Genomic DNA, 57671 nt, shown 5'->3' with positions numbered 1-57671 from the left:
CAGCTCCGCGCAGCGCGTCAGGCGTTCCCCGGCGCGCTCATCGCCGTCGGCGGCCGTCCTCGCCAGATCTTCGACGTCGCCGTCGCGCTCGGCGCCCTGACCACGTTCGGCCAGCTGTCGATGCTGAACGCCAACGCCCCGCGGTGGGTCCTCGTCGACCCGATCCCGCAGGACGTCCGGTGGTCGCAGGCCGTCACGCACCACCGCGCGAACGCCATCGACCGGATCCTCCGGCGGTTCGAGAACGAGACCCTGCCCTGGCAGGACGGCAAGTCCCTCGTCGAGGCCATCGAGACGGCCGCGCGGACCGAGATCGACCCGACCGCCCTCCGCGCCCGCTGGCACGCGGTCACCGACATCGCAGAAGCGACCGGCCTCCTCGTGCACCGCGCCCAGGTCTCGATGCGCCGCCTCGCCGCCCTCACCTTCGGCGCACGGAACCCCCGGATCGTGGCGCGCATCCGCTCGATCACCGGACGCGGCTGACCATCACGCCGAGCGTGCGGAGATGACGGAGCGCGAGGTCGTGGTCGACGGTGACGTCGTCCGTCGCCCCCGGAAGCCCTGGACCCTGACGGTGCACTCCCTGCTCCGGCACCTCCACGATCAGGGACTCCCCGTCCCGGAACCGCTCGACACCGACGAGCACTTCGAGTTCGTCCGCCTCGTGCCCGGCGACGGTGGCGACGCCGCCTGGCCGCACCAGACCACGACCGCTGCGGTCGCATCTGCTGGGGCGCTCCTCCGTCGGGTGCACGACTTGTTCGACTGGGACGTGGCACGTCCGGCGGAACCGGTCAGCGACGTCGCGTACGCACTCGAGTGGCTCGCACCGTTCGACGACGACGTGCAGCAGCTCCGTCGGCGAGGACTACGACCCGACGTGGATCGTCGCGGTCGCATCGGTGCCTTCCTCGACGGGTACCGGTGGGACGGCGCGTTCGACGTCGTCGATGCCGTCCTCGCGCGCCAGCAGCGCGCGATCGACGAGGTCGTGTGGCTCGGCCGCGCCGGCCATGAACCGCAGCGGTCGTGGGTGGCCGCGGGATGGCCGGACCGGTGGTCGGAGAAGCTCGTCGTCACCGAGCGGCTCCGCGAACGGGTCTCCTGACCGCGATCAGTCGCTCAGGTTCACCGCGAACTCGAGCAGCTCGAGCTCGAACCAGTCCCCCGGCTGCAGCCGCTGGTACAGGTACGAGCTCGTCGCGCGCGCCTGCACGCAAGCGAGCGCCGTCGCAGCGTCGACGCCGGCCGTGTCCGCGAACCGGCGGATCCGGTCGCGGAACACCCGATCGAGGTCGGGAGCGTCACGGAGTCCCTCGCGCTTCCCCGCGACCACGGTGAACGCGTCGTAGGCAGCGCTGCCACGCCAGCCCTTCGGGTCGATCGCCAACCACGGCTCACGCTCCGCGCTGAGCACGTTCCCGAAGTGCAGGTCCCCGTGGAGCATCGTCGTGGTCGTGTCGCCCCCGAGCAGCCGGATGGTGCTCCTCGTCCGCTCGATCACCGCGGAGGACAGGACACCGGGCAGGAGGGCGACCTGCCGATCGAGCTCCGATTCCCACCCTCCGGCCGTGTCCGCGAGCGCCGGTGTGGCCGGCCCCGCGGGAACTGCGAGGCGCCGAGCCAGGTGCCCGGCCGTCTCGATCGCCTCCTCCGCCGTCCCGATCGACTCGAGTGTGTCGGGACCAGCACGTTCCATCAGGAGCGCGAACGAGTCGGCGTCGGCATCGAGAAGTCGGACGGCGCCGTGCCCTCCGAAGCTGCGCAGCGCGTCCGGCTCGCTGCGGTTGCCGGGGTGCGGGAACGACACCTTGAGCGCTGCAGCCGTCTCGCCCCGCCGCACCGGCAGCACGATCGCCACTTCACCGTGCATCGGGGCACCGTCGAGGTCGCACCCCCACCGGCCGAGCAGGCCGCCGATGATCGCCGGCAGTTCGGCGAGCCACGCCGTACCGGCGGATCCTTCGCGGTTCGTCGTCGCGCGGACGAGTCCTTCGGGCACTTCGACGGCCGGCCCGGGCATCAGGTCGCTTCCGGGAGGATCGTTCCAGGGCTGATGGTCATCCGGCGTCGGCGTCGGCGTCGGCGTCGGCGGCCGCGGTGAGCATCTCGAGGATGCCCTCCGGGAAGACCGGTGTTTCCGTGTCGAGCGGAACCCACCGCACCGGACTGCCCTCGTCCAGGACGACGAGTTCCGCGCTGAGCGGGACACGGTCCAGTTCTTCCGACTGCACCGCGAAGACATGCGCGTACTCGTGCCCAGGGGAACCCTCGAACTCGAAGATGTTCTCGATGACGCCGAGGAGTGTCACGGTGGAGAGGGCCACGTCGAGTTCTTCCCGGAACTCACGCCGGAGCGCTTCGTCCGCGCGTTCGCCGAACTCGATGCCGCCACCCACGGCACGGTGGAACACGAGACCGCGGACGGTGTCCGTCGACTCGGAGAGCAGGACATGACTGCTCTTGACCGGCAACCCGACTGCGATGTTCCTGATCCCCGTCATCCGACCACCTTGTACAACCGACGGGCTGCGCACAAGAGCCTGTCCGCTCCCTAACCGACGGTGTGCAGCATCTCGACTCCCATGGAGCCGACCCGAGGGCGGTACCGCACCAGCGCGACCCGAGAGCCCTGGAGGTCGCCGAAATCCCGCCGGCGCGTTCGCTCCACGACGGCGACGGCTGCGTTTTCGGGCCCCGCCTGCCGGTGGACGCTGAGCGAGATGTGCGCGGTGTCCCGGACGAACGCCATCGGGGGCGCAGTCCCACCGTGCAGATCGGCAGCCGCCTGCCGCATCCGCACGCGGATCGGAAGGAGGCTGTCGTCGTCGAACCCCTGGACGAACACACCGGCTGCCGAACCACCGAGGCCGAGCAGGCGACACCGGACGTCGAGCAGGTCGCGCGAACGATCGATCGCGTCGACGTAGTGCTGAACCGTCTCCGGCGCGATCCGATCCCGGTACGGCTCGAGGCTCGTGATCGTCATGTGCAGGTCCGCCGCCCCGTAGAGGTGGTGTCCGCCCCGGTACGCGGCGTCCAGCTCGGACGTGACTCCGGCGAGGCGTCGCGCCGTCTCCTCGGCCGGGAGCAGGACGAGGCTGAGCCCCCATCGTGGGTCCCCATCCGTCGGCGTCCGGTCGGGTCGGAGATCGCCAAGGACCATGCGCGCTCGGCCCTCAGCCCACAGGGCGTCGTACTGGTCCTGGCTCGCCACGGCACCACGGTATCGGGTGCGCGGACTTCGGACGGGACGTCCGTGGTGGGCCCGCACCGAGCCTCCCGGTCGAGCGACTGGCCGACGACCGCCGGAAGTTCCGCGAACCCCCCTCGGTACTGTGTCGTCATGGCCCAAGCGACGCCACGAAGCGGTCGCTCGTGCGTGAGCTGTTCGCTCGCATCGAGTCCGAGGCGGGGATCTCGTCGCACAGCGTCGAGATCACGATCACGGAGACCCCGAAGGTGAACTGGGGCATCCGAGGCATGAACGCCGAGGACCTGGTGCTGGCCTACGAGATCGACGTCGAGCCGCCGTTGGACCAGACCGGCCTGGTCGAGCTCATCCGTGCGCGTCAGCGTGACCTGGGACACCCGCTCGTGGTGGGGATCTCCGGCTACTGCGGGTCCGGCAAGTCCACCCTGGCCAGGACCCTCGCGGCGGAGCTCGCAGGTGCGGTGCGGATCCGTGGTGACGACTTCTTGGACCCGGTGCGATCCCATCGGCGGTCGACGGACTGGGACGGTGTCGACCGACGACGACTGCTCGATTCGGTCCTCGCCCCGCATCGCGCCGCGCAACCCGGCGTGTTCCACCGCTTCGACTGGACCACGAGGTCGCTCGGTCCCGCTGAGCCGCTCCCCAGCGCCGACATCCTGGTCGTGGACCTGATCGGGCTGTTCCATCCGGACACGCTCCCGAGCCTCGACGTGACAGTCTGGTGTGACGTCGAGCTCGACGTCGCCGCACAGCGGGGCATGGCGCGCGATGCGCGGCTCGGCAGGCGTCACGAGTCGCTCTGGCGAGACGTGTGGGTCCCGAACGAGCGCGACTTCGAACAACGCTTCGCCCCGCAGCGGAGCGCGATGGCGCGCTACCGCCCTGCCTCGTAGCCCAGGTCCGAACGAGACGTGACCGGACACCGGACGGGAGGCCCGTGGCGGGCCCGCACCGGGCCTCCAGGCGGTCAGACCAGCGCGTCCACCACCGGGCGGTGCGTCGCGACGCCGGTCGCGTCCCACGCGCCGAGCAGGTGCAGGGTGGCGATCCGGAACGTGAGGGCGCGGACGAGCAGCTGGCGCCACTCGGCGATGCCGTCGCCGAGCGCGTCGAGCGCGCTGGCCGGCACCCCGTGCCAGCACACGGCGTCGACGGCGGCGACCGCCGCGCCGAACCCGGCGGGACGCCAGTAGGGCGGCCAGTCGATGATCGCGGGCGGTTGGCCCTCGGCGAAGAGCACGTTGCCGAGCAGGTCGCCGTGGACGAGATGGGCGGGTGACTCGACTGGGCGGAACGCCGCGGCGAGCCGGTCGAGCGTCGTGTCGCGCGGGAGCTCGGCCTCGCCCCAGGCCATCCGCTCGGCGCGACTCCAGGCGTTGTCCTTGCGGTCGAGGAAGGCAGGTCGGTCGAGGTGCGCGATCGCCCGGTGGAAGGCGGTGCCCGCGCGGATGACGTCGGCGACGCGGGTCTCGTCGGCGCGGCCGGGCAGCCACTCCCACGCTTCCCAGCGACCCGACCGCCAGCTGCCGGCGGTGGTGGCGACGGGCCGGGGCGTGCGGAACGCAGCCGTGTGCTCGAGCTCCGCGAGGACCTCGGCGCGCCAGTCGGTCTCCTCCGCGCCGTCGTGCGGCCGCAGGACCACGTCCCCGGCGCGCCACGTCAGGCCACGGCCGCCGGCGAGCCGTTCGGGCCGCGACCCCGCGACGCCGAACGCCGCCAGGGCAGCGGCGTCCGGCATCGTACGGTCGTCCATCGCGGGAGCGGGCGCTACACCAGGCAGCGCGGGCCGAGCAGGCTCTTCAGCTCACCGAACAGGTCGGGCGTCAGGTTCACCGGGAACGGCAGCTCGAACGTCCGGGCGACGTCGTCCTTGAGCAGCCGCAGCCGCACCTCGGTCTCCCCCGTGTGCCGGCCGAGCACCGCCGCCAGCTCGGTCACCGTCTCCGTCGTGGCCTGCCGTTCGGGCAGGGACAGCGTGAGCGGGCCGGAGCCCATCACGTCGCCGAGCGCCGGCTGGAACATGCTCACCGCGTGCAGCGCCTTGCCGTCGTCGCGGACGTTCACCCGACCGCGGAGGACGACGATCGAGTCGGCCACGAGCGACGGCCCGAACTCCTGGTACGTCTTGCCGAGGAACATCACGCCGATCTGGCCGCCGAAGTCCTCGATGTCGACGATGCCGTACGGGTTGCCGCTCGTCTTGGCCACCCGGTGCTGCACGCTCGTCAGCAGTCCGGCGACCGTGACGGTCTCCCCCTCGACCGAGTCGTCGGCCGCGATGAGGTCGGCGATGGTGATCGACTGGTGCTTCGCGAGCTCGATCTCGAGCCCCGCGAGCGGGTGGTCCGAGACGTAGAGCCCGAGCATGTCGCGCTCGAACGCGAGCTTGTCGCGCTTGGACCACTCCGGACGCTCCGGCACCTGCGAGACGACCGCCAGCGACGGCTGTTCCTCGGCGACCTCGGCGAACAGGGAGTCGAAGTCGAAGCCGACGTTGCCGTGGACCTCGTCGCGCTTGACCTTCACCGCCGCTTCGACCGCGCCCTCGTGGATCTCCACGAGCGCACGGCGGCTGTCCCCGAACTCGTCGAAGGCACCCGCCTTGATGAGCGACTCCACGGTCCGCTTGTTGGCGGAGGAGATCGGGATCTTCCGGAGGAAGTCGTGGAAGGACTCGAACGCGCCCTTCTCCGTGCGGGCCTTCACGATGTCGTCGACGACGTTGAAACCGACGTTGCGGATCGCGCCCATGCCGAAGCGGATGTCCTCACCGACGGCGGCGAAGAAGCCGATCGACTCGTTGACGTCCGGCGGCATCACCTTGATGCCCATCCGGCGGCACTCGTTGAGGTACAGGGCGAGCTTGTCGCGGGCGTCACCGACGGACGTCAGCAGCGCCGCCATGTACTCGGCCGGGTAGTGCGCCTTGAGGTAGGCGGTCCAGAAGGACACCACGCCGTACGCGGCGGAGTGCGCCTTGTTGAACGCGTAGTCGGAGAACGGCAGCAGGATGTCCCACAGCGTCTTGATCGCCGCGGCCGAGTAGCCGTTGTCGAGCATGCCCTTCTCGAAGCCGGCGTACTGCTTGTCCAGCTCGGACTTCTTCTTCTTGCCCATCGCGCGACGGAGGATGTCCGCCTGGCCGAGCGAGAACCCGGCCACCTTCTGCGCGATGGCCATGACCTGCTCCTGGTAGATGATCAGGCCGTAGGTCGTGCCGATGATGTCCTTGAGGGGCTCGGCGAGCTCCGGGTGGATCGGCGTGATCGCCTGCTCGCCGTTCTTGCGGAGCGCGTAGTTCGTGTGCGAGTTCGCACCCATGGGGCCCGGACGGTACAGGGCGATGAGCGCGGAGATGTCCTCGAAGTTGTCGGGCTTCATCAGGCGCAGGAGCCCGCGCATCGGGCCGCCGTCGAGCTGGAACACACCGAGGGTGTCACCGCGCTGCAGGAGCGCGTACGCCTCGGGGTCTTCCAGGCCCATGGTCTCGAGGTCGAGGTCGATCCCACGGTTGGTCTTGATGTTGTCGAGGGCGTCACTGATGATCGTGAGGTTCCGGAGCCCCAGGAAGTCCATCTTGATCAGGCCGAGCGACTCCGAAGCCGGGTAGTCGAACTGCGTGACGATCTGGCCGTCCTGCTCCCGCTTCATGATCGGGATGATGTCGATCAGCGGGTCGCTGGACATGATGACGCCGGCGGCGTGCACGCCCCACTGGCGCTTCAGCCCCTCGAGCCCCAGCGCGGTGTCGAAGACCGTCTTCGCTTCGGGGTCGGTCTCGACCACGGTGCGGACGTCGACGGCTTCCTTGAAGCGCGGGTGGTCCTTGTCGAAGATCCCGGTGAGCGGGATGTCCTTGCCCATCACGGGCGGCGGCATCGCCTTCGTGAGCTTCTCGCCCATGCCGAACGGGAAGCCGAGGACGCGCGAGGAGTCCTTCAGCGCCTGCTTCGCCTTGATCGTGCCGTACGTGACGATCTGCGCGACGCGCTCCGACCCGTACTTCTCGGTGACGTACTTGATCGCCTCACCGCGGCGCCGGTCGTCGAAGTCGACGTCGAAGTCGGGCATCGAGACGCGGTCCGGGTTGAGGAAGCGCTCGAAGATCAGGCCGTGCCGGATCGGGTCGAGGTCGGTGATGCGCATCGCGTACGCCACCATCGAGCCGGCACCGGAACCACGACCGGGGCCGACGCGGATGCCGTGGTCCTTCGACCAGTTGATGAAGTCGGCGACCACGAGGAAGTAGCCCGGGAAGTTCATCTGGTTGATGATGCCGACCTCGTAGTCGGCGCGCGCCTGGACCTCGGGCGAGATGCCGCCGGGGTAGCGGTACTCCAGCCCCTTCGCCACCTCTTTCTCGAACCAGCTGTGCTCGGTCTCCCCCTCGGGCACCGGGAACTTCGGCATGTAGTTCGCCGCGGTGTCGAACTCGACGTTGCACCGCTCGGCGATGAGCAGCGTGTTGTCGCACGCTTCGAGGTTGTCCCGGAAGACGTGCCGCATCTGCTGCGGGGTCTTCAGGTAGAACTCGTCGGCGTCGAACTTGAAGCGGTTCGGGTCGTTCAGGGTGGAGCCGGACTGCACGCAGAGCAGTGCCGCGTGCGACTTGGCGTCGTGGGAGTGGGTGTAGTGCAGGTCGTTCGTGCCGACGAGCGGCAGGCCGAGGTCCTTCGCGAGGCGGATCAGGTCCGTCATGATCCGGCGCTCGATCTCGAGGCCGTGGTCCATGATCTCGGCGAAGTAGTTCTCCTTGCCGAAGATGTCCCGGAAGTCCGCCGCCGCCTTGATCGCTTCGTCGTACTGGCCGAGGCGCAGGCGCGTCTGGACTTCACCGGAGGGGCAGCCCGTCGTGGCGATGATGCCGTCGTGGTACTCGCTGAGGAGTTCGCGGTCCATGCGGGGCTTGAAGTAGTAGCCCTCGAGCGAGGCCTTCGACGACAGCCGGAACAGGTTGTGCATGCCGGCGGTGTTCTCGGCGAACATCGTCATGTGCGTGTACGAACCCGCACCGGAGACGTCGTCCCCGCCGCCGTCACCCCAGCGCACACGGGTCTTGTCGGAGCGGTGGGTGCCCGGCGTGATGTACGCCTCTGTCCCGATGATCGGCTTGACGCCGCCGGCCTTGGCGGCCTTCCAGAACTCGAACGCGCCGAACATGTTGCCGTGGTCCGTCACCGCCACGGCCGGCATGCCCTGCGCGGCGGTCTCCGCCACGAGGTCGTTGAGCCTGGCCGCGCCGTCGAGCATCGAGTACTCGCTGTGCACGTGCAGGTGGACGAAGGAGTCGGAATCCGCCACGGAACCTCCGGTTCGTACGAGCTGCTGCGGGACTCGAACAGCCTAACCGCGACCGCGGACAGACACGCCGCGGCACTCCTCACCGCGCCCGCATCGCTCCTTCAGCGCTTCCTCACCGCTTCCTCACCGCTTCCTCACCGCACGAGCGGCAGCCAGATGTCGTCGACGATCTCCAGCACGCGGGTGTCCGGGATCCGCTTCAGCGTCATCACGAGGTCGTGGCGCATCAGGTCGGACGGCAGCGTGGTGAGCCCGTCGGGCCAGTCGCGTGCGGGGATCTCCCCCCGCGCGGCCGCACGCTCCAGGAAGACCCGGCCGACGCTCGACCGGTCCCCGATCAGGCGTGCGCGGAGGTCGGCGGGGGTCAGCCCGGTGTCCGCGTTGATGCTCGACAGGTAGAGGCTGATCACGGTGATGAACCCGGACCGCGCGTCGTTGAAGTCCCGGAGCGCTGCGAGCATGTCGCCCCGCAGGGTCCCGGTGTCCGGCACGGTACGACGATCGAACAGCCCGGCGTGCTGGAGCGCGGCGAGGACGAGGTCCACCTTCGTGGGCCACCGCCGGTAGAGCACGGGCTTCGAGGTCTCCGCGCGGGCAGCGACCGCCTCGTACGTCAGGGACGCGTAGCCGCTCCGTTCGAGCTCCTGCCACGCAGCGTCGAGCAGTGCCGCCTCGAGCTCCGCACCGCGCCGTCTCGTCTTCGCAAGATCCACTTGCGTATCTTAACGCGCCGCAGTACGGTGACGCCAACAAGAAACGGGAGCGTATCTCCATCATGGACAAGAACTTGACCAGACTGGCCGTCGCGCTGATCGTCGGCGCGATGGCACCGCTGTTCGACTCGACGATCGTCAGTGTCGCGCTGCACACCCTCAGCCGCGACCTGCACACGAGCGTCGACACCATCCAGTGGGTGAGCACCGGCTACCTGCTCGCGATGGGCGTCACCGTCCCGATCGTCGGCTGGCTGCAGAACCGCATCGGCGGGCGGCGGCTCTGGATGAGCGCGCTCGTCGTGTTCCTGATCGGCAGCGTCCTGTGCTCGCTCGCCTGGGACGCCACGAGCCTGATCGGCTTCCGGATCGTCCAGGGCATCGGCGCCGGCGCGATGATGCCGCTGCTGACCACGCTCTTGATGCAGGCGGCGGGCGGCCGGAACATCGGCAAGCTGATGTCGATCGCCTCCCTGCCCACGGCACTCGGACCGATCCTCGGACCGGTCATCGGCGGCCTGATCCTCGGCGCGGCCGACTGGCAGTGGCTGTTCTGGGTGAACGTGCCGTTCGCGGTCGCCGGCCTCGTCCTCGCGTGGTTGTTCATGCCCGCCGACGGTCCGGTCGGCACCGCGCGGCTCGACGTCGTCGGCCTGGTGCTGCTCTCCCCCGCCGTCGTCGGGATCCTGTTCGGCCTGAGCAACGCCAGCCGGGCGGACGGCTTCGCCCGGTTCGACGTCTGGGCACCGCTGGGCGCCGGGCTCGTCCTGCTCGTCGCGTTCGTCCTCTGGGCGACCCGCCGACGGAGCGCAGCCCTGGTGGACCTGGCACTGCTCCGGCACCGTCCGCTCGCCGCAGCCGCCACCCTGATGTTCCTGATGGGCGCCGCGCTCTACGGCGGCATGCTGCTCCTGCCGCTGTCGTTCCAGGAGCTCCGCGGGACCGACGCCCTCGGAGCCGGGCTGCTCCTCATCCCCCAGGGCGTCGGCTCCCTGCTCAGCCGTTCGCTCGCAGGCCGCATGACCGACCGGATCGGCGCCCGGGTCGTCGCCGTCGTCGGGTTCGCCGTCGTGCTCGTGGCCACGATCCCGTTCGCCTTCGCGGACGGCAGCACGAACCAGTGGTGGATCGCCCTGGTCCTGGTGGTCCGCGGGCTCGGCCTCGGAGCCGTGATGATCCCGATCATGTCGGTCGGCTTCGTCGGGCTCGACCGCCCGGACATGCCGCACGCGAGCACGATCACCCGGCTCGCGCAGCAGCTCGGTGGGGCGTTCGGCACCGCGGTGCTCGCCGTGGTCCTCGCGGGTGCGGTCGCCGGCGGCGATGCTGCGGTGGCGTTCCAGCAGGCGTTCTGGTGGGCGATCGGCATCACCGCGTTCGCGACGGTGCTCGCGTTCCTGCTGCCCGGCCGTCAGCCGGCCGCGGCCGAACCGGCAGCGCCGACGCCGACGCCGGTGCCCGCGTCGGCTTCCGCGTCCGCGTCCACGTCCACCTCCGCAGGGCGGCCGGCAGCCAGCGCGATCGAGTGAGCAGGAGTGGCGCGCGAGGGCGGCCGACGCCGCGTCTTCTGCGCACTCGACCGGCCGGGGCCGATCCATCCGCGGACCGGCCGCCGTCAGAGGGATCGACTGCGCAGCAGATGCGACCCGAGCGCGGCTGACGCGCACCTACTGCGCACTCGATGCCCACGGGGAGCCGGCCCGCCCCGGCCCGGCCTCAGACCGACGCGCTCCGGATGCGGTCCAGCGCGACCTGCAGGTCCTCCGGGTACGACGCCTGGAACTCGACCCACTCCCCGGTCCGGGGATGCGCGAACCCGAGCCGCACCGCATCGAGCCACTGCCGCGTCAGCCCGAGCTCCGCGGCCAGCACCGGGTCGGCCCCGTACATCGTGTCCCCGACGAGCGGGTGCCGGGTGGCCGCCATGTGCACCCGGATCTGGTGGGTGCGCCCGGTCTCCAGGTGCACCTCGAGCAGGGTCGCGGACCGGAAGGCCTCGAGCGTCTCGTAGTGCGTCACGCTCGGCTTGCCGTCCGAGGTGACCGCGAACTTCCAGTCGCTCGAGGGGTGCCGTCCGATCGGTGCGTCGACGGTGCCGGAGGTCGGGTCCGGGTGCCCCTGCGCGAGCGCGTGGTAGACCTTCTCGACCGTGCGCTCCTTGAACGCCCGCTTCAGGCTCGTGTACGCCAGCTCGGTCTTCGCGACCACCATGAGTCCGGAGGTCCCGACGTCGAGCCGGTGCACGATCCCCGCGCGTTCGGCGGCGCCGGAGGTCGCGATGGTGAACCCAGCAGCCGCGAGGCCCCCGGGCACGGTCGGGCCGTCCCACCCCGGCGAGGGGTGCGCGGCGACGCCGACGGGCTTGTCGACCACGACGATGTCGTCGTCGTCGTACACGATCGTCATCCCGGGGACGTGCGCGGGCACGATCCGTGGGGCTTCCTTCGGGGTCCACTCGACCTCGAGCCAGGAGTCCGCGTGCAGACGGTCGGACTTGTCGACGACCACGCCGTCGACGCGCACGCCACCGGCGGCGACGACGTCGGCCGCGAACGACCGGCTGAACCCGAGGAGCTTCGCGATGGCGGCGTCGACACGCTCACCGGCGAGCCCGTCCGGGACGGGCAGGGAACGCGTCTCGCTCACGTCGCGTCGTGCCCCAGCGAGTCGCGCTGGTCACCATGAGGTCGACTGGAGGCTCGGGGTGCGTCCGCCGCGTCGGTGGACGCGACCGACGGGGTCGCCGTCGCCGCAGCGTCCGTGGCGGAGTCCCCACGGGCCTCCAGGCCGCCCTTGCCCTTGCGCTTGTCCGAGACCGTCCTGGTGCCGTCGAGGTTGACCCCGAAGATCACCAGCAGCACGAAGATCACCATGCTGACGCAGATGAACGAGTCCGCGATGTTGTAGATCGCCGGCATCATCCACGGCGTCGAGATGAAGTCGACGACGTGGCCCTGGCCGAAGCCGGGCTCACGGAAGAGGCGGTCGCTGAGGTTGCCGAGCGCGCCGCCGAGCAGCATGCCGAGGACGATCGCCCACCACATGGAGTGGATGCGCCGTGCGAAGACGATGATCGCGACGACGACCGCAGCGGAGACGATCGAGAACACCCACGTCATGTTGACCGCGAACGAGAACGCGGCGCCGGGGTTCCGGACGTAGAGGAACTGCAGCGCGTTGCCGAGGACCGGCACGACCTGCCCGTACGGCAGGTTCGCGACGACCAGCGCCTTCACGATCTGGTCGGCCGCCACCACCACGACAGCGGCGAAGGCCAGTGCCGCGATCGCGCGGACACTGACCTTCGCTCGTTGGTCTTGCTGGGACAACGTCAGTTGCCGAAGCCCTGCGCCGAGGCCGGCGCGGGGGTGAGGCCGGACTGCTCGGTGCCCGACGAGGTGTCGAGCTCGTTGAGCTGACCCTGGATGTAGCTCTTCAGCTGGGCGCGGTAGTCGCGCTCGAACGTGCGGAGCTCGTCGATCTTGCCCTCGAGCTGGCGCTGCTCCTGCTCGAGCACCGCGACACGCTGACGGTTCGTGTTCTCGGTGTCGGCGATGATCTGGCGCTGCTTGCTCTCCGCTTCGGAGACGAGGCGCGCTGCCTGGGCCTGGCCCTCGGCGATGAGCGCGTCACGCTTCTCGATGCCTTCGCGGACGTGCTCCTCGTGGAGACGACGCGCGAGCGTGAGGAGGTTCGTGGTGCCCTCGGTGTCCTCGTCCGCCGGGACCGTGGTGGTCGGGGCGGCGGCTGCGACCGGCGCGGGCTCGGGAGCTGCGGCGACGGGGGCCGGCTCCGGCTCGGGCTCGGGGGTCGGAGCGGGAGCGGCTTCTGCGGCAGCGGCCGGCTTGGGCGCCGATTCGGCGGCCTGCAGGCGCTGACGGAGCTCCTCGTTCTCCTGGGTCAGACGGCGCAGCTCGACCACGACCTCGTCGAGGAAGTCGTCGACCTCGTCCTGGTCGTAGCCCTCGCGGAACTTGGTCGGCTGGAACCGCTTGTTGACTACGTCTTCCGGCGTCAAAGCCATTGCCGTCACCTCAATAGAACTGCTGAACGTGTGGAACCGAAACGTTGGGCCCGAATGTACCAGGCCCGACTTCCGGTGCGGATGCACCGCCGGAGCGGGCATCGATCCCGACCACCGTACACCGACGCCGGGCACGATCCGTGATCGTGTCCGGGCGTGGCGCGTGTCGTGGCCAGCCGGATCGGGTGCGGGAGGTCAGACCGCGGCGGAGATGACCCGGACGATGCTCATCAGGATGATGACGACGAGCATCACGATCGACCAGCCGAAGTCGAGCGCCACGGCTCCCATGCGGAGCGGCGGGAGCGCACGGCGGACGGCGCGGATGGGCGGGTCGGTCGTCGAGTAGACGACCTCGGCGACGACGAGCATGCCGCCGCGGGGACGCCACGAGCGGTTGAACGCCTGCACCATGTCGAGCGCGAACCGCCCCCAGAGCACGAAGAAGTAGAGCAGGAGGAGGAAGTACAGGATCGTGAAGATCGCGGACACGTGCGGCTCGCTCGTCTCGGGTGAACGGTGCCGTGTGACACCGCGCACGGGGCGGGTGGGCCTGGGCGGCGCACCGTGGTCGGGTTGACCACGGGACGCGTCGACTCAGGACTGGGCGAAGAAGGACGCCTCGATGTCGGACTCTACCTCGGGCGCCTCACCGCTCACTGCGACGTGCGCCGGGGAGAGCAGGAACACCTTGTTGGTGACGCGCTCGATCTTGCCGTAGAGGCCGAGGGACAGTCCGCTCGCGAAGTCGATCATGCGACGGGCGTCGGTCTCGGTCATCTGCGAGAGGTTGATGATGACGGGGATCCCGTCGCGGAAGCTCTCGGCGATGGACTGGGCGTCCTTGTACTCGCGCGGGTGGACGGTGAGGATCTCGTTCATTTCCTGGACCGGGGTCGCCTTCTGTGCGGTCGTGTGCGAGCGGCGGAGCGGGGTGACCTGGGCGCCGCGCTGGTGGGTGTGCGGGGCCTTGGCCTCGGGGGCTGGCTGCGCCGGAGCCGCCGGGGCGGGCGTCGCGGCGGCCGGTGCGGGAGCCTCGTGCTGGCTCGCGGCGGGCGAGGAGTGGTGCTGCTGCTGCGGCTGCTGGGCGCGTGCCTGCTGCTGCGGCTGCTCGTCCTCGTACTCGAGTTCCTCGTCGGCGAGGCCGAGGTAGACCATCGTCTTCTTCAACGGACCGGCCATGGTTCCTCCAGGGGTGTGCGTGCTCGTGGATGCCCTGCCACGAGGCTAGGGCGCAGTCGGCCGGTTTCCGGTGATTGCCGTCCCGATCCGCAGGTGTGTCGCGCCCTCGGCGATCGCCTCGGCGTAGTCGCCGCTCATCCCCGCGGAGATGTCGGTCGCGGTGGGCACGATCAGCCGCACGCGCTCGGAGATCCCGCGGAGCCGGGCGAACGCCGGACGGGGTTCCTCGTCGAGGGGCGCGACGGCCATCACGCCGCGGAGCGCGATCGTGCCCGTGGCCGCGATCCGCTCCACCATGGCGTCGACGTCGTCCGGGTGCACGCCACCGCGACCGGGGTCGTCGGTGAGGTTCACCTGCACGAACCCGTCGATCACGGGTGGTTCGGGTTCCTGCTCCGTCGGCGCGAACGCGTCCACGACGGAGTCGCGGTCGAGTGACTGCACGACGTGCGCGTACCGGCGCACCTGGCGGGCCTTCTTCGACTGCAGCTGCCCGACGAAGTGCCAGGTGAGCGCCAGGTCGGCGAGTTCGGTCGCCTTGGCCTGGGCCTCCTGGTGGCGGTTCTCCCCCACGTCCGTCACGCCGAGCGCGGCGAGGTCGCGGACCAGGGATGCCGGGTGGTACTTCGTCACCACGACGAGCGTGAGCTCGTCGGGTGCGCGACCGGCTGCCCTGGCCGCGTCGGCGATGCCGTCGCGGACCGTGGACAGCCGGTCCTGGAGGCTCGTGCGAGCGTCCGACAAGAGCCCTACTTCAGGAAGTCGGGGACGTCGAGTTCGTCGTCGTCACCGTCGAAGGCCGGGTCGGCAGCGCGCTGCGCCGGCGGCTCGTGCTCCGAGGAGGCCCAGGACGGCGAGGAGCTCGTGGAGTCCTCGATCGCGGAGGAACCGGCGCCGGACACCGGGACGGTCGCGCCGGCCTCGGGGTCGACCCAGCTCGCGCGACGCTCCTTGACCTGCGACGAGGGCTCGCCCCCGTCGAACCCGGCTGCGATGACCGTGACACGGACCTCGTCGCCGAGGGTGTCGTCGATGACCGCACCGAAGATGATGTTCGCCTCGGGGTGGACGGCTTCCTGCACGAGGCGGGCCGCGTCGTTGATCTCGAAGATGCCGAGGTTCGAGCCACCCTGGATCGAGAGCAGCACGCCGTGCGCACCGTCGATCGAGGCCTCGAGCAGCGGCGACGCGACCGCGAGCTCCGCGGCCTTGATCGCCCGGTCGGCACCCCGCGAGGAGCCGATGCCCATGAGCGCCGAACCGGCACCCTGCATGACGGACTTGACGTCCGCGAAGTCGAGGTTGATGAGGCCAGGGGTCGTGATCAGGTCGGTGATGCCCTGGACGCCGGCGAGGAGGACCTGGTCGGCGGTCGCGAAGGCCTCGACCATGGAGATGCCACGGTCGGAGATCTCGAGCAGGCGGTCGTTCGGCACGACGATGAGCGTGTCGACCTCGTCCTTGAGCCCGGCGACGCCGTTCTCGGCCTGCGACTGGCGGCGCTTGCCCTCGAAGCTGAACGGCTTCGTGACGACACCGATGGTGAGCGCCCCGATCGACTTCGCGATGCGGGCGACCACGGGCGCACCACCCGTGCCGGTCCCACCGCCTTCACCGGCGGTGACGAAGACCATGTCGGCACCCGCGAGTGCCTCTTCGATCTCCTCGGCGTGGTCCTCGGCGGCACGACGGCCGACCTCGGGGTCCGCGCCGGCGCCGAGGCCGCGGGTGATCTCGCGGCCGACGTCGAGCTTGACGTCGGCGTCGCTGAGCAGCAGTGCCTGCGCATCGGTGTTGATCGCGATGAACTCGACGCCACGGAGGCCCAGCTCGATCATGCGGTTGACGGCGTTCACGCCGCCGCCGCCGACACCGACGACCTTGATGACGGCGAGGTAGTTGTGGTTCGTGGTCACGTCAGTCCGGCCTCCGGTTGAACCCTCAACCTTTACTTGAAGTTCAGGGTCTTTGCTGCTAGGTGTGGTGCTTGCATCGACGCTACGGGGGTGCTCGCCGCGGTGTCGCCCCGCCACGCCGCGTGTCGCGAACCCGCCCCGCAATTCTCCCCCGCGCGGCGCAGGGTGCGTCGGGAGGAGGCGCGTCAGGACTGGGCGCGGATGATGCCGTTGTCCGGGGCGGAGACGTCGTACTCCACCGCGGTCTTCGGGTCGCGGGACGCGTGGTCCTTCACGAGGGCGTCGAGGAGCGCCGCCTTCGCGTCGGAGTCGTCCGGGCTCCCCCAGACGACCCGGGAGCCGTCCTTCATGGTGAGCGTCACGTCGTCCGCGGTCGACGCGGACACGCCCGACACCTGCGCCCGCACGGTGGAGGGCAGCGCCAGCACCACCTCGGTCATCGTCCGGAACACGGACGACCCGAGCTTCGCCGACCCGATGTCGGCGAGCGGCATCGTGTCCGGCTGCTTCGGCGCGGACTGCACGACGATCCCGGCGGGGTCGACGAGGTCGAACGTCTTCCCGGTCTTCACGGCGACGACCGGCGTCCGCTCGGTGACGGTCACGACGAGCGTGTTCGGCGGCTCTTCCTCGGTCACGTAGCTCTCGATGAGCGGGAAGCCGGCGATGTCCTTCTTGATCGCACCGAAGTCGAGGCGCGCGAGCGGCGTCCCGATCTGCTCGGACAGCGCCTGGCGGAGCGCGGCGTCGTCGACCCGGCTGGTGCCCTTGATCTCGATCGTCCGGAGCGCCATCAGCGGCGAGTACACCGCGACGAGGATCGACACGCCGAGCACGACGACCACACCGCCCGCGGTCACCCACGCGGCGCGGCGGTGCCGGGAGCGGCGGGTGAACCGCCGGACCTCGGCACGTTCGAGGAGCTTGCGCCGCTTGCGGGCGACGCGGGCATCGCGCGCGGTCTCGGCAGCGCGGACCCCGGCACCGATGGGCGCCTCGTGGTCGTCCGTCGCGTCCGCCGACTCGGCCGGCCTGGAGGCGGTGAGCAGGTCGACGACGTCGGTCGCGGCCGCGTCGTGGTCGGTTGCCGCGGGACGGGACACGGGTGACGCGACGGTCTCCGGCGCCGCGGCCGGCGGCTCCGGGGCGACCCGGGCCTCCCGGCCGTCGTCCGTCCCGACCCCCTGCCTGCGGGGCAACCGCGGGATCCGCGGTGCACGTCGCTCACGCGGTGCGCGCTCGCCCTCGACGCCAGCGGCCGGCTGCGCCGGTCGCTCGTCGAAGCCCTCGGGACGTTTCACCGGGACGTTGCCTCGTCGGTCTGCAGCGCGGCCAGCACCTGCGGGATGATCCGGTACACGTCGCCGCAGCTGAGGGTCATGATGATGTCGCCGTCACGCGCGACCGCTGCGGCACGAGCCGACGCGTCGGCCCAATCCGGCAGGTAGTCGACGTGCGACTGGTCGTGGAAGCGCTCCTGGACAAGGGCGCCGGTGACGCCGGGCTCCGGGTCCTCGCGCGCGCCGTAGACGTCGAGCACGACCGTGTGGTCGGCGAGGTCCTCGTAGACCTTGGCGAAGTCGCCGGCCATCATCCGGGTGCGGGAGTACAGGTGCGGCTGGTGGATCGCGATGATCCGGCCGTCGCCGACGACGTTGCGCGCTGCCTTGAGCGCCGCCGCGACCTCGGTCGGGTGGTGGGCGTAGTCGTCGTAGACCGACACGCCGCGCTCGACGCCGTGCAGCTCGAAGCGGCGCTCGGTGCCACCGAAGGCCTCGATGCCGCGGATCGCGTCGGCCGGTGCGACACCGAGCCCGGTGAGGACCGCGAACGCGCCGACGGCGTTGATCGCGTTGTGGCGGCCGGGGACGCGGAGCGTGATGTGGTGCGCCTCGCCCGCAGCGCGGAAGTCGACCTCGACGCCGGCGGACTCGACGATGCGCTCGATGCGGACGTCGGCGTCGACGGCCTCGCCGAACGTGACGATCTCGGGGGCGTGCTCGAGGGCTCGGACGCCCGACGTGACGCGCTTGGCGCCGGCGTCGTCGCTCGAGACGACCACGCGCTCGCTCGCCTTCGCGGCGAACTCGACGAAGGCGTCGATGAAGGCGTCCTCGCTGCCGTAGTGGTCGAGGTGGTCGGCGTCGACGTTCGTGATGAGCGCGACGGCGACGTCGTAGAGCAGGAAGGAGCCGTCGGACTCGTCGGCCTCGACCACGAAGAGGTCGCTCTTCCCCGGGGCCGAGCTGGTGCCGAGCGACTGGATCACGCCGCCGTTGACGAAGCTCGGGTCGAGGCCGAGCTCGACCATCGCGGTGACGATCATGCCGGTCGAGGTGGTCTTGCCGTGCGCGCCGGCGACCGCGACGAGGCGGTGCTCGGCGATCAGCGCGGCCAGGGCCTGGGAGCGGTGCAGGACCGGCAGACCGCGGCGCTGGGCCTCGAGGAGCTCGGGGTTGTCCGGCCAGAGGGCGCTCGTGACGACGATCGTGTCCGCGGCGCCGACGTTGCTCGCGTCGTGGCCGATGTGCACCTCGGCACCGAGCTCGCGCATCCGGCCGGTGGTCGCGGTCTCGCGGGAGTCGCTGCCCGTGACGGTGTGACCGGCGGCGAGGAACATCCGGGCGATGCCGCTCATGCCGGAGCCGCCGATGCCGACGAAGTGGACCGTGCCGAGGTCGTCCGGGATCGGCTGGGTCAGGTCCGGCTTGATGGTCATGGTTCCTCCGTGGTGCCGGTGCTGTTGGTGCTGGTGCCGTTCGTGCTGCCGGTGCTGGTGCCGTTCGTGCCGCCGGTGCTGGTGCCGTTCGTGCTGCCGGTGCCGCCGGTGCTGCGCTCACGCGCGGCGTCGAGGGCCAGGTCGGTCATCCGGTCGGCGCCGTCGCGGTGGCCGACGCTGCCGGCACGGACCGCCATGCTCGCGATTCGGGCCCGGTCCTGCAGGATGCCCAGCAGCTGGAACGTCACCCAGTCCTGGTCGAATTCCTGGTCCGCGACGAGGACCGCTCCCCCGGCGCCGACGACGTCGCGGGCGTTGTGCCGCTGCTCGCCGTTGCCGACAGGGTACGGCACCAGGACGCTCGGCAGCCCGACGGCCGTGAGCTCGCAGACCATGCCGGCGCCGGAGCGCGAGACGACGAAGTCCGAGGCCGCGTACGCCAGGTCCATCCGGTCGCAGTACGGCAGCACGGTGTACCCGTCGAGGTCGATCGGGCCGATCTCGGACTTGCCGCCGACGACGTGCAGGACCTGCCAGCCGGCACCGACGATGGTCGCCGCCGAGCGGTTGATCGTGGTGTTGATGCTCCGCGCACCGGACGACCCGCCCGTGACGAGCAACACCGGGCGCGCGGGGTCGAGCCCGAACTCGGCGAGCCCCTCCGCGCGGCTGGCGCGGCGGTCGAGCGACTCGATCTCCCGGCGGAGCGGCATCCCGACGACGCGGGAGTGCCGTAGGCGGGTGTTCGAGAACGTCACCCCGACGTGGCTCGTCAGGAACGCGGCGAGCCGGTTCGCCAGGCCCGGCTTGGCGTTCTGCTCGTGCACGACGATCGGCGTGCCGGTGCGCTTCGCCGCGATGTAGGCGGGCGCGGACGCGTACCCGCCGACGCCGAGGACGACGTCGACGTCCCGCTCGCGGATGATCTGCTCGGTGCGCTTGACCGCACGCCAGAAGGCGCCGGGGAACCGCAGGGCTGCGGCGTTCGGCTTCCGCGGGAACGGCAGGCGCGGGATCGTCAGCAGCTCGTACCCGCGCATCGGGACGAGGCGGGACTCCAGGCCCTCTGCGGTGCCGAGGACGATGACGGTGTCCTCCGGGGAACGCTCGGTCAGCCGGTCGGCGACGGCGAGCAGGGGGTTGACGTGGCCGGCGGTGCCGCCGCCGGCGAAGAGGTAGGTGCTCACCGGAGCGCTCCGTTCGTTCGGGGCAGGTCGCGGTTCGAGAGCTCCGCCTTGCCGGGCAGTTCGCGGGCGAAGGACAGCACGACGCCGATCGCGACGAGGGTCATGATGAGCGCCGAACCACCTGCCGAGATCAGTGGGAGTGGGACGCCGAGCACCGGGAGCAGGCCGAGGACCACGCCGATGTTCACGAGCGCCTGGCCGATGATCCACGCCAGGACGCCGCCGGTGACCGTCCGGACGAACGCGTCGTCGGAGAGGCGGATGATCCGGACCATGCTGATCGCGAGCACGACGAACAGGGCGAGGACGACGACCGCGCCGATGAGGCCGAGCTCCTCGCCGATGATCGCGAAGATGTAGTCGTTGTCCGCCTCGGGCAGCCACGACCACTTCGCCTTGGAGTTGCCGAGCCCGACGCCGAACACGCCGCCGGATGCCAGCGCCCACATGCCGTGGACCGGCTGCCAGCAGAGGTCCTGGTACTGGCTGGTGTCCGTGCAGCCGGAGAGCCACGCGCTGATGCGGGACGACCGGGAGCTCGAGGCCATCGTCACGAACGGCAGCAGCACGAGGACCGCTCCGACCACGATGCCGAGGTGCCGCAGACGGATGCCGCCGACGAACATCGCGCCGAAGACCAGGATCATCATCACCATCGCGGTGCCCTGGTCGCCACCGAACAGCACGAGGCCGATCGAGGCGGCCGTGACGAGGCCGATCGGGATGAGGATCTGCTTCCAGTCGTCGAGCTTGTTGCGCTTCTGGTAGACGATCGTGCCGATGCCGAGCACCAGCGCGAGCTTGAGGATCTCGGAGGGCTGCGCGGTGAACGTGCCGAGCTTGATCCAGTTCCGGTTGCCCTGGATCGAGTAGCCGAGCGGCGTCAGCACGACGAGCGCCTGGACGAGCAGGCCGATCACGATGATCCACCTGGCGTACTTCCGCCACGTCGCGACCCGGAAGCGGCTGGCGATGAGCATCAGCGGGATGCCGATGATCGCGTACAGCCCCTGACGCGTGAACGCGCCGAAGAAGTCGTGCGTCGCCGCGTACTGCTCGACGCTCGAGGACGAGAGCACCATCACGACGCCGAAGACGACGAGGAACAGCGTCACGCCGAGGATCGTGTAGAACGTGCTCGACTCGGCGACGAAGACGTTCTTCACCGCGACGACCGCACCGTTCGGCCGACGCGCAGCCCCCTGGACGCGCGCGCTACGGGCGTTCGTCGGAAGGTCCGTCGGTGTCGTCGCCATCGGCGTTGCCTCCCAGGTGCTCGTGGACCGCCGCCGCGAAACGCTCGCCCCGGTCCGCGTAGGAGCCGAACTGGTCGAACGACGCGGCAGCGGGGGCGAGGAGGACCGTGTCGCCCGGTCTCGCGACCGAAGCGGCATGCCGGACCGCCTCGGGCATGACCTGATCAGTGTCCGATGCTTCGACCTGCAGCACCGGCACCGCGGGCGCGTGTCGTCCGAATGCCTCCAGGACGGGGGTCCGGTCGGTGCCGATCACGACGACCCCGCGGGCGGTCGGCCCGAAGCGCTCGACGAGGCCGTCGATGTCGACGCCCTTGAACTGGCCGCCGACGATCCACACGACGGACCCGAACGCGGACAGCGATGCCGTCGCGGCGTGCGGGTTCGTGGCCTTCGAGTCGTCCACCCAGGTGATGCCGTCGGCCCCCGTCGCGACCAGTTCGGTGCGGTGGTGGTCGGCGCGGAAGGCCTGCACCGCGCTCTGGATCGAGCTCGGTCGGACCGCGCCGGCACGCGCGAGGGCGGCCGCGGCGAGCACGTTCATCGTCATGTGCGGGCTGGCGAGACCGGCCTGCTCGAGGTCGGCGTGCGTGGCGAGCTCGAGCGCCGAGTTCCGGCGGTCCTCGGTGAACGCGCGGTCGCAGAGGACGTCCTCGACGACCCCGACCTCGCCGGGGCCCGGGATGCCCGGGGTGAAGCCGACGGCACGGCAGCCCTCGACGACGTCGGCGTCCTCGACCATGGCGCGGGTGGCCTCGTCGGTGACGTTGTAGACGCACGCGAGCACGGTGCGCTCGTAGACCTTGGCCTTCGCGGCCCGGTACGCCGCGGCGGAGCCGTGCCACTCGAGGTGGTCGTCGGCGATGTTCAGGCACGCGGACGCGAGCGGCAGCACCGCCCCGTCGCCGGAGTCCGCCATGTAGTGGAGCTGGTGGCTGGAGAGCTCGACCACGAGGACGTCGAAGCCGTCCGGGTCGCGGACGACGTCGAGCACCGGCACGCCGATGTTGCCGCACGCCACGGCGCGGAGCCCCTCGGCCGCGTACATCGCGGTGGTGAGCTGCGTCGTGGTGGTCTTGCCGTTCGTGCCGGTGATCGTCACCCACGGGGCCGCGACCGGGCCGCGGACGACCTTGTCGCGCACGCGCCAGGCGAGCTCGATGTCGCCCCAGACGGCACTGTTCGCCACGGACCACTGCACGGTCGCGTTGTGCGGCGGGAGCCCTGGCGACACGATGACGACGTCGGGCGCCTGGTCCTGCAGCGCCGCGGGGACGCTGTCGAGCGGGGTCTGCACGAACCGGGCGCCGATGACCTCGAGCAGTTCGACGCTGTCCGCGGGGGCGTCCGTGGAGTACACGGTGACGCTGCTGCCGAGCTCGACGAGGGTGTCGGCGACGGAGAACCCGGTCGCACCGAGCCCGAGCACGGCGACGTCGAGGCCCTTCCAGCCGTCCGAGTACCAGCTGTCGAGGCCCTGCAGACGATCAGCCAACGCGCGCGATCCATTCGAGGTAGAAGAGTCCGACACCCGCGGCGACGCAGAGCCCGGCGATGATCCAGAACCGCACGACGACGGTGACCTCGGCCCAGCCCTTGAGCTCGAAGTGGTGGTGCAGCGGACTCATCCGGAAGATGCGCTTGCCGTGGGTGATCTTGAAGTACGCCCGCTGCAGGATGACCGAGCCGGTGACGATGAAGAACAGGCCACCGATGAGGACGAGCAGCAGCTCGGTGCGGCTGAGGATCGCGAGACCCGCGAGCGCGCCGCCGAGGCCGAGCGAGCCGGTGTCGCCGAGGAAGATCTGTGCCGGCGACGTGTTGTACCAGAGGAAGCCGATCAGGCCACCGCACACCGCGGCCGCGACGACCGCCAGGTCGAGCGGGTTCGTCACCGTGTAGCAGGCGTGCTCGGTGCTGGCGTCGAGCCGGGCACCGCCGCAGATCTGGTTCGACTGCCAAAAGCCGATGATGACGTAGGAGCCGATCGCCAGGATGCTCGACCCGGTCGCGAGGCCGTCAAGGCCGTCCGCCACGTTCACGCCGTTCGACGTCGAGACCGTCAGCAGCACGATCCAGGCCAGGAACAGGATCGTCCCGATGACCGTGCCGAGCGCCATGAAGTCGAGCCACGGGATGTCCCGGATGGCGGAGATCATCGTGGACGCCGGGGGCTTGCCCGTCGAGGTCGGCACGACGAGGGCGATGGTCGCGAAGATCACGCCGACGATGACCTGGCCGAGGATCTTCGCCCACCCGCCGAGCCCGAGGCTCCGCTGGCGCCGCACCTTGAGGAAGTCGTCGACGAAGCCGACGAACCCGAGCCCGACCATCAGGAAGAGCACGAGCACACCGGACAGCGTGATGGAGTCCCCGCCGACGAGGTGCCCGACGAAGTAGCCGATCACCGTGCCGAGGATCAGGACGATGCCGCCCATGGTCGCGGTGCCGCGCTTGGTGTGGTGCGACTGCGGACCGTCGTCACGGATGAACTGTCCCCAGCCGAGCCGGTGGAACAGCCGGATGAACAACGGCGTGAGCAGCAGTGTGAACACCAGCGACACCGCGCCGGCGATGAGCAGGGCGATCATGCGGAGACACCTCCGAGGCGGTCGCCGAGGAATCGCAGCCCGGCCGACTTCGAGGACTTGACGAGGACGACGTCGCCGGGGCGGACCATCTCCTGCAGGGCGTGGACGGCGTCGTCGACGTCCTCGATGAACACGGACTCGCCGTCCCACGATCCCTCGAGGGTGGCGGCCTGGTGGATCGGCATCGCGCCGCGGCCGACGACCACGAGCTGACCGACACCGAGACGGACGACGAGACGACCGATGCGGTCGTGCTCCTCGACGGAGAACTCCCCGAGCTCGGCCATCTCGCCGAGCACGGCGATGGTCCGCTCCCCCGGACGCACGATCTGCGCCAGGGTGCGGAGCGCGGCCGACATCGAGTCGGGCGAGGCGTTGTACGCGTCGTTGATGACGGTGACGCCCTCGGGGCCGCCCTGGAGCAGCTCCATGCGCCAGCGCTCGGCGCGCGTCATCGACGCGAGCGCGGCGGCGCCGTCCGCGAGCGGGACGCCCCAGCGGTGCGCGACGGCCAGCGCGGCCGTCGCGTTCATCGCGTGGTGCTCGCCGAGGATGGCGAGGCGGACGTCGACGGTCTCGGGAACCTGTGCCGAGCCTCTCCCCACCGGCACGGCCGACTCGCCGCTGGCGCGTCGATCCGGAACCGGCGGCGTGGGCCCAGATCGGTCGCTTTCCGTCGGGTGGTCACCGACGGTCCGGACGGGAGGCGCGGTGAGGGTGAAACGGGTGCCGTCACGGTCCGTGGACACACCGGACAGGCGGTAGTCCGCCTGGTCGGACGTGCCGAAGCCGACGACCTCGGCGGCCGTCAGGTCGCGCATCGCCGCGACGCGGTCGTCGTCGACGTTGAGGAGGGCGGTCGCGGTGGCCGGCAGGTCGGTGACCATCTCGGACTTCGCGCGCTGCGTCGCCTCGATGCCGCCGAACTCACCGGCGTGCGCGAGGCCCACCTTGAGGACGACGCCGGTGTCGGGCTCGGCGATGCGCACGAGCTTGGCGATGTGGCCGACGCCGCTCGCGCCCATCTCGACGACGAGGTAGCGGGTGTCGTGCGTGATCCGCAGCATCGAGATCGGGGCGCCGACGTGGTTGTTGAACGAGCCCTCCGGCGCGACGGTCTCGCCGTGCGCGGACAGGATCGTGCGGAGCATGTTCTTCGTGCTCGTCTTGCCGTTCGAGCCGGTGATGCCGACGACGCGGAGCGGTGCCGGGCTGCCGTCGGCCGCGGTGCGCTCGGCGCTGGAGGCACGGACGCGGGCGACGACCTCGTGGGCCAGGGCAGCGAGCGCCGCGTAGCCGTCCGCGACGACGATCTGCGCGGTGTCCCCCGAGATGTCCGTCTCGTGCTCGGTGATCACCAGCGCCGCACCGGACTCGGCCGCGGCCGGGACGAAGCGGTGCCCGTCGGTCTCCTCACCGAGGAGCGCGAAGAACACACTGCCGGGGCCGACCAGGCGGGAGTCGGTCTCGACGGAGCCGTCGACGACCGTCTCGGCGGCACCGCGGACGAGCTCGCCGTCGACCGCGGCGGCGATCTCGGCGAGGGAGAGGGCGATCATCGCGCTTCCTCCACCGGGCCGGCGTTCGGCTCCCAGCCGGCCTCGCGGAGTGCCGCACGGGCCTCGTCGCGGGCGGAGTACGGGGTCCGGACACCCTGGATGTCGCGGTAGTCCTGGTGGCCGGGGCCGGCCCAGAGGATCGAGTCGCCCTCGCCGACGAGACCGACGGCGGTGCGGATCGCGGCCTCCGGCGGGGTGACCTCGTGGATCTCGTGCTCGGGGAAGGCGTCGCGCGCGGCGTCGACCAGGGTCTTCCGGATCGATGCGGCGTCCTCGAAGCGCGGGTGGTGGTCGGTGACGACGAGGATGTCGGACCCCTCGGCGGCCACACGGGCCATGTCGCCGCGCTTGGTCTTGTCGCGGTCGCCGTCGGCGCCGAACAGCATCACGACCTTGCCGGGGGTGAACTGGCGCACCGCGGCGAGGGTGTTGAGGAAGGCGTCGGGGCTGTGGCCGAAGTCGACGTAGACGCTCGGGCCACGGTCGCCGGAGACGCGCTCGGTGCGGCCGGGGAGGTAGCACTCGATGGCGGAGACGGTCGCGCCGTCCTGCTCGTCGGGGTAGCGGCGGTGGTTGCTCTCGAGTGCGTGCGCGATGGCGCCGAGCTCGAAGCCGCCCTCCACCAGCATCACGATAGCCAGCGCGGCGTTCGCGGCCATGTGCCAGCCGATGAGCGGCACACGGGTGGTGAGCTCGCGACCCTCGGGGCCGGTGAGCCGGAACTCGGTGTACGCGGCGTGGGCCTCGACGATGTCGACGTGCCACTCCGCCTCCACGTCCGGGTGCACCGTGATGGTGGTCACCGGGATGCGGGAGTCCTCGACGACACGGTGACCCCACTCGGAGTCGAGCGAGACGACGCCGCGGCGGCCGTGCTCCGGCTGGAACAGCGGCAGCTTCGCCTGGAAGTACTCCTCCATGTCGGCGTAGTCGTCGAGGTGGTCGTGGCTGAGGTTCGTGAACGCGACCACGTCGAAGACGATGCCGTCGACGCGGTGGCGACTGAGGGCCTGGGCGCTCACCTCGACGGCGACGGCGCGGACCTCGCTCTCGCGCATCCGGGCCAGGAGCGCGTGCATCTCGCTCGCCTCGGGCGTGGTCAGGCGGCTCGTGACGCTGAGCGAGCCGATGTGGCGCTCCGCGGTCGAGCTGAGGCCCGTGACCAGGCCGAGCTGCTTGAGGATGCCCTCGAGGATGTACGACGTGCTGGTCTTGCCGTTCGTGCCCGTCACCGCGAAGAGCTGCGGGAGGTCGGTCGCCTCGTCCGGGTGCGTCCGGTAGACCCATGCCGACACGTCACCGAGCGCCGCACGGGGGTCGTCGACGACGAGCACCGGCAGGCCGGACGGTTCGGCCAGCGCCACGCCGGCGTCGTCGGTCAGCACCGCGACGGCACCGCGCTCGGCAGCGTCCGCGGCGAACTCCGCGCCGTGCCGGTTCGCACCGTGCACGCCGACGAAGACGTCACCCGGCGCGACCTCGGCCGCGCTCAGCGTGACGCCGGTCGTCTCGACGCCGTCGAGCGAACCGACGACCCGCAGACCGAAGGCGTTGGCCAGTTCGGCGAGGGCCCTCGGGGTCGGGTGTTCGGGCCGGAGGACCGGGGGGATCCGTGCGGACAAGTGCTCCTTCTTCCTCACCACGGGGACGGTCTGGTCTACCACGTCGACGGGTAGGTCTTCGCCTGGGTCGTGGAGGGGGCAACGCGGTACTTCTCGAGCACCTGGGACATGAGTGTGCGGAACGCCGGAGCCGCTCCGCTCGACCACTTGTTGGTCTGCGGCTTCGTGAACGTCACCGTGACAACATACTGGGGGTCCTCGGCGGGTGCCATTCCGGCCACCGAGGTGATGCGCTCCGAGCCGTAGCCCTTCGAGCCCTCCGCGACCTCGGCGGTACCCGTCTTCGCGGCGATGTTGTAGCCCGAGATCGGCTTCATGCCGACCAGCGTGCCGCCCGTGACGACGCTCTGGAGCATGTCGGTGACCTGCGTGGCGGCGCTGGCGGAGACCACGCGCTCGCTCTGCACGTCGGGCGCGTCGATCGTCTTGCCGTCGGCCGTCGTGCAGCCCTTCACGAAGTGCAGCGGGATCCGGACCCCGTCGTTCGCGATGGTCTGGTAGATGCTCGCGACCTGCATCGCCGTCGTCGAGATGCCCTGCCCGAACATCGAGTTGATGTCCGTCTGCTGGTCCCAGTCCGGCGTGGAGCCGTACTGCATGCCCGGCTGCCCCGGGTAGTCGATCGCCGACTCCGGCTGGAACAGCCCGAACTTCTTCATCACGTCGTAGCGCTGCTGCTCGGTCAGGCGGGCACCGAGCTCGGTGATGCCGACGTTCGAGGAGTCCCGCAGGATGCCGGTCAGCGTCAGGTTCTCGGTCGCGTGGAACTCCGAGTCGTGGATCGTGCCGCCCCACGGGAACGTGCGCGAGTACGGCACCACGACGCCGGTGGTCGGGGTCGCCTTGCCCTGGTCGATCAGCGCCGCCGCGATCGCCGCCTTGATCGTCGACCCGGGCTCGTACGTGTCGGTGAGCGCGCGGGAGCCGTACGCCCCCTTGTCCTTCGTCGCGTCGACGTCGTTCGGGTCCACCGTCGGGTAGTCCGCGACCGCGAGGACCTCGCCGGTCTTCACCTTCGTCACGGTCGCCGTGGCGGACACCGCACCGAGCTGCTGCGCGGCGTCGGCGATGTCCTGCTGGGCCATGTACTGCAGGTCGCTGTCGATCGTCGTCGTCAGCGTCCCGCCGTCCTTGGCCTCCTTCGTCGTCACGGTGCTGCCGGGCAGCTGGACGCCGTCCTCACCGCGCTCGTACGTCTCGGAGCCGTTCGTGCCGGCGAGGCACTGGTCGTACGCGTACTCCAGGCCCGCCTGGGCGCCGTCGGTGCCCATGAAGCCGGTCAGGTTGCCCGTGGTCGCCCCGGTCGGGTACGTCCGCGCGGACTGCTGCTGCGGGTAGAGCCACGGGACGTCGAGCGCCTTCACGGCCTCGTAGTGCTTCACGTCGAGGCCCTTGACCAGGTAGGCGAAGTCGGACTTCGGGTTCGCCTCGATGGCCTTCTGCATCGCTGCCGCGTCGCCGTCGGACGCCTTCGCGATCGCGGCGAGGGCGGTCTCGACGGTGACGTCCTTGACGCGGGTCCCGCCGAGCTTGCCCTCGAAGTCCTTCACCAGCCGCGGGGCGGTGGTGATGTTGTACCGGGTGACACTGTCGGCCAGTTCGGTGCCGTTCCGGTCCACGATCGAGCCACGCGTGCCGTACAGCGTCACGGGGATGCTGCGCTTGGCGGTGGCCGCCTCGTTCAGCGTCGCGGCCTGCACGACCTGGATGTCGACCAGCCGGATCACGAAGACCGCCACGAGGGCGATCACGGCGATGATCACGACGCTGTACCTGAGCCGGCGGTTGCGGATCGTTCTCGTCACGCGGTGCGGTCCTTCCCGGGTGGTGCTGGGGGCAGTGCTGACCCGCAGGTCACCTGGTGGAGGGCGCCTGGAGCTGGTTCGGGTCGGACTCTACGGACGACTTCGACGAACCCGTGTCCGACGCGCTGGCCCCGCTCGTGTTCTCAGAGTCGTCCTTGGTGGACGTGCTCGAGTCCGTCGTGCTCGTCGTGCTCTTGTCCGTGCCCGTCGTGCTCTTGTCCGTGCCCGTCGTGCCCGTCGTCGCGCCGTTCTCCTTGCTCGTGGTGGTGTCACCCTGCTTCGCGACCAGGGGGACGTCGTCGAGCAGCGAGTTCGGGACCTGGTTCGCGGTGTTGCCCGTCGCCTCGTCCGGTGTCGCCGGGGTGGGCGTGCCGTACACGCGGCCGGTCTTCGGGTCGAGGTACACCGGCGTCGAGTTCGCGATCATCCCGAGGGCCTGCGCGTTGCGGGCCAGGTTCTGCGGCGAGTCCAGGACGCGGAGGTCCTCGGACAGGGACTGCTGCGTGCGGCTGAGCTTCGTCTGCTCCGCGCTCAGGGAGTTCAGCTGGTACGCGCCCTGGCTGAGCACCATGCTGATCCCGAGCTGCGCCAGGAGCAGGAGGCCGAGCGCCGCGACCGCCACGATGGCGTACGCGATGCGGGGCCGTGCGCGGCGCTGCGCGCGGGTCGGCGTGACCTCGACGAGCTCCGGGCGGTTCCGGTCGCGCGACGGGCGGGGCGCGCGCGACGGGGCGACGGCGGGGTCGACGAGTGCGAGGTTCGTGCTCATGTCACTTCCGGATTCGCTCGGCCGCGCGGAGTCGCACGGGTGTTGCTCGGGGGTTCGCGGCGCGTTCGGCATCGTCGGCCAGCTCGGCGCCCTTGACGACCAGGGAGAAGGTGGGGGCGTGCTCGGGCAGCTCCACCGGCAGGTCCGCCGGCGCACTCGAGGTGGTCCGCTTCACCAGGGCCCGCTTCACGATGCGGTCCTCGAGCGACTGGTACGACTCGACGACGATCCGGCCGCCGACCGCGATGGCGTCGAGCGCCGCCGGGATCGCCCGCTCGAGGACGCTGAGCTCGGTGTTGACCTCGATGCGGAGCGCCTGGAACACCCGCTTGGCGGGGTGGCCCTGGCGCTGGATGGCCACCGGGGTCGCGTCGTGGAGCACCTGCACCAGGTCGCCGGACATCGTGAACGGGGTGGTCGCCCGACGCTCGACGATCGCCTTCGCGTAGCGGCCGGCGAGCTTCTCCTCGCCGTAGCGCTGGAAGATCCGCCGGAGCTCGCCCTCGTCGTACTCGGCGAGGACCTCTGCCGCGGTGATGCCCTGGGTCCGGTCCATCCGCATGTCGAGCGGGGCGTCCTGGCTGTAGGCGAAGCCGCGCTCGGCCCGGTCGAGCTGGAGCGACGAGACGCCGAGGTCGAACAGCACGCCGTCGACCTCGCTGAAGCCCAGACCCTCGATCGCGTCGACGATCTCGTCGTAGACCGTGTGCACCAGGTGCACGCGGTCACCGAAGCGGGCGAGCCGCTCCCCCGCGATGCCGAGCGCGTCGGTGTCCCGGTCGAGCCCGATGAGCGTCAGCTCCGGGAACCGCTCGAGCAGTCCCGCGGAGTGGCCGCCCATGCCGAGCGTCGCGTCGACCACGACCTTGCCCGGGCCCTCGAGCGTCGGCGTGAAGAGGTCCACGATCCGCTCGAGCATGACGGGGGTGTGCGGGAACCGCTCGGGTTCGCGCTGTTCGTTCTCTTCGTGGGATTCGTTCTGTTCTGCCATGTGCAGCCCTCGATCTCCTGGGCCGCGGGTCCGGATCCCCATCCATACCGACCTGACACCGGGGAAGGTGCATCAGGGCGGACGGCTGGGAGTCCCGATCCGCGGATCAGAAGATGCCCGGGATCACCTCCTCGTCGTTCTCGGCGAATGCCTCTTCGGCTTCGGCGTAGTAGGCCTCCCACGCGGTGGTCGACCAGATCTCGGCACGGTCACCGCTGCCGATGACCGTGAGGTCCCGCTCGAGCCCCGCGTACTCACGGAGGTTCTGCGGGATCGTCACGCGGTTCTGCTTGTCGGGCTGTTCTGCGCTGGCCCCCGAGAGGAACAGGCGCATGTAGTCCCTGGTGCGCTTCGACGTCATCGGTGCCTGACGGATGCGCTCGTGGATCTCCTCGAACGTCCGGGCACTGAAGACGACCACGCACCGTTCCTGCCCGCGGGTCATCACGAGGCCCCCGGACAGTTCGTCCCGGAACTTGGCGGGGAGGATCACGCGACCCTTCTCGTCGAGCTTCGGGGCATGGGTACCGAGCAGCACGTCGGGGCCTCCCCTCAGCTCCACCGGTTGTCGATGAGCCCCACGGTACTCCACTTCCCTCCACCAACCCAGCGTTCCGCTCCCGAATTCGCCCCTGACACCCTTTTTGGGGCCGCGTCCCGCGCTCCCGACGGCGCCGCACACGCAGAACAGCCCCGAATCCATGCGGATCCGGGGCTGGAGCGCTGCGGTGGAGCAAAGTGGAGGACTTTCGCAGCCGCGGGGGCCGCGGCGTCCTCGCGGCGCGCGGCTGCTGCGCGGCGGCGCGCGGCGGTGCGCGGCGGAACGACTCGGAACGACACCCACGCTGTCGCACGACGACGACTTCGTCGTCCCTTGCAGACGCAACAGGTGCGAGCGCCGCCCAGCGACAGAAGCGCTGTCGTACGACAGCGGCCTCGTCGCCCCTTGCAGACGCAACGAGCACACGCCGGTCGCAACCCCCACCCGGCCTGGAGGCTCGGCGCGACCCCGCCACGAGCCTCCAGTCCGGCGGTCGGTCGCGACCAGAGCCTCCGGCTCGCGCGTTCCTTCCCATCACACCCGCGCTGAGAAGACGATTCGCGCGTAGGAGGTGGAAACTTCCGACCCCCTACGCGCGAAACGACCGACGGGAACGCGAGCGGCGGGCGGCCCGCGCGCGCCGCCGCGGCCGCGTGCCCGCGGCGCGGCGCGGCCGCGGCGCGGCCCCGCGGCGCCGCCGCGCCGCGCCGCGGGCACGCGGAACGGGGCCGGCCCGTGTGGGCCGACCCCGTTCAGGAGTGGTGCGAGCTAGCTCGGGTCGTTCCGCTTGTCCCAGCGGTCGTTCATGCGGTCCATGAACGAGCCACCGGAGGAGGTCCCGCGAGCCCCGCCGGGCGACGATGCCCGCGGTGCCTTGGCGGACTTCGGTGCGCGCATGCCCGGGCGGAGCGCGAACAGCACCCCGGCGAGCATGACCACGAAGCCGAGGACTCCGATCAGGGGCTGGCGGATGACCAGCCCGAGGATGACGACGGCGACTCCAGCGAGCGCGCCCAGAACCCCGAGCGTGATCGACGTGTACGTCGGACGCCCTTGTCGCCGGGTGACGCGCGCCACGAAGTCGGAGTCGTTCTGATAGAGGCTGCGCTCCATCTCTTCGAGAAGGCGCTGCTCTTGCTCCGAGAGTGGCATCTTGATTCCCTCTTGTCCCTGGGATCGACGCGTGGATTTGGTGGACCGATTCTATGTCTCGGCCACCCACTAGGGTAGGGATCGTGGCTGAGAGTACGCGATTAGTGGACCTCGTCTCGGCGCGGATCGATCGGGCGCTCGACGAGCAGCGCGATCGGCTCGCCGCGATCAGTCCGGACCTGGCTCCGTTCGACGAGTTCGCCCGAGACCTCCTGTCCGGCGGCAAGCGCTTCCGGGCCCTGTTCTGCTACTGGGGGTGGCAGTCCGTCGCGGGTCGTTCGGGCTCGTTCGACCCCCTCGCGGAAGGGTCGCGCCAGACCACGGCCGAAGCGGTCGTCACGGTGGCCGCGGCACTCGAGATCTTCCACGCGGCAGCCCTCGTGCACGACGACATCATGGACCGCTCGGACACCCGCCGCGGGCGTCCGGCAGCGCACCGCCGCTTCGAGTCCAAGCACCAGGAGTCCGGCTGGGTCGGTGACCGTGCCCTCTACGGGACGAACTCCGCGCTGCTCCTCGGCGACGGGCTGCTCTCGTTGAGCGACGCGGTCTTCGACGAGGGCCTCGCGCTCCTCGACCCCGCCCGTGCGCGGATCGTCCGCCAGGAGTTCCACGCGATGCGCCTCGACGTCACCGCCGGTCAGTACCTCGACATCCACGAGGAGACGGCCTGGCCGACCGTGGACGAGAGCGAGCACCTGCTCCGCGCCCAGCGTGTCGTGGTCTTCAAGTCGGCGAAGTACTCGGTCGAAGCACCCCTGGTCATCGGTGCCCTCGTCGCCGGCGCGTCCGAGTCCCAGCTCGAGGGGCTCCGCGCGTTCGGCCTCCCCCTCGGCGTGGCCTACCAGCTGCGCGACGACATGCTCGGCGTGTTCGGCGACCCCGAGGTCACCGGCAAGCCCGCTGGTGACGACCTCCGCGAAGGCAAGCGCACCGTCCTCATCGCCACGGCCCGCAAGGCACTGCCCGGTGGTTCGCGGGCGCTCCTCGACGAGCTGCTCGGCGACCCGGACCTCGACGAGGCCCAGGTGCAGATGCTCCGGGCCACCCTCACCGAGTCCGGCGCGGTGACCGCGGTGGAGCGCTCGATCGACCGGCACGTGCAGCGCGCCAAGGCGGCGCTCGACGCCGCCCCGCTCACGCCGTCGGCGCGCGAGCAGCTCGCGTCACTTGCCGAGACCGTCAGCCGCCGCGTGGCGTAGACGCAACCGGAGACCGACCGGGAGGCCCGGTGCCAGCTGGCACCGGGCCTCCCGTCGGTCTCCGGCCCCGACCAGAGCGTCGGGCGGGACCGGCGAGAGCAGGGACCGGCCAGAGCGGGGACTGGGCCTAGAGCAGGGACTGGGCGATGCGGCGCACCTCGGCCTTGCGGCCGGCGCGCAGCGCGTTGATCGGCGAGTCGCCGATCACGTCGTCGACCGCGAGCATCCAGCGCACCGCTTCGTCGTCGGTGAAGCCGTTGTCGCCGAGCACGACGAGCGTGCCACGCAGTTCGGGCAGCGGCTCGCCCTCGTCGAGGAACTCGCTCGGGACCCGCAGCACGCCACCAACACGTGCGGGCAGCAGGGTGCGCTGCTCGAACAGGCGGTGGACGCGGCCGGGGCTCACGCCGAGGAGGTCGACGAGGTCCGGGACCGTCAGCCAGCGTTCGGAAAGGGACATGTCATCCGTGGGTGTGGCACTCACACGCCCATGTTGCCAGAGGGACGGCCGAACGGAATCCACACGCGAGTCACATTGGTCACACACATCACATCCGACTCTCTGGTTGACTTGCGATTCACGACATGCCAGCGTGGTGCCACCTGTGAGTGCGCGCCAGCGTGCGCACAGCTCACCCGGAGACAGGAGCACCACGTGGACACCGCCGCAGACGACCACGCTCGACGCCAACGATCGGCCCGCTTCGCGACCATGCCGATCGTCCTCGCGGGGACCATCGCCGTGACCGCCGGACTCACCGGCCCCGTCGCCCACGCCGAACCGCGCCACGAGGACGACGGCGCGAACAACAAGCGCCACGTCGACCAGGACCACAACGTCGGGCACCGCTCGGTGTTCGGCACCGCGGTCGCCCGGCCGGCGCAGACCACCGTCACCACCGTCGCCGCGGTCCGCAAGGCTCCCACCACGTACACCGTGCAGCAGGGCGACACCGTGTCGGGCATCGCCGCCCGGTACGGCCTGTCCGCGCAGGAGATCCTGGTGCGCAACGGCCTCGGCTGGAACACGATCATCCACCCCGGGCAGACGCTGCACCTGGCGTCGACCCCCGCGGTCACCACGGCCAGCGCGACGACCTCGTCCACGTCCAGCTACCACGTGAAGTCGGGCGACACGATCTCGGGCATCGCGTCCCGGGTCGGCGTGTCGACGTCGGCGCTCCTCGGGGCGAACAAGCTCTCGCTCGCGAGCGTCATCTACCCGGGGCAGTCGCTGACGGTGCCGAAGGCCGGCTCGTCGTCCGCGGCGGCGCCCGCTGTCGCGACCACCAGCTCATCCTCCTCCTCAGCTGCTTCTTCGTCGTCGTCGTCGTCGACGGGGTCCGTCACCATCCGCAGCGGGCAGACCATCGCCACGATCGCCGCCGCGCACGGGGTGTCGGTCTCCGCGCTCCTCTCCGCGAACGGCCTGACGTACACGAGCACGATCTACGCGGGCAAGACGCTCGTCCTGCCGACCTCCGGACCGTCCCTGTCCGCCGAGCAGCGCCAGAACGCCGAGACCATCGTCGGCGTCGGCCGCTCGCTCGGCGTCCCGGACCGCGGGCTCGTCATCGCCCTGGCCGCGGCGATGCAGGAGTCGAGCCTCCGGAACCTGCCGCACGGCGACCGCGACTCGGTCGGCCTGTTCCAGCAGCGTCCGAGCCAGGGATGGGGCACCGCGGCACAGCTGCAGGACCCGACCTACGCGGCGAAGCTCTTCTTCGGGGGCAAGTACAACCCGAACAAGGGCACGACGGCCGGGCTGCTCGACGTCCCGGGGTGGTCGACGAAGAGCGTGACCGATGCCGCACAGGCCGTCCAGCGCTCCGCGTACCCGAAGGCGTACGCCCAGTGGGAGAAGTCCGCGACCGCCTGGTTGGCGACGCTCTGAGCGCAGCGCGCACGCGTCCGCGTCGCGGGGTCGACCTCATCCCTGAGATCGAGATTGCATCACGACCGGTGCGCCGATGCGTCGTCGTGCAGTCCCGATTCGTAGAATGCCGCCGATGACCACGAACGCCGCCACGGATCCGATGATCGGTCGCATGATCGATCAGCGGTACCGCGTCCGCTCCCGCATCGCGCGTGGAGGCATGGCGACCGTGTACCTCGCGACCGACGTCAGACTCGAGCGCCGGGTCGCGATCAAGATCATGCACGGCCACCTCGCCGACGACGAGGCCTTCCGTGAGCGCTTCATCCAGGAGGCCCGTTCGGCCGCACGGCTGTCCCACCCGAACCTGGTCGGCGTCTACGACCAGGGTGCCGAGGGTGACACCGCCTACATCGTCATGGAGTACATCCCGGGCATCACGCTGCGGGACCTCCTGCAGGAGCACCGCGCCCTGACGCCCGAGCAGGCGACGGACATCCTCCGCGCCGTGCTCGCCGGCCTGGCGTCGGCGCACCGTGCGGGCATCGTGCACCGCGACCTCAAGCCCGAGAACGTCCTGCTCGCCGACGACGGCCGCATCAAGCTCGGCGACTTCGGCCTGGCCCGCGCCTCGACGCAGAACACGGCGACCGGGGCGGCGCTCCTCGGCACGATCGCGTACCTCTCCCCCGAGCTCGTCACGCGCGGCGCCGCCGACTCCCGGAGCGACATCTACGCCGTCGGCATCATGCTCTACGAGATGCTCACCGGCGAGCAGCCCTACAAGGGCGAGCAGCCGATGCAGATCGCGTACCAGCACGCCAACGACACCGTGCCGATGCCGAGCGCAGCGACACCCGGCGTGCCGGCGGAGCTCGACGAGCTCGTCGCGTGGTCGACCGCCCGCGACCCCGACGACCGTCCGCGGGACGCCCGCGAGATGCTCGAGCACATCAACGGCAACCAGCAGCGGGCGACCGGCCAGTACCGGACCGCGGTGCTGCGGCCGGAGAACGCGACCGCGATCCTCCCCGCCGGCGCTCCGGGCCCGGACGCCACCGACGCCACCGCGGTGATCGGCGCCCGCACCGACGTCCCGGCGTCCGGAGCCGGCCCCGACGGCGGTCGTGGCACCGGCCCGACCGGCGGCCGCGGACGCAACGCCCCGGGTCCCCGACGCACCGGCCAGGCTCCGGGGGCGCTCTCCCCCGCGGCACAGCGGCTCGCCGACAAGTCCACCAAGCGCCGGAAGCGCGGCTGGATCGCCCTCGTGGTGGTCGTCGTGCTCATCCTGGCCGGCGCCGGCTTCGGCTGGTACTTCGGCCCGGGGCCCGGCGGCAACGTCCGGATCCCCCAGGTCGCCGGCAAGTCGGTGTCCCAGGCCCGCCAGATGCTCGAGGCCGAGGGGCTCCAGGCAGCCGCGAAGACCCGGGCCCGGTTCGACGCCGTCGTCGCGAAGGGGCAGGTCTCCGCGACCGCTCCCGCCGCCGCGCGTGAGGTCCGCAAGGGCACCTCCGTGCAGATCCTCGTCTCCGACGGCCCGAAGATGATCACCCTGCCCGCGATCGTCGGGCAGTCGGTGTCCACCGCGCAGGCCGCCCTCGACGACGACTTCGACCTGCAGGACCCGCAGTACCAGTTCTCCTCCGAGGTCGCGAAGGACACCGTCATCGCGGCCACCGGGCGCGACACCGACGGCGAGACCGTGGACCTGACCAAGGTGAAGACCTACGGCGAACGCGGCCCGGTCACCCTGACCGTGTCGCTCGGCGCCGTGCCGGACGTCACCGGCAAGACCGTGGCGGACGCCACCGCCGCACTCGAGGCCGTCGGGCTCACCGTCGGCGCGCAGGACGAGCAGTACAGCGAAGACGCTCCCGAGGGGCAGGTCATCTCCGCGAAGGCCGAGGCCGACCCGGCCGTGAAGGGCACCGCGATCGACCTGGTCGTGTCGAAGGGCCCGGCGCCGATCACGCTGCCGGACGTGCAGGGCAAGACGCTGAACCAGGCCACGTCGACGCTCGAGAACCTCGGGCTGAAGGTCTCCTACCCGGACTGCAAGAACGTGCTGTGCAGCTTCTACGACTGGAAGTCGACGCTGCCCGTCACGGCGACGGACCCGGGCGCGAACGCCACGGTCCACAAGGGCGACACCATCACGCTGCACTACGACCAGTAGGCGCGCGCGGGGCGGCAGCGCCGGGCGCCGGACGCGGAAAGCGCCCGGGCGCACTCGCGACGGAAGCGACAGCGCGCAGGCGGATGCGCGGCGCAGACGGCCGCACGCTGTCGCAATCGGCGCGTGCGGCGCCGGGCGCGACCACAGACGGACGGGAGGCCCGGTGCCAGCTGGCACCGGGCCTCCCGGCTGTGGCTGGTCGCGACCAGTGCGCGCAAGCGACAGGACGGCGCTGGCGCACACACCACCACTGTCGCTCTGCCGGACCACTTGCGACCGACGCGACAGCGCGCGGGCGGATGCGCGGCGCAGACGGCCGCACGCTGTCGCTTCCGTCGCGCGCGGGGCGACGGAAGCGACAGCGTGCGGCGCGCGCCGCGGGGCTAGCGCGCGGTGTGCGGGTGCGCGCTCAGTTCCTCGGCCACGAGGAACGCGAGCTCGAGCGACTGCATGTGGTTCAGGCGCGGGTCACACAGGGACTCGTAGCGGGTCGCGAGGGTGGCCTCGTCGATCTGCTCCGACCCGCCGAGGCACTCGGTCACGTCGTCACCGGTGAGCTCGACGTGCATGCCGCCCGGGTACGTGCCGGCTTCGCGGTGCACCTCGAAGAAGCCGAGGACCTCGTCCACGACGTCGTCGAACCGGCGGGTCTTGTAGCCCGTCGGGGTGGTGAGGCCGTTGCCGTGCATCGGGTCGGTCACCCACAGCGGGTTCGCGTCCATGCCCTTGATGGCCTCGAGGAGCTTCGGGAGCTCGTCGCGGATCTTGCCGGCGCCCATGCGGGTGATGAACGTCAGACGGCCGGGCTCGCGGTTCGGGTCGAGCTTCTCGATGAGGGCTTCCATGTCGGCGACCTTGGTGGTCGGGCCGAGCTTGACCCCGATCGGGTTCCGGACGCGCGAGAGGAAGTCCACGTGGGCGCCGTCCAGGTCGCGGGTGCGCTCCCCGATCCAGATGAAGTGCCCTGAGGTGTCGTACGCCTGGCCGGAGCGCGAGTCGATGCGGGTCATCGGGCGCTCGTAGTCCATGAGCAGCCCCTCGTGCGAGGCGTAGAACTCGACGTGCTTCAGCTCGTCGAAGTCCGCACCGCAGGCGTCCATGAAGCGGATCGCGCGGTCGATCTCCTTCGCGAGGTGCTCGTACCGGGCGTTCGCCGGGTTGGACGCGAAGCCCTTGTTCCACGAGTGCACCTGGCGGAGGTCCGCGAAGCCGCCCTGGGTGAAGGCCCGGACGAGGTTCAGCGTCGAGGCGGCCGTGTGGTAGCCCTGCACGAGGCGACGGGGGTCGGCGGCGCGGCTCTCCGGCGTGAAGTCGTAGCCGTTCACGATGTCGCCGCGGTAGGCGGGCAGCGTGACGTCGCCGCGGGTCTCGAAGTCGCTCGAGCGGGGCTTGGCGAACTGCCCGGCCATCCGGCCCATCTTGACGATCGGCATCGATGCGCCGTACGTCAGCACGACGGCCATCTGCAGGATCGTCTTGACGCGGTCGCGGATGGAGTCGGCGGTCGCACCGGCGAAGGTCTCGGCGCAGTCACCGCCCTGCAGCAGGAAGGCCTTGCCCTGCGCGGCCGCGGCGAGGCGGTCGCGGAGCTGGTCCACTTCCCCGGCGAAGACCAGCGGCGGGAGCGTCGCGATCTCGGCGGAGGCGGCTTCGGCAGCGGCCTGGTCGGGCCAGCTGGGCTGCTGCTTGATCGGGAGCGTCCGCCAGTAGTCGAGGCCCTCGATCACGTCCGGATCCTGCAGGGCGACGAAGTCGGTCGACTCGAACAAGGCTGTACCTCTTGGTTCTGCGATGGTGGCTGCCCCGGCGGGGTGCCGGGACCATCAGAGCCTAACGTGCAGGCGTGCTCTGGCGTTCCCGCATGACCTTCTCGCGTGCCGTGCTCGCACGTTCCTTGACACTCGTCGCGTAGACGTCCTCGTACTCCTGGCGGCTGAGGCCGGCGAGTGCGTGCATGACCTCGTCGGTGACGCTCCGGAGGATGAAGCGGTCGGTCTCGAAGCCCTGGAAGCGGGAGAAGTCGAGGGGCTTGCCGAAGACGACGCCGACGCGCTTGAACTTCGGGATGCGCTGCCCGATCTGCTGCACTTCCCGCGTGCCGACCATGGCGACCGGGACCACGACGACGCGGCCCTCGAGGATCATCCGCGCGATGCCGGTGCGACCGCGGTAGAGCTTGCCGTCCGGGCTGCGGGTGCCCTCGGGGTAGATGCCGAGCTGTTCGCCGCGCGCCAGGACCTGCAGGCCGGTGCGGAGCGACGCCTCCGAGGCCTTGCCACCGGAGCGGTCGATCGGCAGCTGCCCGATGGCGTTGAAGAACGTCTTCGTCGCCCAGCCCTTGAGCCCACGACCGGTGAAGTAGTCGCTCTTCGCGAGGAACGACAGTCGGCGGTCGAGCACCGCGGGGAGGATCACCGAGTCGATGAAGGACACGTGGTTCGACGCGAAGATGACCGGCCCCGAGGTCGGCACGTGCTCACGACCCACCACCCACGGCCGGAACAGCGTGAGGATGAGCGGGCCGAGCAGGAAGTTCTTCAGCAGCCAGTAGAGCATCGTCGACTCCGTATCGGGTGAGGCGTGAGGCGTGCGCGCCGGTCGTCAGGCGGTGCGGGCGTGGATCCGCGCGAGGTCCGCCGCGCCGACGACTCCGGCGTCGTTGACGAGCTCGGCGATCACGAACTCCGGCTCCGGGTGGTACCCGCGGGCCGGGAGGTTGTTGAGGTACGCCTGGCGGATCGGGTCGAGCAGGCGCTCCCCCGCGCTGGCGACGCCGCCGCCGAACACGAAGAGCTGCGGGTCGAGCACGGCGGACAGGGAGGCGCATGCCTCACCGAGGTGCCGACCGAGCCGACGGAGCGCCGCGAGGGCACCGGGGTCGTCGGCGAGGATGAGGTCGCCGATGAGCCCGCCGTCCAGCTGGCCGCCGTTGTCGTCGCGGGCCTGGGCCAGGGCGACACCGATTCCGCCGGCGTCGGCGACGTCGTTCGCCATGCGCTGCAGGGCACGGCCGGAGCCGTACTGCTCGATGCAGCCGCGGGCGCCGCAGCCGCACGGCAGGCCGTTCGGGACGATGCGCAGGTGGCCGATCTCGCCGCCGGTGCCGAAGCCGCCGCGGAACAGGCGGTCCTCGGTGACGATCGCGCCACCGACGCCGGTGCCGATCGTGAGCATGGTCATGTCCGAGACGAGCCGTCCGGCGCCGAAGCGGAACTCCGCCCAGCCGGCCGCGTTGGCGTCGTTGTCCACCGTGATGTGCAGGTCGCCGAGGCGCTCCTGCAGCTTCTGGCGGAGCGGTTCGTTCCGCCACCGGATGTTCGGCGTGTAGTAGACGATCGACTGCGACGCGTCGATGAACCCCGGCGCGGCGACGCCGACGGCGCCCACGTCGTGGCCGTCGCGGAGTCGCGAGACCATCGCGACGACGTCGTCCAGCATGGCGTTCGGGTCCGCAGCGTTCGTGGCGACGCGGTCCTCGGCGAGGATCTCGCCCAGTTCCGTGACGACCGCTCCCGCGATCTTGGTGCCCCCGATGTCGATTCCGATGGCGTGCACGAGGACCGAGCCTACCGGTTCGGTGCGTACTCATCGAACGCGCGACGTCGAGCCCTATGCTGGAAGCAGAGTCGTCAACGTGAGACGTACTCGTCATCGAATCGGTCGACAAGGGAGTTGCCGTGAACGATCAGCGACCCGCACCAACCAGCGAGTCCCAGCCAGCCACGACGCCGCCCGTCGCACCGGACCACGGCTCCGCCGCCCGGCTGCTCTCGGACCGCGCCCGCCTGACACCAGGCCGGCCGATCCTCAGCGAGCGGCACGGCGACACCTGGACGACGATCAGCGCCGCCGACGTCGAGCGCCGGGTGCGCGGGATCGCGAAGGGGTTCATCGCCGCCGGCCTCGAACCCGGTGCGCACGTCGCGATCCTCTCCAGGACCCGCCTCGAGTGGACCCTCGTCGACTTCGCGATCTGGACCGCCGGCCTGGTGTCCGTCCCGGTCTACGAGACCAGCTCCCCCGACCAGATCCGGCACATCCTCAGCGATTCCGAGTCGGTCGCGATCGTCGTCGAGCAAGAGGAGCACGCGCGCCGCGTCGCCGGGATCGCTACCGACCTGCCGCACCTCGGGCAGCACTGGACGATCGACGGCGGCGGCCTCGACGACCTGACCCGCCTCGGCGAGGACGTCACCGACGACGACCTCGACGCCCGCACCGCCGCGGTGCACGGCCACGACGACGCCACGATCATCTACACGTCGGGCACCACCGGCCGGCCGAAGGGCTGCGTGCTCCGGCACGACAACTTCACCGCAACCGTCGAGGGCTCCACCGAGGCGATGTCCGAGATCATCGCCGGGGACGCCTCGACCCTGCTCTTCATCCCGATGGCGCACGTGTTCGCGCGGTTCATCGCCGCGATGTCGATCTCCGCCGGCGTCCTGGTCGGCCACGAGCCGGACACGAAGGACCTCATGAAGGCCGTGTCCACCTTCAAGCCGAGCTTCCTGCTCGCGGTCCCCCGCGTGTTCGAGAAGATCTACAACTCCGCCGAGCAGAAGGCCGACCTCGGGGGCAAGGGCCGGATCTTCCGCGCCGCCGCCGCCACCGCGGTCGCGCACTCCGAGGCCGTCGCCGCCGGCAAGGTCCCGCTCGTCCTCGCCCTGAAGTACCGGCTGTTCGACAAGCTCGTCTACGCGAAGCTCCGGGACGCGATCGGTGGCCGGGTCCGGTACGCGATCAGCGGCTCAGCACCGCTCTCCCCGCGGCTGTCGCACTTCTTCCGGTCGATCGGCGTGCTCATCCTCGAGGGCTACGGCCTCACCGAGACCACAGCACCCGCCACCGTGAACCGCGCCACCGAACTCCGCATCGGCTCGGTCGGCCGCGCACTCCCCGGTGTCGAGATCCGCATCGCCGAGGACGACGAGATCCTGATCCGCGGCGTCGACGTCTTCGACCGCTACTGGAACAACCCCGAGGCCACCGACAAGGCGTTCGCCGACGGCTGGTTCCGCACCGGCGACCTCGGGCGGCTCGACGGCGACGGGATCCTCACCGTCACCGGCCGCGCCAAGGAGCTCATCGTCACCGCGAGCGGCAAGAACGTCGCACCGGCACCGCTCGAGGACGGCGTCCGCGAGCACCCGCTCATCGGCCAGGTCGTCGTGGTCGGCGAGGGCAAGCCGTTCGTCGCCGCGCTCGTCACGCTCGACCGCGAGATGCTGCCCGGCTGGTGCGAGTCGCGCGGGATCACGCCGGCGCTCTCCGCGCACGAGGCCGCCTACGACGAGCGCGTGCTGGCAGCCGTGCAAGAGGCCATCGACACCGCGAACGGCCGGGTCTCCCGTGCCGAGTCGGTGCGGTCGTTCACGATCCTCGACACCGAGCTCAGCGAGGCGTCGGGCCACCTGACGCCCAAGCTCACCATCAAGCGGTCCGTGATCCTGTCGGACTTCGCCGCGGACATCGCGCACATCTACGCGGGATCGAAGGTGCAGACCACGGCGACGCCGGTGGTGGAGGGACGCCGCCGGAAGTAGGCGGCCGGGTCCGGAGCGGACCAGACGGGAGGCCCGGTGCCGGTCCACGGGACCGGCACCGGGCCTCCCGTCGGTTGCGTTCGAGGCGTGCGGTGCGTCGCGGACGGCACCGCCTGCTGGTCAGACCGTGCGGCTGTCCGGCGCGTCCGTGGGCTCGAGGACCGCCGTCGACGACGTCGTCGTGGCGACCGGCTCGGGGCGGCGGTTGGTGCGGGTGCGGTGCGAGCTGAGCTCGTCGTTCTGGGGTGCCATCGTGCGTCCTGGAGGTGTGGGAACCGTGTCGGTGGGAGGCCGACGGGATACGGTACCTCTTCGTCAGGACATGGCGACAATCCCACGTCCGGGTGTCACACCAAGAGGGGTGTCACGACGCCCGTCCGCTCAGTGGAACCAGTCCTGCGAGCGGATGTCGCGGAGGGCCTGGCGGCGCGTCTCCGGGGCGAGCGTCATCACGTAGACGGTGCCGTCGAGGTGGTCCACCTCGTGCTGCAGGGCCTCGGCCATCAGACCGGTGCCCTCGACCACGACCTCGTTGCCGTCGACGTCCACGCCCCGGACCTTCGCGTACGGGTACCTGCTCGTCGGGTAGGCCAGGCCGGGCACGGAGAGGCAGCCCTCGTCCATGAGCTCGGGCTCGCCCGAGGTCTCGACGACCTCGGGGTTGAGGACGTACCCGACCTCGCCGTCGACGTTGTAGGAGAACGCACGCAGGCCGACACCGATCTGCGGGGCCGCGACCCCGGCGCGACCGGGCTCCTTGACGGTGTCGATGAGGTCCTGCACGAGGTCCCGGATGCCGGTCGACCCGAGTGCCGCCGGAGCGATCGGGTCGGCGGTGGAACGGAGGACGGGGTCGCCGAAGAGGCGGATCGGACGGACGGTCACGTTACTGCAGCACCACCAGGAGGTCTCCGGCGTCCACCTGCTGGGTCACCGGGATCGCGAGACGGCCGACGACACCCGCAGTGGGTGCCGTGATGGCCGCTTCCATCTTCATCGCCTCGATGCTCGCCACGGCCTGCCCGGCCTCGACGGCGTCACCGACGGCGACCTTGAGCGTCACGACGCCGGAGAACGGCGCCGCCACGTGCTTCGGGTCGGTCTTGTCCGCCTTCTCGGCGGCCTTGGTCTCGACCGTGATCGAGCGGTCGCGGACGTAGACCGGACGGAGCTGCCCGTTGAGGGTCGCCATCACGGTGCGGATGCCGCGTTCGTCCGCTTCGCCGATCGCTTCGAGCCCGACGAGCAGGTTCACGCCCTTGCCGAGCGGCACGACGTGCTCCTCGCCCGGGCGGAGACCGTAGAGGTAGTCCACGGTCGACACGACCGAGAGGTCGCCGTACTCGTCGCGGACCTGCTGGAAGGCCTTGGTCGGTGCCTCGAACAGCAGTCGGTTGAGGGCCTGCTTGCGGGCGTCCCCCGGCGTCGCGAGGGCTGCGCGCTCACTGTCCGGCACCGGGGTGATCGTCGGGACGATGTTCCGGCCCTCGAGCACCTTCGAGCGGAACGGCTCCGGCCAGCCGCCGGGGAGCTCCCCGAGCTCGCCGGCCATGAACCCGATCACCGAGTCCGGGATGTCGTACTTCTGCGGGTTCTGCTCGAAGTCCACCGGGTCGGCGTCGACCGCGGCGAGCTGCAGTGCGAGGTCGCCGACGACCTTCGACGACGGCGTGACCTTCGTCGGGCGGCCGAGGATGCGGTTCGCCTCGGCGTACCAGTCCTCGACCTGCTCGAAGCGGTCGCCGAGCCCCAGCGCGATGGCCTGCTGGCGGAGGTTCGAGAGCTGCCCGCCGGGGATCTCGTGCTTGTACACGCGGCCGGTCGGCCCGGCGAGGCCGGACTCGAACGGTGCGTAGGCACGGCGGACGGCTTCCCAGTACGGCTCGAGGTCGCCGACGGCGGCGAGGGAGATGCCGGTGTCGCGTTCGGTGTGCGCGAGGGCCGCGACGAGCGCGGACATGCTCGGCTGGCTGGTCGTGCCGGCCATCGGCGCGGCGGCGACGTCCACGGCGTCCGCACCGGCACGGGCGGCGGCGAGGAGCGTCGCGAGCTGCCCGCCGGCCGTGTCGTGGGTGTGCACGTGCACCGGCTGGTCGAAGCGCTCCCGGAGCGCGGTGACGAGCCGTTCGGCGGCACTGGCGCGGAGCAGGCCCGCCATGTCCTTGATGCCGATGACGTGCGCGCCGGCCTCGACCATCTGCTCCGCGAGGCGCAGGTAGTAGTCGAGCGTGTAGAGGTCCTCGGCGGGGTCGAGGAGGTCGCCGGAGTAGCAGATCGCGGCTTCGGCGACGGCGGTGCCCGTGGCGAGGACCGCTTCGAGCGCCGGGCGGAGCTGGCTGACGTCGTTCAGGGCGTCGAACACGCGGAACACGTCGACGCCCGTCGCGGCGGCCTCGGCGACGAAGGCGTCCGTGACCTCGGTCGGGTACGGCGTGTACCCGACGGTGTTGCGGCCGCGGAGGAGCATCTGGATCGGGATGTTCGGCATCGCTTCACGCAGGGACGCCAGGCGCTCCCACGGGTCCTCGCCGAGGAAGCGGAGCGCGACGTCGTAGGTCGCACCGCCCCAGGCCTCCATGCTCAGGAGCTCCGGGGTCAGCCGGGCGACGTACGGGGCGACCGCGACGAGGTCCTTGCTGCGGACGCGGGTGGCGAGGAGCGACTGGTGGGCGTCGCGCATCGTCGTCTCGGTGACGGCGAGGGCGGTCTGCTCGCGGAGGGCCTTCGCCCACGCGGCCGGGCCGAGCTCCAACAGTCGCTGCCGCTGCCCCGCCGGCGCGGGCGTGTTGAGGTCGAGGCGCGGGAGCTTCATCGCGGGGTCGACGATCTGCGCACCGGGCTCGCCGTTCGGCTTGTTCACCGTCACGTCGGCGAGCCAGTTCACGACCTTCGTGCCGCGGTCCTTCGAGACGTGGCCGCTGAACAGCTGCGGGCGTTCCTCGATGAAGGCGGTGGAGATGTCGCCGCGGGCGAAGTCCGGGTCCTCGAGCACCGCCTGGAGGAACGGGATGTTCGTGCTGACCCCGCGGATGCGGAACTCGGCGAGGGCACGCTTGGCGCGGGCGACCGCTGCCGGGAAGTCCCGCCCACGGCACGTCATCTTCGCGAGCATCGAGTCGAAGTGCGGGCTGATCTGGGCGCCCGTCGCGACGGTGCCGCCGTCGAGCCGGACACCGGCGCCGCCGGGGCTGCGGTACGTGGTGATGCGACCGGTGTCCGGGCGGAAGCCCTGGGTCGGGTCCTCGGTCGTGATGCGCGTCTGGAGCGCGGCACCGTGCACGGCGACCGTGTCCTGGCTGAGGCCGAGGTCGGCGAGGGTCTCCCCCGCCGCGATCCGCATCTGCGACTGCACGAGGTCGACGTCCGTCACTTCTTCGGTGACGGTGTGCTCGACCTGGATGCGCGGGTTCATCTCGATGAAGACGTGCTGGCCCGCACGCTCACCGACGGTGTCGAGGAGGAACTCCACGGTGCCGGCGTTCACGTAGCCGATCGACCGGGCGAAGGCGACGGCATCACGGTGCAGCGCCGCGGCGACCGCGGGGTCGAGGTTCGGCGCCGGGGCGATCTCCACGACCTTCTGGTTGCGGCGCTGCACGGAGCAGTCCCGCTCGAAGAGGTGGATCGTGCCGGCGTCGGTGCCGGTGGCGTCCGCGAGGATCTGGACCTCGATGTGGCGCGGCCGGAGCACCGCCTGCTCGAGGAACATCGTCGGGTCGCCGAACGCACTGTCGGCTTCGCGCATGGCTTCTTCGAGCGCCGCACGCAGCTCGGCCTTCGTCTCGACGCGGCGCATCCCGCGACCACCACCACCGGCGACGGCCTTCGCGAAGACCGGGAAGCCGACGGCGTCCGCACCCGCGATGAGCTCGTCGATGTCACGGCTGGCCGGGGTGCTCGCGAGGACCGGGACACCGGCCGCGATCGCGTGCTCCTTCGCGGTGACCTTGTTGCCCGCCATCTCCAGCACGTGCTCGCCGGGGCCGATGAACGTGATGCCGTTCGCGGCGGCCGCTGCGGCGAGGTCCGGGTTCTCGGACAGGAAGCCGTACCCGGGGTAGATCGCGTCGGCGCCGGACTCCAGCGCCACGCGGATGATCTCCGACACGTCGAGGTACGCCCGAACCGGGTGCCCACGCTCGCCGATCAGGTACGCCTCGTCCGCCTTGAGACGGTGCAGGGAGTTGCGGTCTTCGTAGGGGTAGACGGCGACGGTGCCCGCGCCGAGCTCGTACGCCGCGCGGAAGGCACGGATCGCGATCTCGCCACGGTTGGCGACCAGGATCTTGCGGAACACGCGGGCCCTTTCAGCGCTGGGTCAGGTGGGACAACCTTACTGGCGGTAACGTTGCTCAACGTGCATGTACTCAGCGTGAGCTCTCTCAAGGGCGGTGTCGGCAAGACGACGGTCACACTCGGTCTGACCTCGGCCGCGTTCGCCAAGGGCCTGCGAACGCTGGTCGTCGACCTCGACCCGCAGTCCGACGTCTCCACCGGCCTCGACATCAACATCGCCGGACACCTCAACGTGGCCGACGTGCTCGAGAACCCGAAGGAGAAGATCGTCCGCCAGGCCATCGCGCCGTCCGGCTGGACGAAGGGTTCCCAGGGCAAGATCGACGTCATGGTCGGGTCGCCCTCCGCGATCAACTTCGACGGGCCGCACCCCTCCATCCGGGACATCTGGAAGCTGGAAGAGGCCCTGGCCAACGTCGAGCAGGACTACGAGCTCGTGCTCATCGACTGCGCGCCGTCGCTGAACGCCCTCACCCGCACCGCCTGGGCAGCGTCCGACCGCGTGACCGTCGTCACCGAGCCGGGGCTGTTCTCCGTGGCCGCCGCCGACCGCGCCCTCCGCGCGATCGAGGAGATCCGCCGCGGACTCTCCCCCCGGCTCCAGCCGCTCGGCATCATCGTGAACCGTGCGCGCGTGCAGTCCCTCGAGCACCAGTTCCGCATCAAGGAACTCCGCGACATGTTCGGCCCGCTCGTGCTCTCCCCGCAGCTGCCGGAGCGCACGTCGCTGCAGCAGGCGCAGGGTGCGGCGAAGCCGCTGCACGTGTGGCCGGGCGAGTCCGCGCAGGAGATGGCGCGGAACTTCGACCAGCTGCTCGAGCGCATCATGCGCACGGGCAAGATCGGCCCCTACGCCGACGGCACCCCCGCGTAGCGCGGGCCGGCGGGCGCGCGGGCGCGCCCGGCGCCCGGCGCTTGCTGAGATCGCACTTCGTGTCGCTCCGGTTCACCGGAAGCGACACAGAGTGCGATCTCACGTTGGGGGCGGCGCGGGCCGGCGCCGGCGCCCGGCGCCCAGCGCCCAGCGCCCGGCGCCCGGCGCCCGGCGCCCGGCGCCCGCTGAGATCGCACTTCCTGTCGCCCCGGTTCACCGGAAGCGACACGGAGTGCGATCTCACGTTGGGGGCGGCGCGGCGCCGGGCGCGACGCCGTGCGTGGTGCGAGAGGCGTGGTGCGAGGCTCCACGACTCGCCGCTCAGGTCGTCGAAGTGTCACGAATGCCCTGTGTCCGGGCTCGAGATGCGTGAACGACGGCATCTCGAAGGACACCGGGCGCGCGGGACGGGCCGGACGGACCGCCGGAAGCACCGGGCGCGCGGGACGCGGCGCGGCCCGGGCGCGGGTCAGGACGCGCGAGTGGCGCGGCGCGCCGCGAGCTCGTCGGCAGGGTCCGCCGCGGGCGTCGCGTCGAGCTCGACGAGGGAGGACTCGACCTCTCGCAGGACCTTGCCGACCGCGATGCCGAACACGCCCTGGCCGCGGGACACGAGGTCGATGACCTCGTCGTCGGAGGTGCACAGGTACACCGAGGCACCGTCGGACATCAGGGTGGTCTGGGCGAGGTCCGAGACGCCGGACTCCCGGAGCTGGTTCACCGCCGTGCGGATCTGCTGGAGCGAGATCCCGGTGTCGAGGAGGCGCTTCACGAGCTTGAGCACGAGGATGTCCCGGAAGCCGTAGAGCCGCTGCGACCCGGAGCCAGCGGCCCCGCGGATCGTGGGTTCGACGAGCTCGGTACGTGCCCAGTAGTCGAGCTGGCGGTAGCTGATGCCGGCTGCCTTCGCGGCGACGGTGCCGCGGTAGCCGTTCTGCTCGTCGTGTTCGGGCAGGCCGTCGGTGAAGAGCAACCCGAGGTCGTACCGCGTCATGTCTGACGGGGTACCGGGGGTTTCGTTCCCACTCATTGGACTGCCTTCCAGGACGATCGAGCCCCCACCCGAAGCTTCAACGACGGGTTGAGAGTTGTGCCGAGGTCCACGGTAGCGACTCCGACGGCTCCGACGCGGTACATCCGACTCGGCGCGTCCGGCGTGTCGAGGATACGCCCGCCCACCGACGAAACGACAGGCCCGGACGACAAGCGCACCGGCGGGACGACAGGCCCGGACGACGAGCCCACCGGCGGGACGACAGGCCCGGACGACGAGCGCATCGGCGGGATGACGGGCCCAGCGGAGACCGGGCTCACGCGTCCATCCGCCCGATCGCGGCCCGGATGAGGTTCGACCGGATGACCTCGAGGTGCCCGGCGATCTCCCGCGCGAGCTCGAGCGCCTTCGCCTTGGACGTGGCGTCACCGCGGCGGGACACCGGCATGAGCGCCGACTCGATGAGCCCGACTTCCCGCTCGGCGGTGCTGCGGAAGGTCCGGAGGTGCCGCGGCTCGATGCCGGACCGCTGCAGTTCGACGAGGGCCTTCAGCACGACGACGGAGTCCTCCGCGAAGGTGTCCGACGCCGGCAGGAGCGACGCGGTGACGGCGTCGGAGAGCAGCATCGGCGACGCCCCGGCAGCACGCACCAGGTCGTCGCGGGAGTACCGCTTCTCGCGCACGAGGATCGACGGCTTCGGCGCGTCCCCACCCCCGGGCAGCACCGGGTCACGCCCGGCGTCCACGTCGGCGAGGTACTCCTTGATGACCTTGAGCGGCAGGTAGTGGTCACGCTGCAGCCCGAGCACGACGCGGAGCCGCTCGAGGTCCGCGGGTGAGAACTTGCGGTACCCGCTGGCGGTCCGGACCGGTGTGACGAGCTCGCGCTCCTCGAGGAATCGCAGTTTCGAGCTCGACAGGTCCGGGAACTCCGGCTTCAGCCGCGCGAGGACCTGGCCGATGGTCAGCAGGTCCGCGGACGGCGAACCCGACCGCACCGCGGCCGAGCGAGCAGCCACTACGCGTTCGCCAGGCGCGCCAGGTCGACGCGGGACGCGTAGAACGTCAGGCGGAACTTGCCGACCTGCACCTCGGCGCCGTCGGTGAGCTGTGCTTCGTCGATGCGGTCACCGTCGAAGTACGTCCCGTTCAGGGAACCGAGGTCCTTCACGGTGAACGCCGTGCCCCTGCGCAGGAACTGCGCGTGCTTCCGCGACACCGTGACGTCGTCGAGGAAGATGTCGGCGTCGGGGTGCCGTCCTGCCGTCGTGACGTCGGAGTCGAGCAGGAACCGGGCGCCGACGTTGGGGCCGCGGCGGACGACGAGCAGCGCCGAGCCGGACGGCAGGGCGTTGATCGCTTCACGTTCTTCGGGTGAGACACCGGACTCGGGCGTCAGGGCCGCTCCGAGTTCCATGCTGAAGGTCAGCGTCGTGTCGACCAGCCGCTGCTCCGGGGCGCGCTGTCCCTCTGGCTGCGGGACCACTGGATCTGGCATCGGTGGACCTCCTCCTCTTGGCGTCCAAGCGTATCGGAAACGCGGGTGCCGTCGAGAGCCCCGTCCTCGGGTGACACGACCTGTCCGCGGCCAGCGGACAGGGACCGGGTGAACGGCGGACGGGAGGCGCGGTGCCAGCTGGCACCGCGCCTCCCGTCCGGTGGTGATCGCGACCAGTGCGCTCAGCTGCCGTCCTGCAGGATCTGCTTGATCTCGGAGTCCTTGAGCTTCACCCAGGGCGAGCCGTCGGGGTCGCTCGTGGAGGCCTCCGGGCTGTTGCCGGTGTTCCACCACTTCGCCTGGTAGGGGATCCCGTCGAAGAGGACCCGGTCGCCCGTGTCGTACGTCGCGGTGCCCGACCACGCGTCGTACGTGCCGGCCGGCAGGGTGACCTGCTTCACCGGCTTCTCGCCCGCGAGGACCGGTCCGACGAGCTGCCACGGCGTCTCGTAGGCGCTCAGCACCGGGTCGTCGGGCAGGTCGCCGGAGGTCCACCACTTCGCCTCGTAGACGTTCCGGTGCCAGACGATCTTCGTGCCCTCGAGGTAGGACGCGTCCGAGCTCCACACCGGGTAGGGGCTGGTCGACGGGTCGTCCGTCGGCTGCACGGTCGCCGAGGGCTCGGCGGTGGTGACGTCCGACGCGGCCGCGACGACCCCGCCGCTGAAGCCCTTGCCGAGCACGTCGGCGAAGAGCACGCCGTCCTGGTCGACACCGGAGCAGGAGTTCGAGACGGTCGAGAGGTTGACGTAGTTCGTCCCGCACGTCGTGTCGCGGTTCAGCGACCACATCGACATCCGGCCGAGGCCCCGCTGCGTCGCCCAGGTGTTGAGCTTCTTCGCGTCGGCCATCGTGAAGACCTCGTCCTGCACGTCGTTCTGGCCGATCATCGGCGTCGCGCCGATCTTGTGCCAGAGCGTGCCGTCGGTCAGCGGCGTGCCGGACCGCTTGTAGAGGACACCGAGCTGGCGGTGCACCTCCTGCAGCGTCTGCACCGAGGCGGAGTACATGCTCTGGCTCGCGCCCTTGCCGTCCCCGTAGTCCATCGTCATCGCGTTCACCCCGGCGAGGTCGACACCGGCCTTGAGGAACTGCGCGACCGCGGTGGTTCCGTCGCTCGTGAGTCCGGACGGTGCAGCGGGCAGCGTCAGCCACACGGCGAGCGGGTGCCCGGCGGCGCGGCGCTCCTCCTGGAGCTTCGCGACCGCCTTCGCGCGGCGCTCCCCCGCGGCGTGGTTCGTCAGGTCGTCACCCTCGACGTCGTAGTCGACCGTGCTGACGTCGTAGCGCTTGACGACGGTCGTGTAGGCATCCACCAGGTCGGCGCTGTTCGTGCAGGTGGTCGCGAGCTCGTCGTTGGACAGGCCGCCGAAGGACACGCCGACCTCGCCGTGCTGCTGCTGCAGGCGGGCGATGCGCCGGTCGAGGTCGAGCTGGTCCGACGCACCCTGGAGTGAGTAGAACGAGCCCCACGTCGGGGTGCAGGCGGCGTCGTTGTCCGCGACGACGAAGGACAGCATCACGTTGCGGCCCTTCGTGGACTTGACGTCCTCGAAGGCGAACGTCGGGGTGGCGGTCACGTCGGTGTACGCGGCGAACCAGGACTGCTGGGTCTCCGAAGCCTGCGCGGACTGCCAGCGGTCGAAGCCGACGTAGCCGGCGGCGAGGAGGGCGACGGCCACGACGGCGGCGAGGCCGACGCGGAGCGGGGAGAGGCGTTTCGTGGGCGACATGGTCAGGCGGCCGTCTTCTCGTTCGTGTCGGTGGTCGTCGTGCCGGTGGTCGTCGTGCCGGTGTGGTCGGTCCCGGTCGTGCTGCCGCTGTGGTCCGGGCCGGTGCGGCCCGCGCCGACGACGTCGGCGTGGTGGCGCTTCGGCATGGTCTGGCCGCGGTCCCCGAAGTAGAGGACGGCGCGCCAGTCCTCGGTGACGGGTTCGAGCGTCGGCGTGCCCGTGCCCGTGCCCGTGCTCGCGCCGCGGCGCCCGGCCCGCGCCTGCTGCCGCGCCTGCTTGCGTGCCTGCTTCCGCGCCGCCCGGGCAGCCGGGTCGTAGAACATCCACCCGGTCGCCCAGATGAAGACGTCGACCACGGAGTTCCAGACCCCGATGTAGGCGACGATCGCGTACATCGCGAGCAGGGCGTTGAACGCGGCGAACACCGCGTTGCCCCAGTTGCCCGCGTGGACGTCGCGCACGAACGTGAACACCGAGAAGACGACCATCGCGTACGGCGCGAGGACGTACAGCGCCGGGGAGGCGGTCCGGTCCCGGACCTTCGGCGTGCGGGCGAAGGGGATCTTCTTCGCGGTCAGTGCCTGCTGGATGCTCTTCAGCACGCCGGCCACGTTCACCGGCATCAGGATCAGGTTGAAGCCGTAGATGCGGAGCACGTCGGTGCGCTTGTACCCGCAGTACTTCAGGTCGCTGCTGAGCAGCCAGAAGTACGGCAGCGCGGCGAGGAGCACCATCGGGCTGAGCAGCCGCGAGTCGTACGGGTAGGCCAGCAGGAAGATCAGGCCGAACGACGCCCAGGCGATCGACGCCATGTAGTTGACGCGGAGGGACATCTCGACGATGCCGACCCGCTCGCCGCGGGCACGACGCTCCCGCACCTGGCGGAGGTACTTCGGCAGGATCAGGAGCCCGCCGTTCGCCCAGCGGCGCCGCTGCACGATCAGGGACCCGAAGTCCGGCGGGGTCGCGCTGTACGACAGACGCTCCGGGTAGTTCACGAGCGACCAGCCGTGCATGCCGAGGTCGACGCTCGACTCGGTGTCCTCGATGACGGTGCGGTCCTGCACGTAGCGCTTCACCTCGAAGCCGCCGACGGTCTCGACCTCCTCGATGTCACGGAGCGCCCGGGTGCGGATGACCGCGTTCGCGCCGACCCAGAAGGTCGCGTTGTGGCGCGACATGCCCTGGTGGAGGATGTGCTGGATGTCGGTCGTCGCGCCGGCGAGCCGCTCGATGCGGGTCGCAGCGCCGCGGAACGACGAGTACGGGGTCTGCGTGACGGCGACGCGGGCGTTCTCCGGCTGCTCGAGGAAGTACACCAGGCGCAGGCAGTAGTCGCGGAGCAGGACCGAGTCGGCGTCGAGCGTCAGGACGTAGTCGGACGCGGGCACGACGAGGTCGGCGGTCGCCGGGTCGGTGACCGTGCGGAGGATCGTGCCCGACGCGGTCTCGTCGAACGCGTACGCACCGCCGAGCAGGCCGATGTACGAGTTCAGGTTCATCGCCTTGTTCGCCTCGTCCGAGAGGTTCGCGAAGCGCTTCCGCTCGAACGTGGTGATCTCGGCGGTGAAGGTCCAGGCAAGGCGGCGCTGGAGTTCCACGACGCGGGACGAGGGGATCTCGGTGAGCAGGGCACCGTGCGCGCGGGCGTCAGCGCCGGCGTCGGCGTGCGCCCCGGCGTCAGCGCCGGCGTCGCCGTGCGCCCCGGCGTCGGCGTCGGCGTCCAGCGCGTCCACGATCGCCGCTTCGAGTGCCTCGGACGTCAGCCGCAGCTCGTCCGCCAGGGCGACGAGGACCTGGTCGTGGAAGAAGTGGTCCACGTGGTCGACGACATCGTGCTCCCGGGCGTGCCGGCGCAGCCAGGCGTCGGCCCAGCGGTGGTGCTCGACGAGGGTGCGGAGCGAGTCGACGGTCGCGACGGGGGTGTGCGACGCCTCCACCTCGGCGGAGAGCAGCGCCTCCTGGAACCGCTCGGCCGCGGGGGCGAGCTGGTTCTGGATGGTGGCTGCGACCGCGCGGGTGCGCTGCAGCTTGTCGAGCGTCTCGGGGTCGGTCGGGAACGGCGCGTCGTCGACGAGCAGCACCACCCGGAGCGACGGGTACTCCTGCAGTGCGGCGGACCAGAGCGTCGTCGCGATGACGTCCGGCTCCTCGGCGTAGCTCGGCACGAGGACCGTCAGCGGGGACTCGTGCCCCTCGCCGAAGTGCCGGTCGAGCTCGGCGCGAGGCACGCGGACGTGGGTGGCGAAGCGCTCGAGCGCCCCCTGCCGTGCGACCAGGTGCATCAGCGCGGAGAACGTCAGGAAGGTGACCACGACCAGGTAGGACAGCGCCTCGGTGGTGAACCGGAAACTCTCGGTGCCGTAGTTCAGGAACTGGCGGATCACCGTGTAGATCACGTAGGCGAGCCAGAACGCGATGGTCAGGATGATGGCGATGCGGCCGGAGACGAGCTTCCGGTCGGAGGGGCGGGCGTGCAGGGTGTCGAGCGGGTGGGTACGCCGCTCGGAACCCCACTGCCGACGGCGCACGGGCGCGTCGTCGAGCTGTTCGGGCATGGGTGTCCTTCGTTCGACCGGACCAGCGCTCGCTCGGGTGGGGCACTGTCGGGAGTCCGGGGTCGTGTCCGACGTTAGGGGGACACCGCGGGGGGCGTGGACACCCGGAAGGGGGGTTCTGAGCGTGCCGTGCGGAAACCCGCAATCCCGCGCGGATCCCCGTACCGGCGCACCCGCAGGCGTGTCGCGTCACACCCGGCCGGGAGGCTCGGCGCGCCCCCGCCCCGCGCGTCACCCCGTCGCGCGCCGGTGTCGCCTCGGTCGCAGGTCACCCCCGGTGAGATCGCAGTCCGTGTCGCCTCGGTCGCGGGCACCCGACACGAAGTGCGATCTCAGTCCGTGTCGCCTCGGTCGCGGGCACCCCCGGTGAGATCGCAGTCCGTGTCGCCTCGGTCGCGGGCACCCCCGGTGAGATCGCAGTCCGTGTCGCCTCGGTCGCGGGCACCCGACACGAAGTGCGATCTCAGCGGGCGGGTTTCGGCCGGCGCGCGGCGCGCGGGCGCCCGGGCGCGCGGCGGGCGCGCGGGCGCGCGGCGGGCGCCGCGTCAGCGGCCTCGGGCCAGGAGCCAGAGGAGGTACGGGGCGCCGACGACACCCGTCACGACGCCGACCGGCAGCGCGTTGCCCGGGATCGCGAACTGCGCGATGAGGTCGCTCGCGAGCACGATCACCGCGCCGACCGCCGCCGACACCCCGAGCGCGACCCGCCCCCCGCCGACGAGCCGCCGCGCGATCGGCGCCGCCATCAGCGCGACGAACGACACCGGTCCGGCGGTCGCGACGGCAGCGGCGGTGAGGAGCACCGCGGTGAGGAGCAGCAGCACCTTCGCCCGGTTCGGCCGCAGTCCGAGGGACGCCGCGACCTCGTCCCCGAGGGTCAGCACCGTGAGTCGCGGCGACTGCACGAGCGCCGCGACCATGAGCACGACGAACCCGACGCCGAGGAGCCCGACGACCCCACGGTCCACGGCGTTGAGGCTGCCGGAGAGCCACAGGAGCGCCGTCCCCGCCTGCTGCACGGTGCCGCTCGTGAGCATCCAGCCGGTGACGCTGAGCGACATCGCCGCGACGCCGATCCCGACGAGCACGACCCGGTTGCCGGTGATCCCGCGGCGCCACGCGAGCCCGCCGATCACCAGCGAGACCAGCACGGCGCCGACGAGCACGACGGTGAACAGCGACGCCCCCGAAGCGCCGAAGAGCACGATCGCGGTGAGCCCGGACGCGCTCGCGCCCGAGGTGATCCCGATGACGTCCGGGCTCGCGATGGGGTTCCGGACGACGCTCTGGACGATGCCCCCAGCGACGCCGAGGCTCGCGCCGACGAGCAGCGCGGCCAGGGTGCGGGGACCGCGGAGCTGGCCGATCACGAAGTCCGACACGGTGTCGCCGTGCCCGAACAGCGCGGCGACGACCTGACCCGGGGAGAGCGGGATCTCGCCGACACCGAGCCCGACGAGCACGAGTGCGACGAGCACGACGACGACGGCCCCGAGCACGACGAGTTCGCGCCGGAGCCCGCGGACGGCGGCGCGCACACGGACGACCACGGCGCTCACAGCCCCTTCACCGCCTTCGACCGGACGAGCCCGATGAACACCGGCGCGCCGATCAGCGCCGTGACGATGCCGACCTGCAGCTCCCCCGGGTACGCGACGACCCGGCCGATGACGTCGGCGACGAGGAGCAGCGCCGGTGCGACGATCGCGGACAGCAGGATCGTCCAGCGGTGGTCCGGTCCGCTGAGGCGCCGGACGGCGTGCGGCACGGCGAGCCCGATGAACGCGATGGGGCCGGCTGCGGCGACCGCGGAGCCGGCGAGCAGCACGGTCACGAGTCCGCCGACGGCGCGGACGAGCACGACGCGCTGCCCGAGGGAGGCGGCGAGCTCGTCGCCGAGCGCCAGGGTGTTCAGCGACCGACCGAGCGCGAACGCGATGACGAGCCCGACGAGCACCGGGATCGTGACGACGCCGGCGGTGCCGAGGTCCTTGCCGGCGAGTGCACCCACCTGCCAGAAACGCAGCTGGTCGAGGAGGCTCTGGCTCGTCACGAGGACCGCGGTCGTGATGGACGCGAGCGCCGCGGCGACCACGGCGCCGGACAGCGCGAGGCCGACCGGGGTCAGTCCGCGCTTCGCGACGGCGGCGATCCCGTAGACGAGGAGCGCCGCCAGGGCGGCTCCGGCGAACGCGAACGGCAGGTACGCCGCGGTGCCGCTGATCCCGAACAGCGCGATCCCGGTGACGACGGCGAGGGCCGCGCCGGAGTTGATGCCGAGCACGCTCGGGTCGGCGAGCGGGTTGCGCGTGACGCCCTGCATCACGGCGCCGGCGACCCCGAGTGCCGCGCCGGCGAGCAGTCC

49 protein-coding genes (2 of these 49 only partly in view) are annotated in these 57671 nt (G+C 70.9%); 9 read left to right on the top strand and 40 right to left on the bottom strand.

Going from position 1 to position 57671, the window contains the following annotated elements; genetic code table 11:
- Nucleotides 1-486 carry the 3' end of a glycosyltransferase family 2 protein gene (locus EDF24_RS17635; protein ID WP_185021716.1) on the top strand. Its footprint begins 945 nt before the window's first position, so only the last 486 of its 1431 coding nucleotides appear in the window; its start codon lies beyond the left edge, outside the window; it ends in the stop codon at nt 484-486.
- 22 nt (nt 487-508) lie between these two features.
- Complete coding sequence (locus EDF24_RS17630) at nt 509-1111, top strand: phosphotransferase (RefSeq protein ID WP_123704603.1); 603 nt, start codon at nt 509-511, stop codon at nt 1109-1111.
- A gap of 6 nt (nt 1112-1117) precedes the next feature.
- Here EDF24_RS17630 and EDF24_RS17625 read toward each other — a convergent pair whose 3' ends face one another.
- The 3 genes from EDF24_RS17625 to EDF24_RS17615 are packed head-to-tail and all read right to left on the bottom strand — an operon-like array spanning nt 1118 to nt 3220.
- Nucleotides 1118-2026: an aminoglycoside phosphotransferase family protein gene (locus EDF24_RS17625; RefSeq protein ID WP_185021715.1), complete on the bottom strand. Its 909-nt coding sequence runs from the start codon at nt 2024-2026 to the stop codon at nt 1118-1120.
- 37 nt (nt 2027-2063) lie between these two features.
- On the bottom strand, nt 2064-2507 hold the full coding sequence (locus tag EDF24_RS17620) for an NUDIX domain-containing protein (RefSeq protein ID WP_123704599.1): 444 nt from the start codon (nt 2505-2507) through the stop codon (nt 2064-2066).
- Between the two features lie 50 nt (nt 2508-2557).
- A complete protein-coding gene (locus tag EDF24_RS17615; protein WP_185021718.1) occupies nt 2558-3220 on the bottom strand; it encodes a hypothetical protein in 663 nt (220 codons plus the stop codon).
- Between EDF24_RS17615 and EDF24_RS19400 the strand changes: the two genes are divergently transcribed.
- A complete protein-coding gene (locus tag EDF24_RS19400) occupies nt 3118-4113 on the top strand; it encodes a tautomerase family protein (RefSeq protein ID WP_221181394.1) in 996 nt (331 codons plus the stop codon). The two genes, EDF24_RS17615 and EDF24_RS19400, sit on opposite strands and share 103 nt — an antisense overlap.
- A 74-nt stretch (nt 4114-4187) precedes the next feature.
- Here the strand turns inward: EDF24_RS19400 and EDF24_RS17600 are convergent, their stop codons facing one another.
- The 3 genes from EDF24_RS17600 to EDF24_RS17590 form a co-directional block, all read right to left on the bottom strand.
- Entirely contained in the window at nt 4188-4973 is a 786-nt protein-coding gene (locus EDF24_RS17600; protein WP_123704595.1) for a hypothetical protein, read from the bottom strand.
- A gap of 14 nt (nt 4974-4987) precedes the next feature.
- On the bottom strand, nt 4988-8470 hold the full coding sequence (gene dnaE, locus EDF24_RS17595; RefSeq protein WP_243698362.1) for a DNA polymerase III subunit alpha: 3483 nt from the start codon (nt 8468-8470) through the stop codon (nt 4988-4990).
- Nucleotides 8471-8655: 185 nt separating this feature from the next.
- Nucleotides 8656-9234, bottom strand: a complete 579-nt coding sequence (locus EDF24_RS17590) for a TetR/AcrR family transcriptional regulator (RefSeq protein ID WP_123704591.1) — start codon at nt 9232-9234, stop codon at nt 8656-8658.
- A gap of 62 nt (nt 9235-9296) precedes the next feature.
- Between EDF24_RS17590 and EDF24_RS17585 the strand changes: the two genes are divergently transcribed.
- Nucleotides 9297-10763: an MDR family MFS transporter gene (locus tag EDF24_RS17585; RefSeq protein WP_123704588.1), complete on the top strand. Its 1467-nt coding sequence runs from the start codon at nt 9297-9299 to the stop codon at nt 10761-10763.
- A 187-nt stretch (nt 10764-10950) separates the two neighbouring features.
- Here EDF24_RS17585 and EDF24_RS17580 read toward each other — a convergent pair whose 3' ends face one another.
- From EDF24_RS17580 to EDF24_RS17485, 20 genes are all read right to left on the bottom strand, one after another.
- On the bottom strand, nt 10951-11880 hold the full coding sequence (locus EDF24_RS17580) for an RluA family pseudouridine synthase (protein WP_123704586.1): 930 nt from the start codon (nt 11878-11880) through the stop codon (nt 10951-10953).
- Entirely contained in the window at nt 11877-12563 is a 687-nt protein-coding gene (lspA, locus tag EDF24_RS17575) for a signal peptidase II (RefSeq protein WP_243698346.1), read from the bottom strand. The genes EDF24_RS17580 and lspA overlap by 4 nt, the downstream gene beginning before the upstream one ends.
- Nucleotides 12564-12565: 2 nt before the next feature.
- A complete protein-coding gene (locus EDF24_RS17570) occupies nt 12566-13258 on the bottom strand; it encodes a DivIVA domain-containing protein (RefSeq protein WP_165931492.1) in 693 nt (230 codons plus the stop codon).
- Nucleotides 13259-13453: 195 nt separating this feature from the next.
- A complete protein-coding gene (locus tag EDF24_RS17565; protein ID WP_123653083.1) occupies nt 13454-13750 on the bottom strand; it encodes a YggT family protein in 297 nt (98 codons plus the stop codon).
- 105 nt (nt 13751-13855) lie between these two features.
- A complete protein-coding gene (locus EDF24_RS17560) occupies nt 13856-14440 on the bottom strand; it encodes a cell division protein SepF (protein ID WP_123704585.1) in 585 nt (194 codons plus the stop codon).
- Nucleotides 14441-14485: 45 nt separating this feature from the next.
- Nucleotides 14486-15184, bottom strand: a complete 699-nt coding sequence (locus EDF24_RS17555; protein ID WP_123653081.1) for a YggS family pyridoxal phosphate-dependent enzyme — start codon at nt 15182-15184, stop codon at nt 14486-14488.
- A gap of 5 nt (nt 15185-15189) precedes the next feature.
- Nucleotides 15190-16356, bottom strand: a complete 1167-nt coding sequence (ftsZ, locus tag EDF24_RS17550) for a cell division protein FtsZ (protein WP_123653080.1) — start codon at nt 16354-16356, stop codon at nt 15190-15192.
- A 185-nt stretch (nt 16357-16541) separates the two neighbouring features.
- Nucleotides 16542-17657, bottom strand: coding sequence for an FtsQ-type POTRA domain-containing protein (locus EDF24_RS17545; protein WP_123704583.1), 1116 nt, complete (start codon nt 17655-17657; stop codon nt 16542-16544).
- A complete protein-coding gene (murC, locus tag EDF24_RS17540) occupies nt 17654-19075 on the bottom strand; it encodes a UDP-N-acetylmuramate--L-alanine ligase (protein WP_123704581.1) in 1422 nt (473 codons plus the stop codon). The genes EDF24_RS17545 and murC overlap by 4 nt, the downstream gene beginning before the upstream one ends.
- Nucleotides 19072-20262 carry a glycosyltransferase gene (locus EDF24_RS17535; protein WP_123704579.1) on the bottom strand — a complete coding sequence of 397 codons (1191 nt, stop codon included), beginning with the start codon at nt 20260-20262 and terminating at the stop codon, nt 19072-19074. Before EDF24_RS17535 ends, murC begins: the two co-directional genes overlap by 4 nt.
- Nucleotides 20259-21428 carry a putative lipid II flippase FtsW gene (gene ftsW, locus EDF24_RS17530; RefSeq protein WP_260233496.1) on the bottom strand — a complete coding sequence of 390 codons (1170 nt, stop codon included), beginning with the start codon at nt 21426-21428 and terminating at the stop codon, nt 20259-20261. Before ftsW ends, EDF24_RS17535 begins: the two co-directional genes overlap by 4 nt.
- A gap of 49 nt (nt 21429-21477) precedes the next feature.
- On the bottom strand, nt 21478-23013 hold the full coding sequence (gene murD / locus EDF24_RS17525) for a UDP-N-acetylmuramoyl-L-alanine--D-glutamate ligase (RefSeq protein ID WP_260233495.1): 1536 nt from the start codon (nt 23011-23013) through the stop codon (nt 21478-21480).
- The gene (gene mraY / locus EDF24_RS17520; protein WP_123653074.1) at nt 23006-24109 is read right to left on the bottom strand and encodes a phospho-N-acetylmuramoyl-pentapeptide-transferase; all 1104 of its coding nucleotides are present in this window, start codon (nt 24107-24109) and stop codon (nt 23006-23008) included. Before mraY ends, murD begins: the two co-directional genes overlap by 8 nt.
- Entirely contained in the window at nt 24106-25668 is a 1563-nt protein-coding gene (murF, locus tag EDF24_RS17515; protein ID WP_123704575.1) for a UDP-N-acetylmuramoyl-tripeptide--D-alanyl-D-alanine ligase, read from the bottom strand. The genes mraY and murF overlap by 4 nt, the downstream gene beginning before the upstream one ends.
- The gene (locus EDF24_RS17510; protein WP_395868419.1) at nt 25665-27308 is read right to left on the bottom strand and encodes a Mur ligase family protein; all 1644 of its coding nucleotides are present in this window, start codon (nt 27306-27308) and stop codon (nt 25665-25667) included. The genes murF and EDF24_RS17510 overlap by 4 nt, the downstream gene beginning before the upstream one ends.
- A 17-nt stretch (nt 27309-27325) precedes the next feature.
- Nucleotides 27326-29095 carry a penicillin-binding protein 2 gene (locus tag EDF24_RS17505; protein WP_260233494.1) on the bottom strand — a complete coding sequence of 590 codons (1770 nt, stop codon included), beginning with the start codon at nt 29093-29095 and terminating at the stop codon, nt 27326-27328.
- 49 nt (nt 29096-29144) lie between these two features.
- Nucleotides 29145-29864: a hypothetical protein gene (locus EDF24_RS17500; protein ID WP_123704573.1), complete on the bottom strand. Its 720-nt coding sequence runs from the start codon at nt 29862-29864 to the stop codon at nt 29145-29147.
- A gap of 1 nt (nt 29865) precedes the next feature.
- Entirely contained in the window at nt 29866-30855 is a 990-nt protein-coding gene (gene rsmH, locus EDF24_RS17495) for a 16S rRNA (cytosine(1402)-N(4))-methyltransferase RsmH (protein ID WP_123704571.1), read from the bottom strand.
- Between the two features lie 106 nt (nt 30856-30961).
- On the bottom strand, nt 30962-31393 hold the full coding sequence (mraZ, locus tag EDF24_RS17490; protein WP_123653803.1) for a division/cell wall cluster transcriptional repressor MraZ: 432 nt from the start codon (nt 31391-31393) through the stop codon (nt 30962-30964).
- A gap of 771 nt (nt 31394-32164) precedes the next feature.
- A complete protein-coding gene (locus tag EDF24_RS17485; protein ID WP_123653069.1) occupies nt 32165-32548 on the bottom strand; it encodes a DUF3040 domain-containing protein in 384 nt (127 codons plus the stop codon).
- Between the two features lie 83 nt (nt 32549-32631).
- On the opposite strand from EDF24_RS17485, the gene EDF24_RS17480 reads away from it, so the two are divergent.
- A complete protein-coding gene (locus tag EDF24_RS17480; protein WP_123653068.1) occupies nt 32632-33750 on the top strand; it encodes a polyprenyl synthetase family protein in 1119 nt (372 codons plus the stop codon).
- Between the two features lie 127 nt (nt 33751-33877).
- Here the strand turns inward: EDF24_RS17480 and EDF24_RS17475 are convergent, their stop codons facing one another.
- A complete protein-coding gene (locus EDF24_RS17475; RefSeq protein WP_123653067.1) occupies nt 33878-34210 on the bottom strand; it encodes an Rv2175c family DNA-binding protein in 333 nt (110 codons plus the stop codon).
- 195 nt (nt 34211-34405) lie between these two features.
- On the opposite strand from EDF24_RS17475, the gene EDF24_RS17470 reads away from it, so the two are divergent.
- Both EDF24_RS17470 and pknB read left to right on the top strand, forming a co-directional pair.
- Nucleotides 34406-35644, top strand: coding sequence for a LysM peptidoglycan-binding domain-containing protein (locus tag EDF24_RS17470; protein ID WP_260233493.1), 1239 nt, complete (start codon nt 34406-34408; stop codon nt 35642-35644).
- A 115-nt stretch (nt 35645-35759) separates the two neighbouring features.
- Nucleotides 35760-37805, top strand: coding sequence for a Stk1 family PASTA domain-containing Ser/Thr kinase (gene pknB, locus EDF24_RS17465; RefSeq protein WP_123653066.1), 2046 nt, complete (start codon nt 35760-35762; stop codon nt 37803-37805).
- A 383-nt stretch (nt 37806-38188) separates the two neighbouring features.
- Here pknB and EDF24_RS17460 read toward each other — a convergent pair whose 3' ends face one another.
- From EDF24_RS17460 to EDF24_RS17450, 3 genes are all read right to left on the bottom strand, one after another.
- A complete protein-coding gene (locus tag EDF24_RS17460; RefSeq protein WP_123653801.1) occupies nt 38189-39532 on the bottom strand; it encodes a class II 3-deoxy-7-phosphoheptulonate synthase in 1344 nt (447 codons plus the stop codon).
- 103 nt (nt 39533-39635) lie between these two features.
- The gene (locus EDF24_RS17455) at nt 39636-40361 is read right to left on the bottom strand and encodes a 1-acyl-sn-glycerol-3-phosphate acyltransferase (RefSeq protein WP_123653065.1); all 726 of its coding nucleotides are present in this window, start codon (nt 40359-40361) and stop codon (nt 39636-39638) included.
- A 45-nt stretch (nt 40362-40406) separates the two neighbouring features.
- Complete coding sequence (locus EDF24_RS17450; RefSeq protein WP_123653064.1) at nt 40407-41360, bottom strand: ROK family glucokinase; 954 nt, start codon at nt 41358-41360, stop codon at nt 40407-40409.
- A gap of 122 nt (nt 41361-41482) precedes the next feature.
- On the opposite strand from EDF24_RS17450, the gene EDF24_RS17445 reads away from it, so the two are divergent.
- A complete protein-coding gene (locus tag EDF24_RS17445; protein WP_185021714.1) occupies nt 41483-43351 on the top strand; it encodes a long-chain fatty acid--CoA ligase in 1869 nt (622 codons plus the stop codon).
- A gap of 120 nt (nt 43352-43471) precedes the next feature.
- On the opposite strand, the gene EDF24_RS19580 is transcribed toward EDF24_RS17445, so the two are convergent.
- The 3 genes from EDF24_RS19580 to EDF24_RS17435 form a co-directional block, all read right to left on the bottom strand.
- Nucleotides 43472-43603, bottom strand: a complete 132-nt coding sequence (locus EDF24_RS19580) for a hypothetical protein (protein ID WP_260233492.1) — start codon at nt 43601-43603, stop codon at nt 43472-43474.
- 129 nt (nt 43604-43732) lie between these two features.
- Nucleotides 43733-44236: a peptide deformylase gene (locus EDF24_RS17440; RefSeq protein WP_123704567.1), complete on the bottom strand. Its 504-nt coding sequence runs from the start codon at nt 44234-44236 to the stop codon at nt 43733-43735.
- Between the two features lies 1 nt (nt 44237).
- Nucleotides 44238-47648 carry a pyruvate carboxylase gene (locus tag EDF24_RS17435; RefSeq protein WP_123704565.1) on the bottom strand — a complete coding sequence of 1137 codons (3411 nt, stop codon included), beginning with the start codon at nt 47646-47648 and terminating at the stop codon, nt 44238-44240.
- A gap of 60 nt (nt 47649-47708) precedes the next feature.
- Between EDF24_RS17435 and EDF24_RS17430 the strand changes: the two genes are divergently transcribed.
- The gene (locus EDF24_RS17430) at nt 47709-48521 is read left to right on the top strand and encodes a ParA family protein (protein ID WP_123704563.1); all 813 of its coding nucleotides are present in this window, start codon (nt 47709-47711) and stop codon (nt 48519-48521) included.
- 469 nt (nt 48522-48990) lie between these two features.
- On the opposite strand, the gene EDF24_RS17425 is transcribed toward EDF24_RS17430, so the two are convergent.
- The 7 genes from EDF24_RS17425 to EDF24_RS17390 all read right to left on the bottom strand — a co-directional run.
- Entirely contained in the window at nt 48991-49515 is a 525-nt protein-coding gene (locus tag EDF24_RS17425) for a MerR family transcriptional regulator (RefSeq protein WP_395868411.1), read from the bottom strand.
- Between the two features lie 316 nt (nt 49516-49831).
- The gene (locus tag EDF24_RS17415) at nt 49832-50536 is read right to left on the bottom strand and encodes a MerR family transcriptional regulator (protein WP_123653060.1); all 705 of its coding nucleotides are present in this window, start codon (nt 50534-50536) and stop codon (nt 49832-49834) included.
- Nucleotides 50536-51015, bottom strand: a complete 480-nt coding sequence (locus tag EDF24_RS17410) for an FHA domain-containing protein (RefSeq protein ID WP_123653059.1) — start codon at nt 51013-51015, stop codon at nt 50536-50538. Before EDF24_RS17410 ends, EDF24_RS17415 begins: the two co-directional genes overlap by 1 nt.
- Nucleotides 51016-51197: 182 nt before the next feature.
- Nucleotides 51198-52748, bottom strand: coding sequence for a chitinase (locus EDF24_RS17405; protein WP_123704559.1), 1551 nt, complete (start codon nt 52746-52748; stop codon nt 51198-51200).
- A gap of 2 nt (nt 52749-52750) precedes the next feature.
- Entirely contained in the window at nt 52751-55306 is a 2556-nt protein-coding gene (locus EDF24_RS17400) for a glycosyltransferase family 2 protein (RefSeq protein WP_221181393.1), read from the bottom strand.
- 545 nt (nt 55307-55851) lie between these two features.
- Nucleotides 55852-56865 (bottom strand): iron ABC transporter permease, encoded by a 1014-nt coding sequence (locus EDF24_RS17395; RefSeq protein WP_260233491.1) that lies wholly within the window; start codon nt 56863-56865, stop codon nt 55852-55854.
- Nucleotides 56862-57671 carry the 3' portion of an iron ABC transporter permease gene (locus EDF24_RS17390; protein ID WP_185017019.1) on the bottom strand. It continues 225 nt past the right edge of the window, so only the last 810 of its 1035 coding nucleotides appear in the window; its start codon lies off the right edge, out of view — the gene reads right to left on this strand; the stop codon is at nt 56862-56864. The genes EDF24_RS17395 and EDF24_RS17390 overlap by 4 nt, the downstream gene beginning before the upstream one ends.

The sequence above is a fragment of the Curtobacterium sp. PhB130 genome, from assembly GCF_003755165.1.
GTDB lineage: Bacteria > Actinomycetota > Actinomycetes > Actinomycetales > Microbacteriaceae > Curtobacterium.
The sequence above is the reverse complement of the archived record's forward strand: the minus strand, read 5'-3'. Positions and strand labels throughout refer to the sequence as shown.

What these genes read in the sequence shown, in the direction of transcription:
- EDF24_RS17630 (WP_123704603.1), top strand. Translation starts at nt 509, where the DNA reads ATGACGGAGCGCGAGGTCGTGGTCGACGGTGACGTCGTCCGTCGCCCC.
- EDF24_RS17625 (WP_185021715.1), bottom strand. Translation starts at nt 2,026, where the DNA reads ATGCCCGGGCCGGCCGTCGAAGTGCCCGAAGGACTCGTCCGCGCGACG.
- EDF24_RS17620 (WP_123704599.1), bottom strand. Translation starts at nt 2,507, where the DNA reads ATGACGGGGATCAGGAACATCGCAGTCGGGTTGCCGGTCAAGAGCAGT.
- EDF24_RS17600 (WP_123704595.1), bottom strand. Translation starts at nt 4,973, where the DNA reads ATGGACGACCGTACGATGCCGGACGCCGCTGCCCTGGCGGCGTTCGGC.
- dnaE (WP_243698362.1), bottom strand. Translation starts at nt 8,470, where the DNA reads ATGCTCGACGGCGCGGCCAGGCTCAACGACCTCGTGGCGGAGACCGCC.
- EDF24_RS17585 (WP_123704588.1), top strand. Translation starts at nt 9,297, where the DNA reads ATGGACAAGAACTTGACCAGACTGGCCGTCGCGCTGATCGTCGGCGCG.
- EDF24_RS17570 (WP_165931492.1), bottom strand. Translation starts at nt 13,258, where the DNA reads ATGGCTTTGACGCCGGAAGACGTAGTCAACAAGCGGTTCCAGCCGACC.
- EDF24_RS17560 (WP_123704585.1), bottom strand. Translation starts at nt 14,440, where the DNA reads ATGGCCGGTCCGTTGAAGAAGACGATGGTCTACCTCGGCCTCGCCGAC.
- murC (WP_123704581.1), bottom strand. Translation starts at nt 19,075, where the DNA reads ATGACCATCAAGCCGGACCTGACCCAGCCGATCCCGGACGACCTCGGC.
- mraY (WP_123653074.1), bottom strand. Translation starts at nt 24,109, where the DNA reads ATGATCGCCCTGCTCATCGCCGGCGCGGTGTCGCTGGTGTTCACACTG.
- murF (WP_123704575.1), bottom strand. Translation starts at nt 25,668, where the DNA reads ATGATCGCCCTCTCCCTCGCCGAGATCGCCGCCGCGGTCGACGGCGAG.
- EDF24_RS17500 (WP_123704573.1), bottom strand. Translation starts at nt 29,864, where the DNA reads ATGAGCACGAACCTCGCACTCGTCGACCCCGCCGTCGCCCCGTCGCGC.
- rsmH (WP_123704571.1), bottom strand. Translation starts at nt 30,855, where the DNA reads ATGGCAGAACAGAACGAATCCCACGAAGAGAACGAACAGCGCGAACCC.
- EDF24_RS17485 (WP_123653069.1), bottom strand. Translation starts at nt 32,548, where the DNA reads ATGCCACTCTCGGAGCAAGAGCAGCGCCTTCTCGAAGAGATGGAGCGC.
- EDF24_RS17475 (WP_123653067.1), bottom strand. Translation starts at nt 34,210, where the DNA reads ATGTCCCTTTCCGAACGCTGGCTGACGGTCCCGGACCTCGTCGACCTC.
- pknB (WP_123653066.1), top strand. Translation starts at nt 35,760, where the DNA reads ATGACCACGAACGCCGCCACGGATCCGATGATCGGTCGCATGATCGAT.
- EDF24_RS17455 (WP_123653065.1), bottom strand. Translation starts at nt 40,361, where the DNA reads ATGCTCTACTGGCTGCTGAAGAACTTCCTGCTCGGCCCGCTCATCCTC.
- EDF24_RS19580 (WP_260233492.1), bottom strand. Translation starts at nt 43,603, where the DNA reads ATGGCACCCCAGAACGACGAGCTCAGCTCGCACCGCACCCGCACCAAC.
- EDF24_RS17425 (WP_395868411.1), bottom strand. Translation starts at nt 49,515, where the DNA reads ATGACGCGGTACGACCTCGGGTTGCTCTTCACCGACGGCCTGCCCGAA.
- EDF24_RS17410 (WP_123653059.1), bottom strand. Translation starts at nt 51,015, where the DNA reads ATGCCAGATCCAGTGGTCCCGCAGCCAGAGGGACAGCGCGCCCCGGAG.
- EDF24_RS17405 (WP_123704559.1), bottom strand. Translation starts at nt 52,748, where the DNA reads ATGTCGCCCACGAAACGCCTCTCCCCGCTCCGCGTCGGCCTCGCCGCC.
- EDF24_RS17400 (WP_221181393.1), bottom strand. Translation starts at nt 55,306, where the DNA reads ATGCCCGAACAGCTCGACGACGCGCCCGTGCGCCGTCGGCAGTGGGGT.